Below are 57,671 nucleotides of genomic sequence, written 5' to 3'. Positions count from 1 at the left end.
CTCCCGGTCGGCCCTCTCTCGCGTCAAGTCGAGCTGTCGGCGCGCGGTGAACCTCAGGGCATCGATGCCGCCAGCTGCCCGGCGGTGACGCGCGGTCCGGTGAAGAACGGGATCTCCTCGCGCACGTGGCGGCGGGCCTCGGTCGCCCGCATCTCGCGCATCAGGTCGACGATCCGGTCGAGCTGCGGGGCCTCGAAGGCGAGGATCCACTCGTAGTCCCCCAGCGTGAAGGACGGCACGGTGTTGGCGCGGACGTCCGGGTACTCGCGGGCGGCGCGGCCGTGCTGGGCGAGGATCTGGCGCCGCTCCTCGTCGGGGAGCAGGTACCACTCGTAGGAGCGCACGAACGGGTACACCGAGACGTACGCCCCCGGCTCCTCCTCGGCGAGGAACGCCGGAATGTGGCTCTTGTTGAACTCCGCGGGGCGGTGCAGCGCGGTGTTGGACCAGTAGGCGGTGCTGGCCCGGCCCAGGAGGGTGGTGCGCCGGAACTCGTTGTAGAACCGCTGTAGGTCCTCGATGTGCTCGGAGTGGGTCCAGATCATGAAGTCGGCCTCGGCGCGCAGGCCCGAGATGTCGTAGAGACCCCGGACCACCACGTCGGTGCCGTCGTAGCGGGCGAGGAACTCCTCCAGGTCCGCGGCGACCGCGTCCCGGTCCTCCCCGAGCTGCCCCGGCGTCACCGTGAAGACGGAGAACATCAGGTAGCGCAGGGTCGAGTTGAGTTTCTTGTAGTCAAGGCGTGCCATGGCTCAATCCTGCCACCCCGAGGCGAGTCGCCGGGCCGCGGCCCGCGCCGAGCCGATACAGGCGGGTACCCCCACGCCCTCGGTCGCGCCGCCGACGAGCTCCACGCCGGGCAGCCGCTCGGCCAGTTCGGCGCGCACGCCCGAGATCCGCGTGTCGTGTCCGGGACCGATCTCGGCGAGGGCGTCGGACCAGCGGCGCACCCGCGAGTGCAGGACCGTCGGCGCGGAGCCGCACAGTCCCCCCAGCGCGGATTCGGCCATGCGGGTGAGGGTGGCGTCGTCGGCGGCGAGCACCTCGTCGTCGTCGATCCTCCCGAACGACACCCTGACCAGGTGCCCGGGCCGGGTGTCGAGGTGGGGCCACTTGCGACTGGTGAGGGTCATCGCCTTGAACGGCACCGGTTCGTCGGTCGCCACCAGGACCCCCGACCGCTCCGGGAGGTCCAGGGACCGGTCGACCTCCAGTGCGACGACGGCCGAGGAGGCCGTCCGGATCGCGGACAGGCCACTGGTCGCGGCGTCGAGACCCCCGGCGCCCTCGAGGAGCGGGGCGGCGTGGGGAACGGGGACGGCGACGACGACGAGGTCCGCCTCCTCGGACCACGACCCGCGGTCGCCGGCGACCGCCAACGAGTAGCCCGAACCGTCCCGGTGGAGGGCGGTGCAGGTGGCGTGTGTACGTATCACGGCACCGGAGGCCCGGACGAGGGCGTCCACGAGGAGCCGGTAACCCCCGTCGAGGGTGGCGAACACCGGGCCCGGCACGCGGTGCGCGACGAGCTCCCGCGCGGCGGCCGTGAGGCTGGGAGCGCCGCGGTCCAACGCCTGCGCCAGCCCCGGGATCACCTGCCGCAGCCCGAGCCCGGTACTGGGGGCTGCGTACACGCCCCCGAGCATGGGGTCGACGAGCCGGGCGACGACCGCGTGCCCGAACCGTTCGGAGACCAACGAGCCGAGCGAGACGTCACCGCCCGGCTCCCAGTCCAGCGGCAGGTCTACCTCCCGAGCGGCCGCAGCGCGCTCCCGCGGGCTCAGCACGTCCGCCAACGCCCCGACGTCGGACGGCAGACCCATCAACGTGCCGACGGGCATGGGCACCATCCGACCCCCGGTGAGGATCGCCGGTCCGAGCGGCCCGGGATGACGCAGCGACCCGGTCAGGCCGAGTTCGGCGACGAGGTCGCTCGCCTCGGGTCGGCGGCCGATGAAGGCCTCGGCGCCGAGCTCCATCGGACCGGACGGGAAGTCGACGGTGTGGAGTGCCCCGCCCGGCCGGTCCGAGGCCTCGAGGACGGTGATGTGGGCGTCCGGCAGCTCGCGCGAGAGCTGATAGGCGGCCGTCAGCCCGCTGAGCCCGCCGCCCACCACGGCCACGCGAGGGCCCACCGTCACTTCCCGGTCAGCTCGTGGATGAGCTCCACCACGTGGGTCACCGCACCCGGGTCGGTGGTGGGCAGGACACCGTGGCCGAGGTTGAACACGTGGCCGCGTGCGCCGAGGTCGCGGGCCCGCTGGCCCTCGTCGAGGATGCGGCGGACCTCGCCGTCCAGCGCCGACCGGTCCGCGAAGAGCATCGCGGGGTCGAGATTGCCCTGCAGGACCTTGCCCGGCGCCCGCCCGGCCGCGTCGTCCAGGGGGATGCGCCAGTCCACGCCGACGACCTCCGGGCCGGCCTCGCCCATCGCCCCGAGCAGCTCGCCGGTGCCCACGCCGAAGTGCGTGCGCGGAACCGTCGTGATGATCTCGTCGGCGAAGATGCGGGTCGAGTGCGGGAGTACCAGCGACCGGTAGTCCCGCAGGCTGAGCGCGCCCGCCCACGAATCGAAGAGCTGGACGGCGTCCACTCCGGCAGCGATCTGCGCGCGCAGGAACACCGTGGTCAGGTCCGCCAGCTTGGCCATGAGCGCGTTCCACACGTCGGGCCGCGAGTACATCAGTGACTTGGTGTGCTCGTGGTTGCGGCTCGGGCCGCCCTCGATGAGGTAGGACGCCAGGGTGAAGGGGGCCCCGGCGAAGCCGATGAGCGCCACCTGCGGGTCGAGTTCGGCCACGACCAGCCGCACGGCCTCCTCGATCTTCTCGAGGCGGTCCGGGGTGAGCTCGGGCAGGGCGGCGACACCGGCCTCGTCCCGGATCGGCTCCGCCACCACGGGCCCGGTCCCGGGCACGATGTCGATGTCCACCCCGGCCGCGGCCAACGGGATGACGATGTCGGAGAAGAAGATCGCGGCGTCCACCCCGTGGCGACGGACCGGCTGCAGGGTGATCTCACACGTCATCGCCGGGTCGAAACAGGCCTCCAGCATGGTGGACCCGGCGCGGACCTTCTTGTACTCCGGGAGCGAGCGGCCCGCCTGGCGCATGAACCACACCGGCGTGTGGGCGCCGCCGACTCCGGTCACCTCGTCGAGGTACGGGCCGGTCCCGGCGCGGCGGCCTGCGGCGGCACCGGTGGCGGGGTCGGTGGAACGGGAGGTCGAGGACGCATCAGAGTTCAACACGCCCCCCATCGTCCCATGACGCCGCCGCTGCGACCGGTCAGCCCACCCGGGTAGGCGACGGCGCGCCTCCTCGGGGCACGCCGGGGCGGTCGCTAGCGTGACGACCCGTGAGTACATCGGTCAATGACGGCGAGCCCGAGGTCTTCCGGGAGGCGGTCGAGTCGCTGTCGCGACTCGAGGTCCGCCCCGAGATCTCGGTCGGCCCGATCCGCCCGCCGCAGCGACTGGCGCCCTACAGTCACGCGCTCGGTGTCGAGATCATCCCGCCCTCCGGCGACGACGTGCCGGAATTCTCCGACGGCGACGCCTTCGGCCGTCTCATCCTCCTGCACGACCCCTCCGGGGACGACGCGTGGAACGGCACCCTCCGACTCGTGGCCTACATCCAGGCCGACATGGAGGCCTCGCTGGCAGGTGACCCGCTCCTGCCCCAGGTGGCGTGGAGCTGGCTCACCGAGGCCCTCGGCGATCAGGCCGGGCCGTACACCTCGCTCGGTGGCACCGTGACCAGCACCGCCTCCGTCCGCTACGGCGACATCGCCGGTCCTCCCCAGTCCCACCAGCTCGAGCTGCGCGCGTCCTGGACCGCCCTCGAGCCCGACCTGACCGGCCACGCGTCCGCCTTCTGCACGACGCTCGCCCTGGCCGCCGGCCTCCCCCCCGTCGGCGTGACCTCCCTGCACCGGCGGTCGTGAGCGGGCGCCGCCGCGGCGAGACCCCGCCCGGGGCACAGCCACCCCCGGCCGAGTACGAGTTCGTCGACGCCCTCCCCGCCATCGAGGCGGTCGCCGACGCCCTGCGGTCCTCGCCCGGCCCCGTCGCGGTCGACGTCGAACGCGCTTCGGGGATCCGGTATGCCGACCGGGCCTTCCTCCTGCAACTCCGCGCCCCCACCGGCCCCGCCCTGCTCGTGGACCCGGAGACCCCGGGTCGGACCATCGGCTCCCTCGCCGACGTCCTGTCGACCCGCCCCCTGCTGCTCCACGCCGCGAGTCAGGACCTCCCGTCGCTGCGTGAGCTGGGGGTCTCGCCGACCTCGCTCGTCGACACCGAGCTGGCCGGACGTTTCCTCGGCACCGAGCGGGTCAACCTCGGGGCGATGATCTCGGAGCACCTCGGGATCGGCCTGGCCAAGGCGCACTCCGCCGCCGACTGGTCTCGTCGCCCGTTGCCGGCGGCGTGGTTGGACTACGCAGCCTATGACGTGCTGTTCCTGCACGAACTGGCGGACGAGGTCCTGCCGCGGCTCGACGAGCTCGGCCGCCGTGAGTGGTTCGAGGCGGAGTGTCGGTACCTGGTGGAGTCGGGCCCGGCACCTGCCGCGCCGGACCCCTGGCGTCGACTGTCCCGGCTGTCGAGCCTGCGCGACGGCCGGCAACTGGCGCGCGCCAGGGAGTTGTGGATGGCCCGGGACCGGGTCGCGGCCGAGCGGGACATCGCCCCCAAGCGGCTCCTCGGTGACGCGGCGATCGTGGAGGCCGCCAGGGTGGGGCCGACGAACAGAACCGCACTGCTGGCGATCGAGGGGTTCGACGGACCTCACCGCCGACGGCTCGTCGGGGAATGGCTCGCCGCCCTCGAGTGGGCCGACGGGCTGGGGCGGGCCGACCTGCCCTCCCGGCAGGGGCCGCCCGCCGAGCATCCGCCGCACGCGTCGTGGAAGCGCAACGAGCCCGAGGCCGCGGAGTTGCTCGAGATCGCCCGCGAACGGATCGGCGCACTCGCCGACGACCTGGGTCTGGAGCCCGGGCTCCTGCTCAAACCCTCGACGCTGAGACTGTGGGTGTGGCGCGCGGCGACGACCCGGTCCGGGGACGACGCGGAACTGCTCCACGACGTCCTGCTCACCGAGAGCGCCCGTGCCTGGCAGATCGAACTGGCCACCGACCCCCTGCTCGAGGCGGTGCGGAGCTTCCGCGCGGATTCCTGAGTCCGGGCCACCGGCACCGGCCGGCGCCGCCCCTGTCACGCGTGGGTACGGGCCCGCGTGTGCACGCGTCCGGCGATCCGGCCCGGGTCAGCCCAGTCGGGTCCGGATGCTGTCCGAGATCCCCTCGGGGGTCAGTCCTGCGTCGGCCAGGATCTCCCCCCGGGAGCCGTGGTCGAGGAACTCCTGCGGGATGCCCAGCGCGACTCGATCGACCCGCACCGCGGCGTTGTCCAGGCATGCCGACACCGCTGACCCGACGCCACCGTGCAGACCGTTGTCCTCGACCGTGACCACGAGACGGCGTCCACGGGCGGCGTCCACGATCGACGCGGGCACCGGGTAGACCCATCTGGGGTCCACTACGTCGACCGAGATGCCCTCTGTCCCGAGGGCACGGGCGGCGGCGATGGCGGGCGCGACCATCGACCCCACCGCGACGATGAGGACCTCGGCGTCACCGGATCCGTGCACGCGGTCGACCCCGTCCTCGGACGTGGCGAGGGCGGGCAGAGCATCACCGACCGACCCCTTCGGAAACCGGACGACGGTCGGACCGTCCTCGATGCCCACCGCCTCGCGCAGTTCCTGCCGGAGGGTGGTCGCGTCCCGGGGAGCGGCCACGCGCACCCCGGGGATGATTCCGGTGAGCGACAGGTCCCACATCCCGTTGTGGCTCGCACCGTCCGGGCCGGTGACGCCGGACCGGTCCAGGACCATGGTGACCGGTTGTCGGAGTAGCGCGACGTCCATGAGCAGCTGGTCGAACGCCCGGTTGAGGAAGGTCGAATAGACCGCGACGACGGGGTGCAGCCCACCGAGCGCGAGCCCTGCCGCCGAGGCCACGGCGTGCTGCTCGGCGATACCCACGTCGTACATCCGTTCCGGGAACCGCTCCCCGAACGCGGCCAGACCGGTCGGCCCGGCCATCGCGGCCGTGATGGCCACGACGTCATCGCGTTCGGCACCGATCGCACACAGTTCCTCGGAGAAGACCGACGTCCAGTCCACGGCGGAGGAGGTCGACAGCGGCTTTCCGGTCTCGGGATCGATGACCCCGGTGGCGTGCATCTGGTCCGCCTCGTTGTTCTCGGCGTGGACGTAGCCCATCCCCTTACGGGTGACGACGTGGACCACCACCGGGCCGCCGAAATCCTTCGCGAGGCGCAGGGCCGCCTCCGTGGCGGCGAGATTGTGCCCGTCGACCGGCCCCATGTACTTGAGCCCCAGGTCCGCGAACAACTCCTGCGGCGACACGACGTCCTTGACTCCCGTCTTGATGCCGTGGAGCACCGAGTAGACGGCCTTCCCCACGACGTCCTTGCGGCCCGTGAGCGCGTTCTTCGTGCGATCCATCGCCTTCTCGTACGCCGGCTGGAGCCGCAGCGCGCCGAGGCGGTCGGCGAGCCCTCCGATGGTCGGCGAGTACGAGCGGCCGTTGTCGTTGACGACGATGACCATGGGGCGGTCCTTGGCGGCGGCGATGTTGTTGAGGGCCTCCCATGCCATGCCACCGGTCATCGCGCCGTCGCCGATCACGGTGACGACGGTCCGATCGGACTCCCCGCGCAACGAGAACGCCTTGGCCAACCCGTCCGCGTATGACAGGGAGGCCGTGGCGTGCGAGGACTCGACCACGTCGTGCTCGCTCTCCGCGCGACACGGGTAACCGGACAACCCCCCGCGGGTGCGGAGCCCGTCGAACTGATCGCGACGACCGGTGAGGATCTTGTGGACGTAGGACTGGTGTCCGGTGTCGAAGACGACGGGGTCGCGGGGTGAGTCGAAGACCCGGTGCAACGCCACGGTCAGTTCGACGACGCCGAGATTCGGGCCGAGGTGCCCGCCCGTCGCGGCGACCTTACGGATGAGGAATTCACGTATCTCCCCGCACAGCGCGGCCAACTCCCCGGGACCGAGCCGCCGCAGATCGGATGGGCCGTCAACCTGTTCGAGCACGCTCATTGCTGTCGACTGCCCCTTCCGTGACCGACACCCTGCTGGGTCGAATGGTCAGTCTACTGGCTGGCGCCGCGCGACCTCGCCCACGGGCGGACGTGTGGGCCCCTACCTGCGGTGCCGGATCAGGAGCGTCCCGGCGAGTCCAGTACGGCGATCCCCTCGACGTGATGGGTGCCCGGGAAGGCCGCCACCCCGTGGAGGTCCGTGAGCGTCCACCCGGCGGCCACGAGGACGCCGATGTCCCGCGCCAGACTCGCCGGATCGCAGCCCACGTGCACGATCCGGGACGCACCTGTCGCCGCGAGCCGCCGCATGACCGGGATCCCCGCTCCGCCGCGCGGGGGATCGAGGATGATGACCTCCGGATCGGGGTGGTCCGCCGGCCGGTCGTCGCGGTCCTCGAGCACCGTCTCGACCCGGGAACGCAGGGTCCTCACTCCCCCGCCGGCGGGGTCCCCGGGCGGGCCGCCGAGGGTGTCCGTGGCCGCGTGCAGCGACGCCGTGGCGGATTCGACGACTGTCACGCGGGCGCCCGGGATCGCGTCCCGAACCCCGGCGGCGAACAGCCCGGCGCCTCCGTAGAGGTCCCAGATCTCGGGGATGTCGGTCAGGTCGGGGGTGCGCGTCACCGCGGTGCGTACCTCGTGGCTGTAGTGGCTCGCGGCGGAGCGGTGCGCCTGCCAGAACGCGTCGGGAGGCAGCCGCCACTCGTGGCCGCCCACCCGTCTCACGACGGTCGGTCCCCCGGCAACGATCTCCCAACCGGCCGCCCGCGAATGACGTGCCCTGGCGCGGGTCGCCGAGGACCGGCGGGATCGGCCGCTCCGGCCCCGCGGCGTGTCACCGACGGCCGGGCGGTGGGCGATGTGCACCATTCCGTCGTCACCGAGCACTCCGAGCACCTCGCGGCCCGGGCCGAGCGTGGTGGCGGAGACCGCATCACGCAGCCGCGGGTCGGGCTGGATGCAGGGCTCGGTCACCAGTTCACGGGAGCGCGCCCTCCGGACCCCCGGCACACCATCGGGGCCGGTGACCCAGCGGGCGACGGTACGCCAGCCGGACGTCGCGGGATCCGCGGCGGGGACCTCGACCGGGACCGCGTCGTCCCGGTATGCGATCCGGCCGATCCGGTACACCTGCTCGGCCAGGATCCTGCCGGCGAAACCGCGGGCGGCATCGGACGCGATGTGGCTCCAGTCGCAACAGCCGGCGCCGGCGGCCGCCGCCGGGCACGTCGGGACCACCCGGTCCGGGGATTCCTCGACCACCGCCTGGACCGTCCCTCGACAGAACGCGCGCCCGGGGTCGTCGTCGATGAGGACGTCGACCAGTTCGCCGGTGATCCCGCCGCGGCAGAACACCACCCGGCCCTCGTGGCGCGCGACGAACTCGCCGCCGTGCGCCGGTCCCTCCATGCGCAGGCGCACCACACGGCCCGTCCAGCCGGTCGCTCGGTCCTGGGTCATCTTTCCTCCGGTCCACGCCAGCGTCCGACGATGGGTTCGTCGCGCGCCTGCTCCGCGCGGCCGTCCGAGGACGACAACTGCCACGGGACGCTGGTCACCATGACACCTCGCTCGTAGAGCAGGCGGGTCTTGAGGCGCAGCGCGCTCTGGTTGTGCAGTATCTGCTCCCACCAGTGGCCCACCACGTACTCGGGGATGTACACGGTCACCACGTCCCGCGGCGCCTGATCGCGAAGGCGCTTCACGTAGTCCACCACGGGACGGTTGATCTCACGGTACGGGGACTCGACCACCTTGAGCGGAACCGAGATGCCGCGTCGATCCCATTCCCTCACGAGGGCACGGGTCTCGGCGGTATCGATGTTCACCGTCAACGCCTCGATCGAGTCCGGGCGTGCCGCCCGCGCGTAGGCCAGGGCCCGCAGGGTGGGCAGGTGCAGTTTGGACACCAAGACCACACAGTGTGTCCGGCTCGGCAGGACGACCTCCCACGAGGAGTCGTCGAGTTCGCGGGCGACCGCGACGTAGTGCCGGTGGATGAGTCGCATGATCCCGAACGCTCCGAGCATCGCCAGGACCGCGATGTAGGCCCCGGAGAGGAACTTGGTCGCCATGACGATCACCAGGACGCCGGCGGTGACGAGGAACCCGACGGCGTTGATCGCCCGGGACCTGTGGATCCGCCGACGCACGGACGGGACCCGCTCGTGGTCCAGGCGCCGGGTCCAGTGTCGGACCATGCCGAGCTGGCCGAGGGTGAAGGCGACGAACACGCCCACGATGTAGAGCTGGATGAGGAGCGACACCTGGGCGTCGAACGCCACGACCAACACGACTGCCGCGATCGCGAGGACGACGATCCCGTTGGAGAACGCCAACCTGTCCCCGCGGGTGGCGAGCTGTCGGGGCAGATACTTGTCGCGAGCGAGGACCGAGGCCAGCACCGGGAACCCGTTGAACGCCGTGTTGGCGGCGAGTGCCAGGATCAGCGCGGTGATGATGATGACGGCGTAGAAGGCGAGCGGCAACCCCTCGAAGACCGGTCGCGCCAACTGGGCGATCATCGTCTTCTGCCGGTACCCCTCCGGAGCGCCGATCAACTGTGCCGCCGGTTGCTCGGCGATCCGGACCCCGAGCCGACCGGCCAGGGCGATGAGCCCCAGGAGGAACGAGACCGCGAGAACCCCGAGGACGGCCAGCGTCACGGCGGCGTTGCGGGCCCGCGGCTTCCGGAAGGCCGGGACACCGTTGTGGATGGCTTCGATACCGGTCAGGGCGGCACATCCGGATGCGAAGGACTTGGCGACGACGAAGGCGAGCGCGAGTCCGGCCAACTCCGCCCCGTCCACCGGCACCATTTCGAATCCCGCGGATTCGGCCCGGAGGTCGCGGCCCAGGATCTCCACCTGGAACAGCCCCCAGACGATGAGTGCGGTCATGGAGGCGAGGAACGCGTAGACGGGCACGGCGAACATCGCGCCGGTCTCACGGAGCCCACGCAGGTTGAGCGCCGCCAGGAGGATGATCGCCAGGACGGCGAACGGAATCTCCCTGGATTGGACGAAGGGGATCGCCGATCCGATGGTCGCGGCGGCGGCCGAAATCGACACGGCCACCGTGAGGACATAGTCGAACAGCAGGGCCGCACCGACCGCCAGGCCCGCACGGGGGCCCAGATTGACGGTGGCGACCTCGTAGTCGCCTCCTCCCGACGGGTAGGCACGGACGTTCTGCCGGTAACAGGCGATGACGACCACAAGGACCGCCGCCACCGCCAGTCCCACCCACGGGGTGAACGTGAGTGCCGAGACCCCGGCGATGGAGAGCACGAGGAAGATCTCCTGCGGGGCGTAGGCCACCGAGGACAGCGCGTCGGACGCGAACACCGGCAACGCGATCCGTTTGCGGAGGCTGGTGGCACCGATGGTGTCGCTGCGCGAGGGACGCCCCACGAGGAGACGCTTGGTTCCCACGGAGACCTTCGAGATCCTGGACACCGACATATCGTAGGGCCCGCGAGCCCCGCCGGGCAGCATCCGTGGGTGTGAGTAGCGTGTCCGTCACTGGCTCACGTGCGTGGGCCGTGAGGAGTGGACTCGTCATGAGGGTCGTCGTCATGGGCTGTGGTCGTGTCGGGGCCGCGCTGTCCGTCGAACTCGACGCAGCCGGCCACCAGGTCGTGGTGATCGACCGCGACTCGGCTGCGTTCGCCAGATTGTCGGCCGAGTTCTCGGGGCGCACGGTGACCGGCCAGGGCTTCGACAAGACGGTGCTCACCGAGGCCGGGCTCGAGGGGGCCGACGCATTCGCTGCAGTGTCCTCCGGGGACAACTCGAACATCATCGCCGCGCGTGTCGCCCGGGAGACCTTCGGTGTCGAGCGGGTGATAGCGCGCATCTACGACGCGGGGCGCGCAGAGGTCTACGAACGACTGGGGATCTCGACCATCGCCACGGTTCCGTGGGCCACCGGTCGTCTGGTCCGTTACATCACCGCCGGGTCGAGTCCCGTCGAGTGGCGGGACCAGACGGACTCCGTGTCGCTCGTCGCCCTCGACGCACCGGCGGCGTGGGTCGGGGTCCCGGTCGACCGGCTCGCGGCCGCGGTCGGAGGACGTGCTGCGGCCGTCACCCGCTTCGGCGAGAGCCGCCTCCCGGACGCTCACACGCTCGTCCAGGCCGACGATGTCCTCCATATCGTCGTGCCCTCGCAGACGGTGTCGGAACTGGACGACCTGGTGCAGGAAGGACCCTCGGATGTCTGAGAATTCCGTCCCCGACTACGCCGACGGCTCGGGATTGCTCGCCGGAGCCCCGGCCAGGACCGTGTACTCCGCGACCATGCGGGTGGTGGTGGCCGGAGCCGGTGTCGTCGGACGGTCGATCGCACGCGAACTCGTGACCGGCGGCCATGACGTCACGCTGATAGACAAGCGCTCCACCGTGTTCTCGGCCGACCCGGTCGACGGGGCGGATCAACAGGTCGGCGACGCCTGCGAGCTCAGTGTCCTCGAACGGTTGGACGTGCAGGCGGCGGACGTGGTGGTGGCCGCCACGGGTGATGACAAGGCCAACCTGGTGGTGAGCCTGTTGGCCAAGACCGAATTCGCGGTGTCCCGGGTCGTCGCCCGCGTCAACGATCCCCGCAACGAGTGGCTCTACGACGAGCGCTGGGGCGTCGACGTGGCGGTGTCGACGCCCCGGCTGATCGTCTCGGTCGTCGAGGAGGCGGTCTCCGTCGGGGACGTGGTCCGTCTGATGACCCTGCGCCGCGGAGGGGCGAACCTCGTGAGCGTGACGCTGCCGGACCAGACCCCGTTGGCGGGGCGATCGGTGTCCCGCGTTCGGTTTCCCCGGGACGCCGCCCTCGTCGCGATCCTGCGCGGCGGGCGGGTGATCGTCCCCGAACCCGACGTTCCGTTCGAGCCCGGCGACGAACTGCTCGTGGTGGCGCCGGAGGAGGTCGAGGCCGGTATCAGCGAGGTCGTCCTGGGCGGGTGACCGTCACCGCGATCTCCCGGCCGTAGTCCCATCCCGGGGCCAGGGGCAGGTCGTCACCGCTCCAGAAACGGCCCGGGTCGTACCAACTCGCCTCACCCGCAGGCAGGAGTACACCCATCGCCTCCAGGGTGACCCCCACGACCTCCGCGCAGTACGCCGCCTCCATACGCATCGCCGCACCGGCATCGGATCCCGAGCGGACGCTGCGACCCCTGGCGTCCCGCCGTGTCCCACGTGCCGCCCACCGTCCTCGCGCCCACCTCGCGGTGAGACGTCCCGCGGAGGGGAAGGACACGCCGTTCAACCGGGCGATCGACTCCAGTAGCTCGTCCTCGTGGTCCCCACCCACCTCCGGGGAGATCTGGCGGAACCACGCTCGTTGGCCGTACGGTCCGGCCCACTGCCGGACGGCGGACTCGAGGTCATGCAGCTGGACGCCGCGCTGGTGGCGACCCGTCCACACGTCCGGCAGCGCCCGTCCCATCTCGGCGTGCCACAGCAGCGGCGGCATGTCGTCGAGGACCACCGCGACGCCCACGTGGTTGACGGGCGCGTTCGTGAGGGTCTGGATCAACCGGTCCGCCGTGCTCCGGCCGCGGAAGAGCCAGAGGTCCCCGGTGCGGGTGCGGTGCGCCGCGGCGGCCAGGGGGACGGTGTCGACGCTCATACCGCGATCCTGCCAGGCCGCCCGTGCGTACCCGCCTAGTCTCGGCCCTATGGCTCCCAGGGGACGGCAGTGGCTCAAAGTGATCGGCGCGGCGGGTGCGGCGGGGGTGGCCGCCACGGGGATCCTGGCGGCCCGTTCCGAGCGGCGTCGGCGGTCCTACGAGCCCGATGAGGTGCGGGAGCGGCTGCACGAGCGCTACGCGAGGATCCAGAGTCGGCGGGACGGCGTCGTCGACTAGGGACCGCGCCGGTCGGAGCCCGGCGACGCGAGTCGATATCCTTGCGGCACCATGCCGTCGTCCTCCTCACCCACTCCCGACCTCCGCCGCGCCCGAAACGACCTCCTCGCCCGTCTCGACGGTGTCGGCACCCTCGACGCCCATCGTCTCCGGTCCAGGGTCCGTCGTGCCCGCGTCGACCAGCTGGATGACCTCGGACGGCGGATCGACGAGGCCGCCGAGCGCGTGCGGCGCCGAACCGAGTCGATCCCCACCCCCCGATACCCGGAACAGCTCCCGGTCAGCGCCCGCAAGGACGAGATCGCCGAGGCGATCCGGGACAACCAGGTGGTGGTGATCGCCGGCGAGACGGGGTCGGGCAAGACCACCCAGATCCCCAAGATCTGCCTGGAACTCGGGCGCGGGGTCAAGGGCATGATCGGCCACACCCAGCCGAGGAGGTTGGCCGCCCGCTCCGTCGCCGAGCGGATCGCTCACGAGCTCGGGGTGGAGATCGGTGGCCCGGTCGGGTCCGCCGTCCGCTTCGACGACCGCACCAGCCCCGAGACCGCGGTCAAGCTCATGACCGACGGTGTGCTGCTCGCCGAGATCCGGCGTGACCGGCTGCTGCGGGCCTACGACACGATCATCATCGACGAGGCCCACGAACGCAGTCTCAACATCGACTTCCTGCTGGGTTATCTCAAGCAGATCCTGCCCCGTCGCCCGGACCTCAAACTCGTCATCACCTCCGCCACGATCGACCCGGACCGTTTCGCCCGTCACTTCGCCGGCGCGGAGGGGCGCCCGGCCCCGGTCATCGAGGTCTCGGGGCGCACTTATCCCGTGGAGGTCCGGTACCGGCCCCTTCAGGTCGTACACGCCGATCGCGTGGTCGACCTGGATCCCCTCGACGCGCTCGCCGACGCCGTTGCGGAGCTCCTACGCGAGGACGACGGTGACGTACTCGTGTTCCTCTCCGGTGAGCGTGAGATCCGCGACGCCGAGGAGGTGCTGCGGGGCCGGAAGTTCCCGGGCACCGAGATCTTCCCGCTGTTCGCCCGCCTCACGGCAGCAGAACAGCAGCGCGCGTTCCGGGCCCATTCCACCCGGCGGGTGGTCCTGTCGACCAATATCGCTGAGACCTCGGTGACCGTGCCCGGCATCCGCTACGTCGTGGACACCGGCCTGGCGAGGATCTCCCGCTACTCCACCCGGACGAAGGTGCAGCGACTGCCCATCGAACCGGTGTCCCAGGCCTCCGCCGCGCAGCGCGCGGGACGCTGCGGCCGCGTCGCCGACGGGATCTGTATCCGCCTCTACTCCGAGGAGGACTTCGACTCGCGACCGGAGTTCACCGACCCGGAGATCCTGCGCACGAACCTCGCCTCGGTGATCCTGTCGATGGCGGATCTGGACCTGGGCCCCGTCGACGACTTCCCGTTCGTGGAACCCCCGGACCGCAAGGCCGTCCGGGACGGGCTCACTCTGCTCTCCGAACTCGGGGCGGTCAGGGTCGACGACGACGAGCGCCCTCACCTGACCGAGGTGGGCCGTGACATGGCGGCACTCCCCCTCGATCCCCGACTCGCCCGGATGGTGGTCGAGGGCCACCGCAACGGTTCGCTGTCGGACGTGCTGGTGGTGGTCGCCGCCCTGACGGTGCAGGACGTCCGCGAGCGTCCCGCGGAGGAGCGGGACAAGGCAGACCTGCTGCACCGCCGCTTCGCGGACAAGACCTCCGACTTCCTCGGATATCTCAATCTGTGGAGGTACATCACCGAGCAGCGCCGTGAGTTGTCCGGCAGCGCCTTCCGCAAGATGTGCAAGGCGGAGTATCTCCACTGGCTACGCATCCGAGAGTGGCAGGACCTCAACTCCCAGCTGCGGAGCATGTGCCGTGAACGAGGGTGGCATCCCGCGTCCGGACACGCCGCGGAGGACGACCTCCACAAGGCGATCCTGGCCGGTCTGCTCACCAATGTCGGAATGCGAGACGAGGAGACCCGCGAGTTCCGGGGCACTCGCGGTATCCGGTTCCAGGTGTTCCCCGGGTCGGATCTGTCCAGGAAGCCTCCCCGCTGGGTGATGGCATCCGAGCTCGTCGAGACGTCCCGGTTGTGGGCGCGTGATGTCGCCCGGATCGATCCGGGGTGGATCGAACAACTCGGGGGTCACCTCACCCGCACCCAGTACTCCGAACCGCACTGGTCGGACGCCCAGGGTGCGGCGATGGCGTATGAGAAGGTGCTGCTGCTGGGATTGACCGTGGTGGAGGCGCGGCGGATCCTGCTCTCCAGGGTCGACGCCCCGCTCGCCCGCGAGATGCTCGTCCGCCACGGGATCGTGGAAGGGCGCCTGGATACCCGGGTCCCGGTCATCCGCGAGAACGCCGAGGCCGTGGAGCAGGCCCGTGAACTGGAGACGCGGAGCCGCCGTCGGGATCTGGTGATCGACGACGAGGCACTGGTGGCCTTCTATCTCGACCGCCTGCCCGAGGACATCACCTCCGGCCGGCATCTGGAGTCCTGGTGGAAGAAGCGTGGTCATCGCGACCAAGAGTCCCTCCGTCTCACCCCCGAGGACATACGCACCTCCGAGGCGGTGCCCGATGCCGCCGATTTCCCGCCCTTCTGGCGTCAGGGAGAGCGGAGTTTCGAACTGCGGTACGCGTTCGATCCGGGCGTCACCACCGACGGGATCACGGTGCGCATCCCGCTGCCGCAACTGTCCTCGGTCACCACCGCCGGGTTCGAATGGCTGGTGCCGGGGCTGCGGGAGGAGCTCTATACGGAGATGCTCCGCACGCTGCCCAAGTATCTGCGTCGACTGTGTTCTCCGCCCGCCGAGTTCGCGTCGCTGTTGGCGGGAGACGTCTCGCCCCGGTCCGCCCCGCTGTCCGTCGCGCTCGCGCGGGCGCTGTCTGCTCGGATCGGTACCACGGTCGACCCGCGTGACTTCGATCAGAACCAGCTACCGGGCCATCTCCGGATGCGTTTCGAGGTGGTCGACGGGGACGAGGTCGTGGCCTCCGGAACGGATCTCGCGCAGTTGAGGACCCGGTTGGTGGACAGGGTACGGGCGACCCTCAACGCCCGTCTGGTACCCGACAAGGGGCCCTGCCGGGAGTGGACATCCGACACCATCGGCGACCTCCCGCAGTCGGTCACCGGCTCGGTGGACGGTGTCGAGGTGACCGTCTACCCCGCCCTGCGTGTCGGTGGGGACGGAATTCACCTCGTGGCGTGCGCCACGGAGGACGAGCGTCGATCCACTCAGGCGTCGGCTGTGCTCACGCTGGTCTCGGGCGGCCTGGTCTCCGCGGCATCGATTCTGCGCGGCCGTCCGGTCCAGCAGCGACTCGCGCTCACCCAGTACCCGCACGGCGGGATGGAATCCCTGGTGTCGGACGCATCGCTCGCTGCGAGTGGGCGGATCATCGCCCGGCGAAAGGGCGCACCGGTTCTCACGGTCGCGGAGTTCCACGAACTCCAGGCCACTGCGCGGGCGGAGGTCCCCGGTGCGGTGGCGTCCGCGATCTCGTCGGCGGTTCCCGCGCTGATGGCCGCCCAGTCCGTGTCGGGCCGTCTGGCGGCGGCGCCGGCAGATGTCGCCGACGAGGTCCGTGCTTCACTGGACTTCCTCGTCGGGCGCGGATTCCTCGCCCGCCATCCCTCGGATGTGCTTCCACATCTGGAGCGACATGTGCGGGCGGTCGGCCTCCGGTTGGACCTCGCGGAGAAGTCACCCGCGCGGCACGGCAAACTCACGGCGAAGCTGAACCGCTCCGAGTCGATCGTCGAGGAGGCGTGCGCCGCGCTGCGACGGCGGCCGGGTGGCGCACGGGTGTGCCGGGACCTGCGGTGGATGCTCGCCGAGTACCGGGTGGGGTTGTTCGCGCAGTCACTGGGTACCGCACGGCCGGTATCGGCAGAGCGGATCGACAAGGCGGTGGCGTCTGCGCTCGCCCCGCGGTCGTCCCGATGACGCCGAGTGGTCAGCGGCTCGTGCGGCGCTCCCGGAGGGCGATGATCTCGCGTTCGAAGTCGTCGGCCGAGCTGAACTGCTTGTACACGGACGCGAACCGCAGGTAGGCGACCTCGTCCAGATCCTGCAGAGGGCCCAGGATGGCGAGCCCGATCTCGTGGGCGGGAACCTCGGACGCACCGCCGGATCGCACAGCGTCCTCGACCTGTTGGGCGAGGCGACGCAGAGCGTCCTCGTCAACCGATCGTCCCTGGCACGCGCGGCGGACACCCCGGACGACCTTGTCCCGACTGAACGCCTCGGTCACCCCGTTACGCTTGAGAACCGTCAGCAGAGGTGTCTCGAGCGTCGTGAACCGGTGTCCGCACCGGGGGCACTCCCGTCGACGCCGGATCGCCTGACCCTCGTCGACGGATCGTGAGTCGATTACCCGGGAGTCCTCGTGGTGGCATGTCGGGCAGTACATTCCCGTGGGGCCCTTCGTCGACCGGAGTTCACGCGTCCGGGATCGTGCCTGACGGAACGCGGGGGCGGTAGACCACCGCCCACGGTCCATTCTAGGAGGCCCGCTGCCCGGTCACGCGTAGGCGGGTCCACCGAGGAAGGCCACTGCGAGAAGCATGATCACGCCGAATGCGATCCCGCACGCCAGTAGTGCCCAGGCCGGCACGTCGTCGACGACCCCGGTGGACAGCGGTGCCTCGACGTGGCACGCCCGCACGCGGTCCGTGGAGACCGGGCGCACGAGCACACGGCGACCCGGGGCGACCGACGTGACGGCGGCCGGACGGGCGGCCACCCGCGGCCGGACGAGATTCTCCGCACGCGAGGACGTGACGGCGGGCCGACTGCCCTCCGGTCGGGCCAGGGTGCGTCGCGGCGCACGGGTGGACCGCACTGACGCGTCACCGGGCCGGTCGAGGTGCGCGACCCGTCCACGATGGTCGTCGGGGCAGACCTCGGTCCACCGCGCGGCCGGACGTGTGTGGGACTGAAGCTCGACAACGGTCATGGTGGCTCCCTACTCGATACGGTGTGCGATGTGGATTCGCACACCTGTATGTGTTCCTCAGTACATCTGTTCGAATCCGAACTCCCCTAGAGTTGTATCACGCGACTCCGACACAGTCACGATCCACCGAGGAACTTCTTCGAACACCTGTGTGGCGCGCCGCAGTCCTTGGCACTAGGGTGTAGACAGATCACAACGTCGAACATCCATTCGCCGAAGGGACCACACGAGATGCCGAAGCCCGATTTCGAGTCACTTACGGACCGACAGAAGAGCGTTCTGCTCCACATCCACGACACCGTCAAGGAGCGTGGTTATCCGCCGAGCATCCGCGAGATCGGGGACGCGGTCGGCTTGCAGTCCACGTCGTCGGTGGCGCATCAACTCCGCACGCTGGAGAAGAAGGGCTTCCTGACGCGGGATCCGCACAAGCCGCGGGCGGTCGACGTCCACGGTGTCCCGGGGCAGAAGTCACGGGGTCGTCGGTCACCTGCTCCGGAGCCCCAGCGTCCGGGCGGCGCGGTCGAACCCGTTTACGTCCCCGTGCTCGGCCGGATCGCGGCGGGCGGGCCCATCCTCGCGGAGCAAGCCGTCGAGGATATCTTCCCCCTGCCGTCGGACCTCGTCGGATCAGGTGATCTGTTCATGCTCAAGGTCGTGGGCGAGTCGATGATCGACGCCGCCATCTGCGATGGCGACTACGTGGTGGTCAGGCGGCAGAACGTCGCGGACAACGGGGAGATCGTCGCCGCCATGATCGACGGGGAGGCGACGGTCAAGACTTTCCGGAACGACTCGAGCGGAGTCTGGTTGCTGCCCCACAATCCGTCGTTCAGCCCGATTCCGGGCGAGCACGCGACGATCCTCGGCAAGGTCGTGACAGTGTTCCGGAAACTCTGAGTCCCGGTTCGAACGACGCGCCGCCCGTCCCCGAAGGGGTCAGGCGGCGCCGTCATGTGGACCGCGGGCGGCGAACTCGTCGAGTTCGCCGGCCACGGACGCGGGCAGGCGGACCACCAGCCGGGTTCCGTCCTGGGTGTGTTCCTCCTCGACCACCGCGCCCTCGGCGTGGACCCGCGACACCACGTCCCCGCGGGAGTACGGGACGGACAGGGTCACCTCGGTGTCCCCGGAGGCGACGATCTGCGTGATTCGCTCGAGGAGTTCGTCGACACCCTGCCCGGTGACCGCCGAGACGAACACGGCGTCGGGCAGCGCGTGGTGCAACTCGGTGAGGACCACGGGATCCGCGGCGTCGATCTTGTTGATCACCAGGAGTTCCCGAGGCCGCTCCGCGTTCTGCTCCTCGACCACCTCGTTGATCACCTTGCGCACCGCCTCGATCTGGCGGAGCGGGAAGGCATCCGAACCATCCACGACGTGGAGGAGCAACTCGGAGTCGACGACCTCTTCCAGTGTGGACCTGAACGCCTCGACCAACTGGGTCGGCAGGTGTCGGACGAATCCCACGGTGTCCGTGAAGACGACTGCTCTGCCGTCAGGCAACTCGGCCTTGCGCGTCGTCGGGTCGAGTGTGGCGAACAGGGCGTTCTGAACCAGGACGCCGGCTCCGGTGATCCTGTTGAGCAGGCTCGACTTCCCGGCGTTCGTGTAGCCGGCGATGGCGATGGACGGCACCGGAGTGGAACGCCGTCGGTGCCGTTTGGTGTCCCGGGCCTGCTTCATCCCCTTGATGTCCCGGCGCAGACGGGCCATCCGCTCGCGGATCCGACGCCGGTCGGTCTCGATCTTGGTCTCACCGGGGCCACGAAGACCGACGCCGCCGTTGCTCCCGGCACGACCGCCCGCCTGGCGGGACAGCGACTCGCCCCACCCACGCAGACGGGGGAGCATGTACTCCATCTGGGCGAGGGTCACCTGGGCCTTGCCCTCACGGCTGGTGGCGTGCTGCGCGAAGATGTCGAGGATCAGCGCGGTACGGTCGATGACCTTCACGTTGACCGCCTTCTCCAGCGCGAGCAACTGTCCAGGGGTGAGTTCGCCGTCGCAGATGACGGTGTCCGCGCCGGTCGCGGCGATCACGTCCTTGAGGACGCTGACCTTGCCCGACCCGATGTAGGTGGCGGCATCGGGCTTGTCACGCCGCTGGATGAGCGCGTCGCACACCTCCGATCCCGCGGTCTCGGCGAGCTGGGCGAGCTCGGCCATCGCGGCGTCCGCCTGCGCGGCGGACCCTTCGGTCCAGACACCGACGAGCACGACCCGTTCGAGTCGGAGCTGGCGGTACTCGGCGTCGTTGACGTCCTGGAGTTCGGTGGAGAGCCCCGCCACCCGGCGCATCGAGGATCTCTCCTCGAGCTGGAAATCACCGATGGACGGATCGAGGTCGCGTGTCGGCCGGTCAGCGGCCGTGTGATCAGTAGTCATTCGGGTTCATCTTCTCACACCGGGCCCCCGGTGTCCCGTGCGAGACGGTGTGCTACCGACCACGGTGGTAATGACCGCGGGCGACGAGTGTGGACGGCCCAGTGAGCGAGGACCCGGCCTCGGTGAGTGAGACCTCCACCTCGCCGCCGGGGACCACCACGACGACGTCGCCCGTCGCCTCCCCCGAGTCGGCCAGCGCGGCGACCGCGGTCGCGACGATTCCGGTTCCGCAGGACATGGTCTCCCCTGATCCCCGCTCGTGGACCCGCATGGAGACCCGACCGTCAACCATCGGGGTGGCGATCTCGACGTTGACGCCGCCGGGGAAGAAGTCCCGGTCATACACCGGGGCCTCCTGCACCGGCAGCCCGGCGAGGCCCGCGGCGTCCAGATCGGGGACCACACAGGCGAGGTGCGGATTGCCCATGTCGACGGCGAGTCCCGCGAAGGTCCGGCCACCGACCTCCGCCGAGGACAGACCCAGCAGACGCGGCTCCCCCATGTCCACCCGCACCACCGCGTCAACACCCGAGTGTGAGAGGACCTCGGCGGGGCGGGCCCCTGACCGCGTGCCCACCGGGATCGAGCCGGCCTCCGCTCTCCCGGTCCCGACGAGGGCGTGGGCGAAGACCCGGACCCCGTTGCCGCACATCTCCGCGATGGAACCATCGGCGTTGCGGTAGTCCATGAACCAGTCCGCACCGTCCACGCCGGGCGGCAGGGTCGCGAGCACGCCGCGGTCAACGAGGGCTCCGGCGGTCGCGATCCGCAGGACTCCGTCGGCGCCGATTCCGCCACGCCGATCGCACAGTGCTCGTACGAGGTCCACGTCGAGGTCCAGGTCGGCCTGATCGTCCGGGAGGATCACGAAGTCGTTGAGGGTGCCGTGGCCCTTGAGGAAGGCGATACCGTCGGGCTGCGAGGCCTGGCGCGTCGAAGTCATGACGAAATCGTACTCGCCGGCGGGGACCGTTCCGCACTGTGGAAATGTCGGATGATGCCGGACGGTACGCCCACTAGAGTCGACTTGGAGAACGGTCCCCTACCTCCAGGAGAGCATCGATGTCCGAACGCATCACTGTCGGCGGAATCCAGGTCGACGAGGTCCTGTACGACTTCGTCAACTCCCAGGCGATCCCGGGCACCGGGGTCGATCCCGACGCGTTCTGGGCGGGCGCCTCCGAGATCTTCACCGAGCTGTCCCCCCGCAATCGCGAACTGCTCGACACCCGCGACCGGTTGCAGTCCCAGATCGACGCCTGGCACCACGAGAACCCGGCGCCGATCGACCCGGGCGTCTACAAGGCGTTCCTGCAGGAGATCGGGTACCTGGTTCCCGAGCCCGAGTCCGTCTCCGTCACGACCGAGAACGTCGACGCGGAGATCGCCACGGTCGCCGGCCCGCAGCTCGTCGTGCCGGTCATGAACGCCCGGTTCGCGATCAACGCGGGTAACGCCCGCTGGGGTTCGCTCTACGACGCCCTCTACGGCACCGATGCGATCCCGGAGTCCGACGGCGCCGAGCAGGGCTCGGGGTACAACAAGGTCCGCGGCGACAAGGTCATCGACTGGGCCCGTGAGTTCCTCGACGACGCCGCACCGCTGGCGTCGGGCAGCCACGTGGGCTCCACGGCCTACGCCGTGGTCGACGGAGGCCTGCAGGTGACCGTGTCCGACGGGTCGAGCACCCGGTTGGCGGCCCCGGAGAAGTTCGTGGGCTACCTCGGCGAGCCCTCGAGCCCGTCCTCGGTCCTGCTGTGCAACAACGGTCTGCACATCGAGATCCAGATCGACCCGGACTCCCCCATCGGCTCGACCGACGGCGCCGGCGTCAAGGACGTCGTCCTGGAGTCCGCCGTCTCCACCATCATGGATTTCGAGGACTCGGTCGCCGCCGTCGACGCCGAGGACAAGACCCAGGGCTACAGCAACTGGCTGGGTCTCATGAAGGGAGACCTGTCCGAGGAGATCACCAAGGGCGACAAGACCTTCACCCGTGTCCTCAACGACGACCGGGTCTTCACCGCGCCCGATGGTTCGGGTGAAGTCCGTCTCCACGGCCGCTCGATGCTGTTCGTGCGCAACGTCGGCCACCTGATGACCAACCCGGCCGTGCTCGACGCCGACGGCAACGAGATGCCCGAGGGCATCCTCGACGCACTGGTCACCTCGCTCGCCGGCATGCACGGGATCGCCGAGGGCAACGAGCGCCGGAACAGCCGCCACGGGTCGATCTACATCGTGAAGCCCAAGCAGCACGGGCCGGAGGAGGTCGCGTTCACCACCGAGCTGTTCGGTCGTGTCGAGAAGCTCCTCGGGCTGCCCGAGAACACCCTCAAGGTGGGCATCATGGACGAGGAGCGTCGTACCTCGGTCAACCTCGCCGCCTGCATCGCAGAGGCCACCGAACGGGTCGTGTTCATCAACACCGGCTTCCTCGACCGGACCGGCGACGAGATCCACACCTCCATGGAGGCCGGGCCGATGATCCGCAAGGGCGAGATGAAGGGCGCCCGGTGGATGAACGCCTACGAGGACTTCAACGTCGACACGGGTCTGGCGTGCGGACTGCGTGGCCGCGCCCAGATCGGCAAGGGCATGTGGGCCAAGACCGACCTCATGGCCGAGATGCTCTCCGAGAAGATCGGCCAGCCCCGGGCCGGCGCCAACACCGCGTGGGTGCCCTCCCCGACCGGCGCCACGCTGCACGCCACCCACTACCACCGGGTCAACGTCATGACCCGTCAGGAGGAGCTCCTCGCCGGGGGTGCCCGCGCGAGCGTCGACGACATCCTCACCGTCCCCCTGGCCCCCTCCACGGATTGGACGGACGAGGAGAAGAAGGAGGAGGTCGACAACTCCTGCCAGACCATCCTCGGTTACGTCGTGCGGTGGGTCGAGCAGGGAATCGGTGTCTCGAAGGTGCCGGATATCCACGACGTCAACCTCATGGAGGACCGCGCCACCCTGCGGATCTCCTCGCAGATGCTGGCCAACTGGATCCGTCACGACATCATCACCGCCGACGACGTCGAGGACTCGCTGCGCCGGATGGCCGAGATCGTCGACAAGCAGAACGCCGGCGACGACGCCTACCGGAACATGGCACCGGACTTCGACTCGTCCATCGCCTGGCAGGCGGCCCGGGAACTGATCCTCGAGGGCACCAAGCAGCCGTCGGGCTACACCGAGCCGATCCTGCATCGCCGTCGTCGCGAATTCAAGGCCGCCAACGCGGGCTAGACCGGCGCCGGCCGACCCGCCGACCCGCCGCGGAATCCGCCACCTCCGCCCGACCTCCGATCCCGCGCCAGTGGGGCCGGATCCGGGCGGTGGGTGGCGGATTCGCCGCTGTCACGGCCAGAAGCGTCCGGCTCCGGGCCCGATGGCGTCCGGCCCAGGGTCCCGTGGGCTCCGGCGGGGGGGGCACGCTCGAGGGCGGGAGGTCAGGGCACGAGCCCGGCCACGGCCGCACGAAGGATCGCGACGGCGGCGTCGCGGCGATCGCGCGTGAACCTGGCCTCGGGCCCGGATGCCGACACCGCGAAGGCGGCGTCCCCGGTACCCACCGCGATGGCGACGCAGCGGACGCCCTCCTCCTGCTCGGACTCATCGGTGGCGAACCCCGCCTGTCGCACCACACGCAGCTCCTCGATCAATCTGTCGGGGTCGACGATGGTCGAGTCGGTGAAGCGGCGCATGCCCGCCCTGTCGAGCATGCTGCGGACCTCGTCGTCGTCGTCGCCCGCGACCAGGGCCTTGCCCACCGCGGTGCAGTGCACGTCCACCCGTCGTCCCACCTCGGTGAACATCCGCATCGAGTGTGGGGACGGCACCTGGGCGAGGTAGACGACCCCGTCGCCCTCCCGGACGGCGAGGTTGGCGGTCTCCCCGGTGCCCTCGACCACGGCGGTGAGCACCGGCACGGCCCAGGACGCGGTGGCGCGTCCGGCGACGTCGCCGATCCGCTGGAGACGCGGTCCCAGCAGATAGTCGCGGCCCGCGTCGCGCCGGAGGTGACCGCTCTCCGCGAGCGTGCCACACAACCTGTGGACGGTGGCGGCCGCCAGGCCCGTGTCGGAGACCAGGTCCCCGAGGCTCGCCCGGCCCCCGCGGATGCTCAGCGCGTCGAGTAGGTCGAAGGCCCGGTCGACGGACTGGACCCGCGGGCGCCCGGGTCCGGGGCTGCTCACGGTCGGCCCTCCCCGAGGATCCCCAGCGCGGCCTCGAGCGGGCGGGGTGTGTGGGCGTCGCGTCCGTGGGTGTCGGTGTCGATCCACCGGATCCGGTGATCCCGGCCGAACCATGACCGCTGGCGCCGGACGTAGCGGCGGGTCCCGATCACCGTCCGTTCCTCGGCGCGGGCCGCCCCGGCGTCATCGATCCGCTGCTGTGCGTCCATCTCGTCGAGCACCTGGGCGTAACCGATCGCGCGTCGTGCGGTGACGCCCCGGAGCAGTCCGACTCCCACGAGCCGGCGGACCTCCGGGACGAGCCCGTCGGCGAACATCGACGCCGTACGCGCCGTCAGTCGCTCGTCCAGTTCGGGCAGACCGCAGCGCAGGCCCAGCATGCGGGTGCCCCAGCGCGGTTCCCCGATCGTCGGTCGTGAGGCGGAGAAGGGCTTGCCGGTGAGTTCCACGACCTCCAACGCGCGCACGGTGCGCCTGGGGTCGCTGGGGAGGATGGTCTGCGCGGCCTCGGGGTCCACCACGGCGAGTTCGGCGTGCAGGGCCCGCACCCCGATCTGTTCGAGGCGACGTTCGTAGTGGGCGCGCACGTCCGGGTCGGTGTCCGGGATCGACCACCCGTCGACGAGCGCCTGGATGTACATCATCGACCCTCCGCACAGGATCGGCACGTGGCCGCGATCGCGGATCTCGGAGATCTCACGTTCCGCCTCGGTGCGGAAGTCCGCGACGCTGGCGGTCTCGGTGACGTCCAGCACGTCGAGCCGGTGGTGCGGGATCCCCCGCCGCTGAGTCGGTGTCAGTTTGGCGGTGCCGATGTCCATCCCGCGGTACTGCTGCATGGCGTCGCAGTTGACGATCTCACCGCCGAGTCGCTCGGCGAGGCCGAGCGCCAGCTCGGACTTCCCCGTCCCGGTCGGCCCCATCACGGCGACGGGAACACGCCCGGTCATGACGGTGCCCCGGGTTCGCCGGGAGTGGCGGCCGGCGCGTCGACGACCACCGTGGCATTCGCGGCGGCCTCCGGTGGCCACCACGCGCTGTGATACCCCACCCCGAATGGCGCCCAGGACAGGGCCTCGACAGCCGTGCGGTCCGCGACGAGGTCCGCCAGGACGCGCCACGCGGGCCGGCTCCACCAGCCGATCTCGTCGGCCACCGGCTCGCCGGGGTCCGGGAGCTCGCCGGAGCTGCGCAGCCATCGGGTCAGCTCCTCGTCGAGGGCGATACCGCGGGGATCCTCGGGGACGGGAGCTCGCGGAGTGAGGGAGGCGGGGCCGTCGGCGACGACGACGACGAGGTCGTCCGACACCGGCGTGGGGGTGGGCTGCGCTCCCCCGGTCACGCCGATGAACCTCCTCGGGAGGTCGATACCCGCCAGGTCGAGCAGCCACCAGGCGATCAACGCCGGGTCGGGAACCGCCCCCTGCGGCGCCGGCGGGGAACCGGGCGGACCCACGGGCACGTCGACCCCCCACCTGGAGAGCGAGGAGCGCATGTCCCCGAGACCTCTGCCCGCGCGGTCGGTCCCCAGGACGACGACCCGTGCCGCGCCGCGCCCGGCTCGGCGGAGCATCTCGCATATCGCGGCCACCCCGCTCTCGGTCTCGGCGACCGCAGAGCCGGACAGCTCCGGCACGAGGACCGGCGCTCCGGGGACCAGGACGACAGAGGGGCTCACACCCGGAAACCCTACTGACCGCCCCCGACACCGCGGAACGGACCCGTCCGGGGATACCGCGGGGATACGCCGGACACCCGGGCGGAGGTTGGTACACACTAGGAGGATGCCGTCTCCTCGAAACGGGGCGGCGAGGCGATGACCGGTGCGATCCCGGTGATGGTGCCGTGACACGCGGCAGAAGGAAACGAGGACGACATGACCGAGCAGTCACCCACCGCCCAGGGCGGATCGAGTTCGGGCGGAGCGAGTTCGGGCGGAGCGACCCCGATCCCCGGTCCGAGGCCGGGTGCGCCATCCCCCGCCGCGCTGGCACGCAAGGTGGCACCGCGGCCGACCCCCGCGGGTACCCCAGGGGTCACGCGCGCCTCGGACCCGTCGCAGTGGGGTCGCGTCGACGAGTCGGGCGCGGTGTTCGTCCGGACCTCCGACGGTGAGCGTCAGGTCGGGTCGTGGCAGGCCGGTGCTCCCGAGGAGGGCCTCGCGCACTTCGGTCTGCGCTTCGATGACCTCGCCGCCGAGGTCGCTCTGCTCGAGACCCGTCTCGAGTCCCATCCGCAGGACGCCAGGAAGACCCGCGCCTCGGCGGAGACCCTGGCGGAACAGATCCCCACCGCCGCCGCCGTGGGCGATCTCGATTCTCTCGCCGCGCGTGTGGCTGCGGTGATCGAGCGTTCCGGCGAGGTCGAGGCCGTGTCGAAGCAGCGCAAGGACGAGCAGCGGGCGGCCGCGATCGCCCGGAAGGAGGCGTTGGCGGACGAGGCCGAGGAGATCGGGGCGTCGTCGACTCAGTGGAAGTCCGCCGGGGACCGTCTGCGCGAGATCCTCGAGGAGTGGAAGACGATCCGGGGTATCGACCGCAAGACGGACGACGCCCTGTGGAAGAGGTTCTCCAAGGCCCGGGAGGCGTTCAACCGTCGCCGGGGCTCGCACTTCGCCGAACTGGACCGCAACCGCGCCTCGGTCAAGAAGGTCAAGGAGGACCTGGTGGAGAGGGCGGAGGCCCTGTCCGGGTCCACCGACTGGAACGACACGGCCACGGCGTTCCGTCGTCTCATGGACGAGTGGAAGGCCGCCGGCCGGGCCCCGCGGGATGCCGATGAGGCCCTGTGGAAGCGGTTCAAGGCGGCCCAGGACACGTTCTTCGACGCCCGCCACGCCGCCGCTGCGGAACGGGACGCCGAGTTCGAGACCAACGCCCAGGCCAAGGAGGCCCTGCTCGCCGAGTACGAGGGCCGGATCGATCCTGCGGCCGACCTGGGCGCCGCCCGGTCCGCTCTTCGGCAGCTGCAGTCGCGGTGGGAGGAGATCGGCAAGGTCCCGCGCGAGCGGATGGGTCAGCTGGAGGGGCGTATTCGGGCCCTGGAGAAGCGTGTCGCCGATGCGGCGGACACGGAATGGCGTCGTACCGACCCGGAGGCCAAGGCCCGCGCCGGCCAGTTCTGGGACCGGGTCCATGACTTCGAGGAGCAGGCCGCGAAGGCGGACGCTGCGGGCAAGAACAAGGACGCCGAGAGCGCACGGGCCCAGGCCGCCCAGTGGAAGGAGTGGGCGGAGGCAGCCGAGAAGGCGGTCGACACCCGCTGACGCGCCCCACCGGCGGCCACCCGCTGACGCACCCCACCTGCGGCCACCCGCCGACGGGCGACGAGAACCCGCAGACGAGAAGAGCCCGGCCCGTCACGACGGGGCCGGGCTCTTCTCGCGCCGGTCATCAGACGGCGCGACGTCCGGGAGGTCGGTTCAGCGCCCGTCTCCGTGACGGGCGTTCTCCTCGAGCGTGATCTGCTCCGGGGTCCGCGCCCACAGCACACTCGCCAGCGTGATCACCAGAGCGAACACGATGATCTCACTGACGTAGAGGCCGATGCCGGGCCCGCCGAAGTCCTGCACATCGGGATTGGGGCCGCGACCGGACTGGCGGAGCCAGATCGCCAGCACGCCGTACACGGCGGACACGCACGTCGCGCTCCAGGCGATCCCGGCGGCCCACCACTTCTGCGTCATGATCATCGCTGCCCCGAACGCGATGGTGCCCACGGAGTACAGCAGGACGAACAGATGGGACGGCAGGGTCGTGTACTGCTCACGCGCCACGTCGGTGAAGAACAGGACGTCGAGTCCCCGCACCCCCTCGCTGTGCGGCAGGGCCAGGGCCACGGCCAACAGCACGATGAGGACGGCGGACGCCAGGTAGGCCCGCCCGATCACGAGGGTGCGCCCGAGGACGCGGTCACGGTCCCGCATCTCCGATTCCGCGTTCCGGGTGACTTCCATGATCCCCGCGATCGGGTCGGGGCGCTCGTCGGTGCTCACGTGGGGCATCCCTTCTCGGTGGTGACTGGGGCGCTGACGGTGTCGCGCCGGAGCGTAGGAAGCCCGAGCCCGACCCCGATGGGCGGGGTCTCGGGCTTGTGGCCCGCCTCGTGACGATCGCCGGCCCGGGTTGCTCGGTGGCTGAGCACCCCGTCATCGGCGAGCAGGTGGTGCGGGGCCGCGGCGGTGACGCGGGTGGTCACCACATCTCCCGGACGCACCCGGTCGGCGTGGTCGCCGATGGGGGCGAAGTGTACGAGCCGACCGTCGCGGGCCCGGCCCGTCATCCGGGCGGTGGCCGCGTCCTTGCGGCCCTCGTCGGCGGTCACGAGGAGCTCGACGACGCGCCCGACCTGCTTCTGGTTCTCCTCGAGCGTGATGCGCTCCTGGAGCTCGATCAGCCGCTCGTAGCGTTCCTGGACCACGGTCTTGGGGATCTGGTCCTCCATGGTGGCCGCGGGGGTCCCCGGGCGGGGCGAGTACTGGAAGGTGAACGCGCTGGAGAACCGCGCCTTCTCGACCACGTCGAGGGTGGCCTGGAAGTCCTCCTCGGTCTCACCGGGGAACCCGACGATGATGTCGGTGGTGATGGCCGCGTGCGGCATGGCCGCGCGGACGCGCTCGATGATCCCGAGGAAGCGCTCGGACCGGTAGGAGCGTCGCATGGCGCGCAGGACGCGGTCGGACCCGGACTGCAGCGGCATGTGCAGTTGCGGGCAGACGGTGGGTGTGGAGGCCATGGCCTCGATCACGTCGTCGGTGAACTCCGCCGGGTGCGGCGAGGTGAAGCGGATCCGTTCGATCCCCTCGACCCGGCCGGCCGCCCGCAATAGTGAGGCGAAGGCTCCCTTATCGGAGGGCTCGTCGGGGTCGTGGAAGGACCGCCCGTACGCGTTGACGTTCTGGCCGAGCAGCGTGACCTCGAGTACGCCCTCGTCGGCGAGCGCCTGCACCTCGGCCAGTACCTCGCCGGGCCGACGATCGACCTCCTTGCCGCGCAGGGACGGAACGATGCAGAACGTGCAGGTGTTGTTGCATCCCACGGACACCGAGACCCACCCGGCGTACGAGGACTCGCGGGTGGCGGGCAGGGTCGAGGGGAAGTGCTGCAGGGAGTCGGCGATCTCCACCTCGGCCCGCTCGTTGTGGCGGGAGCGGTCGAGGAGCGTCGGCAGGTGTCCGAGGTTGTGGGTGCCGAACACGACGTCGACCCACGGTGCGCGGGAGACGACGACGTCCTTGTCCTTCTGCGCGAGGCACCCCCCGACGGCGATCTGCAGGCGGGGGTTCGAGTCCTTCCACGGCCGCAGATGACCGAGGGTGCCGTAGAGCCGGTTATCGGCGTTCTCCCGGACCGCGCAGGTGTTGAACACGACCAGATCGGGAAGGTGACCTCCGGCCGGATCGGCGTCGCCCACGAAGGGGACGTACCCCGCGGCGTCGAGGACCCCGGACAGACGCTCGGAGTCATGGACGTTCATCTGACATCCGAAGGTGCGAACCTGGTAGGTCCGGCGGGCGTCGCCCTCGGCATGCGCGTCCTGCGCCGCCGCCTGCAGGTCGGTCACGAGAGTATCCACGCAGGCCAGGGTACTCAGGGCGATGCGTGGGCCGCCAATTCGGCGTCCACGACTTTCACGGCCAACCCCGTCGGATAACCCCGCCGGGCCAGGAACGCGATGAGCCTGCGCCGCTCGCCCTGCACGTCCGGCCCGGACAGAGCGGCGCGCGGCCGGCGATCCAGCCGACCGCGAACCAGTTCGGCGGCCTGCCGGCGGTCATCCGACTCGTCGATCTCGCCGACCGCCCGGGCGATGTGCGCCTCGGCCACGCCCTTGTCCCGCAGCTCACGCTCGAGGGCGCCGCGCGAACGGCCGCGGCGTCTCCTGCGGCCACGCACCCACTCCTCGGCGAAGTCGGCATCGTCGACCAGACCCCACGCCCTGACCCTGCCGAGCGCCTCGTCGACGGCCTCCGCGGCGTACTCCTTGTCGAGCAGCCGCTCGCGCAACTCGTGCTCACTGCGCGGCCGGTAGCGCAGGAGCCGGAGCGCGGCGTTCGCGGCCTCGTGCGCTTCAGGGGCCAGGGGCGGCAGGTCCGAGGACCCGGAGGGCCTGGCCTCCACTGCGGCGATCGCCGTACGGAGTTCCTCCGCCCCGTGCGCCCCGGCGCCATGGGGCCCGCGGGTGTCCCTGCCCGACATCAGAACTCGACGGGCACCACGTCGATCGGCGCGTCCTCGTCGGACTCCGCCTCGATCTCGGCGATCTCCGCCCCCGCGCCGATATTCAGCTTGTCGAGGATCTTGCGCTCGATCTCGTCCCGCACCGACGGGTTCTCCTTGAGATACCGCCGGGCGTTCTCCTTGCCCTGGCCCAACTGGTCCGGTCCGTAGGTGAACCACGACCCCGACTTCTTGATGAAGCCGTTGTCCACGCCCATGTCGATGAGCGACCCCTCGCGGCTGATCCCCTCGCCGTAGAGGATGTCGAACTCCGCGATCTTGAACGGCGGCGCGACCTTGTTCTTAACGACCTTGCACTTGGTGCGGTTACCGACCGCGTCGGCACCGTCCTTGAGCGTCTCGATACGGCGCACGTCCAACCGCACCGACGCGTAGAACTTCAGCGCCTTACCACCGGTGGTGGTCTCCGGCGAGCCGAACATGACGCCGATCTTCTCGCGCAGCTGGTTGATGAAGATGGCGGTGGTGCCGGTGTTGTGCAGCGCGCCCGTCATCTTCCGCAGGGCCTGGCTCATGAGTCGCGCCTGCAGGCCGACGTGGCTGTCGCCCATCTCCCCCTCGATCTCGGCACGCGGCACGAGGGCCGCCACGGAGTCGATGACCAGAATGTCGATCGACCCCGACCGGACGAGCATGTCCGCGATCTCCAGGGCCTGCTCACCCGTGTCCGGCTGGGAGACGATGAGGTTGTCCGTGTCCACGCCGAGCTTGCGGGCGTACTCCGGATCCAGGGCGTGCTCCGCGTCGATGAACGCCGCGATCCCGCCGGCCGCCTGCGCGTTGGCCACGGCGTGCAACGCGACCGTGGTCTTACCCGAGGACTCCGGGCCGTAGATCTCCACGACGCGTCCCCGGGGGAAGCCCCCCACGCCCAGTGCCACGTCGAGCGACAGCGCCCCGGTCGGGATGACCTGGACCGGCGGCCGGTTGTCGTCACCCAACCGCATGACCGAGCCCTTGCCGTAGGCCTTGTCGATCTGCGCGAGGGCCAGTTCCAGCGCCTGTTCGCGATTCTGGGCCACGCCCGTCTTGGTCCCCGACTTCGCGGTGGTCTTGGGTGCCATGGTGCTCTCCGTTCCTGCGCGACCCCCGGCGTCCGGCCGATCGGTCTGGGTGGTGATTCAGTTGCGGACGTTACGGGCCGGGTACGACACGAGCGTCTCGCGCGAACCCGGCGACCGCTTTCCTGTGGAGGAAGGGCGCCCTGTGGACGGGGCGAACCGTCATCACGTGACACCCAGTGTAGGCGAACGGGTGTTCGAGGTCGACCGACACGCCGCACCCGGAGCACTAGTGCAGCTGTTCGGGCACCTCGAACTCGGCACACAACGCCAACCACACGCGCTTGACGGGGAGGCCGGCGTCGATCGCCTCGAGGGCGGTCCTCCCGCCACACTCCGCGAGATGGTGCGATCTGGTCAGACTGTCGGCGCGGAGTTCACCGAAGGCCTCCACGGTGCGTGCGCGGAACTCGGTCAGGGTCACGTCTCGCCCTCCCCTACGGACGACGACGGGCCGCCGGCGTGGTCGCCGACGGCCCGTTGCCGTGAGATCACTGCTGTTCGGTCTGCGCCTGCTGCTGCTGCTGCTGCGGCGCCGGCTCGGACTGGCCCTGGCCGAGCTGGCCGGTGGCACCGGTACCGGACCCGAGTTGGCCGCCCTCCGCCATCGACGCGCGGATCTGCTCGAGGCGGCTGTGGCCGGCCATCTGGGTCGAGGCCTGCTCGACCTCGAGCATGCGACCCTGCACCGAGTTCTGTGCGAGTTCCGCCGAGCCCAGGGCGTTGGCGTACCGACGCTCGATCTTGTCGCGGACCTGGTCGAGGTTCGGGGTGTTGCCGCCCGAGGACAGCTCCGACATCGACTGCAGGGAGGCGCTGACCTGCTCCTGCATCTTGGCCTGCTCCAGCTGACTGAGCAGCTTGGTGCGCTCGGCCACGCGCTGCTGGAGGACCATCGCGTTCTGCTCGACGGCCTTCTTGGCCTGGGCGGCGGCCTGGAGCGACTGGTCGTGCAGGCCCTTGAGGTCTTCCACACTCTGCTCGGCCGTGACCAGTTGGGCCGCGAACGCCTCCGCGGCGTTCTCGTATTCGGTGGCCTTGGCCGCGTCACCTTTCTGGCGCGCCTGCTCCGACATCTGCAATGCCTGCCGGGTGGAGCCCTGGAGCTTCTCGATCTCCGCGAGCTGCCGGTTGAGCTTCATCTCCAGCTGGCGCTGGTTGCCGATGACCGCCGCAGCCTGCTGCGAGAGCTGCTGGTGCTGACGCTGCGCGTCAGCGATCGCCTGCTGGATCTGGACCTTGGGGTCGGCCTTCTCGTCGATCTTCGAATCGAACAACGCCATGAGGTAGCGCCATGCCTTGGTAAACGGATTGGCCATCGCTGCGTAGTGTCCTTCTGCCGATTCGGACGACGGGTCTGTTCAACGGTACCGAACAACGCACGGTTGCGACCACCGGGCGTGACGGGCGCGCGGTCAGGCCGCGAGCACCGGCTCGGTGAACGTGCCCGGAGGGGAGACCTCGAGGGCGGCGCGGATGAGGATCTCGCCCAGGGAGACGTCGAGCGCCCCGGAGATGGAGGCCAGCAGTTCGCTGGAGGCCTCCTTGCGGCCGCGCTCGATCTCCGAGAGGTACCCGGGGCTCACACGGGCGGCGTCGGCCACGTCCCGCAGGGTCCGACCGGATTCCCCGCGCAGGCCGCGCAGGACCGTCCCGAGCGTCTCGCGTAGCAGAGGGGCACCGCCGGGCTGGTCCGGTCTGGGCAGGGTGGTCATCTGGATGTTCGGCATCACGGGGTACAACGCATCACATCCCGGATTCGTTCCCGTCGTCGTCGTCGTCACCGGTCCCCTCCCCCGTCACCGCGGCGATGACCAGTTTCAACGCCGCAGCGCACGCCGCCGTACGGATACGGCTCCGGTCACCGGTCAACGCCAGCGGCACGGACCAGGGCTCCCTGCCGGGAACCGTCAGCCCGACGTGGACGGTCCCCACCGGCCTGTCCTCCTGGGGCTCGGGCCCCGCCACCCCCGTCAGGCCCACGCCGACGTCGGAGCCGCAGCGCCGCGCAGCCCCGCGCGCGAGTGCGCGGGCGGTCTCCGCGGACACGGCCCCGTGCCGCTCCAGGACCTCGGTCGGCACCCCGGCGAGTTCGTGCTTGAGATCCGTGGCGTAGACGATCAACCCGCCGCGGAGTACCGTACTGGCGCCCGGCACCTCGGCCACGGTGGCCGCGAGCAGCCCGGCCGTGAGGGACTCGGCCGTGGCCAGGGTCCATCCGCGGTCCCGCAGGGCGGTGACGGCCGCGGTCGCCGGCGGGGGCACGGCGCCGGAGGGATCCACGGGGGTCAGTCCGCGGTGCGTGCGGCCCGGCGGGCCTTGACCAGGTAATCGATGCCGGTGAAGACGGTGAGCACCACGGCCGCACCGACGACGATCCACTCCACCGGCCACACCCAGTGCGGCAGCGGCAGGATGAGCATCCCCATGCCCACCGTCTGTGTGACGGTCTTGAGCTTGCCTCCCCTGCTCGCGGCCACGACGTAGTCCACCCCGAACAGGCGCCACAGCGTGATGCCCACCTCGCGGACCAGGATCACCACGGTCACCCACCAGAACAGCTCGTCCACCAGTGAGAGCGAGATGAGCGCGGCGGCGATGAGCGCCTTGTCGGCGATCGGGTCGGCGATCTTGCCGAAGTCGGTGACCAACCCGAGCTTGCGGGCCAGGTGACCGTCGACGTAGTCGGTGAACATCGCCACGGCGAAGACGACGAACGCCCCCACCCGCCACCAGGGATCCTGGGCGTCGGCGACGAAGAACAGGACCACGAAGACGGGGACCAGGAGGATCCTCACCACCGTGAGCACGTTGGCGATGTTGAGGACGGGGACCTCGTCGGTTCGGCGCCTGTTCTCGCGCGTGGAAGCAGTCACCCCCTCACCTTAGCGAGGACGGCGGGAATACCCTTGGTCGCGACGCACCCCCGACCCCGATCCCAGGAGATCCACGATGCCGCTGTTCGCCGTCACCTACCGCTACTCCGACGCCCAGACCGAGGAGCGGGAGGCCAACAAGCCCGCCCACCGCGAGTGGCTGTCCGCCCGCGTCGACGACGGGTCCGTCCGGTCCGTGGGACCGTTCGTCGACGGATCCGGGGCGTTGCTGGTGGTGGAGGCCGACGACGACGAGGCCGCACGATCGCTCGTGGGCGACGACCCCCACTGCCTGCGCGGAATGGTCTCGGAGATCACGGTCCGGGAGTGGAAGCCGGTCTTCGGCGCCCTCGCCTGACGCATACCCCGCCCGGCCGCTACCCCACCGGGGTCTCGGCCGGGTCGCGGAGGTCGGCCGGCTCGTCGTCCGGATCCTCCTCCGGCGGGGCCCCGCCCTTGATCATCCAGAGCACCGAGGCGAGTTCCTCGGGCTTGACCAGCACGTCGCGTGCCTTGGACCCCTCGGAGGGTCCGACGATGTCGCGCGACTCCATCAGGTCCATGAGGCGGCCGGCCTTGGCGAAGCCGACCCGGAGCTTGCGCTGCAGCATCGAGGTGGAGCCGAACTGGCTGGACACCACGAGCTCCACGGCGGCGAGCAGGTCGTCGAGGTCGTCGCCGATGTCGGCGTCGATGTCCTTCTTGCCGTCCTCCTTGGCGGCGGTGATGGACTCGTCGTACTCGGGCTCGGCCTGGTTCTTGGCGTAGTCGACGACCTCGTGGATCTCCTCGTCGGTGATGAACGCACCCTGCATACGGATGGGACGCGAGGCACCCATCGGGATGAAGAGCCCGTCGCCCATACCGATGAGCTTCTCCGCCCCGGCCTGGTCGAGGATGACCCGGGAGTCGGTGAGCGAGGACGTGGCGAACGCCAGGCGGGACGGGACGTTGGTCTTGATGAGGCCGGTGACCACGTCGACGGACGGCCGCTGCGTGGCCAGGACGAGGTGGATGCCGGCCGCACGGGCCTTCTGGGTGATGCGGACGATCGCGTCCTCGATGTCGCGGGGCGCGGTCATCATGAGGTCGGCCAGCTCGTCGACCACCGCCACGATGTACGGGTAGGGCCGGTAGACGCGCTCGCTGCCGGGCGGCGTCGTGATGGCTCCCGACTTCACGCGCTCGTTGAAGTCGGTGATGTGGCGAACGCGGGTGGACTTCATGTCCTGGTAGCGCTGCTCCATCTCCTCGACGAGCCACGCGAGCGCCGCGGCCGCCTTCTTGGGCTGGGTGATGATCGGCGTGATGAGGTGCGGGATGCCCTCGTACGGCGTGAGCTCCACCATCTTGGGGTCGACGAGGATGAGGCGGACCTCGTCCGGGGTGGCCCGCGTGAGCAGGGACACGAGCATCGAGTTGACGAAGCTCGACTTACCCGAGCCGGTGGAGCCCGCCACCAGGAGGTGCGGCATCTTGGCCAGGTCGGCGGTGACGAAGTCGCCCTCGATGTCCTTGCCCAGTCCGATGAGCATCGGATTGTGCTTGCTGGCGGTCTTGGGGTCGGTCAGCACGTCCGCCAGCCGCACCAGTTCGCGGTCGAGGTTGGGCACCTCGATGCCGACCGCGGACTTGCCGGGGATCGGCGCCAGCAGCCGCACGTTGTCCGTGGCGACCGCGTAGGCGATGTTGCGGTGCAGGGCGGTGATCTTCTCGACCTTCACGCCGGGGCCCAGTTCGACCTCGTAGCGCGTGACAGTCGGGCCGCGGGTGAATCCGGTGACGGCCGCGTCGATCTTGAACTGCTCCAGAACGCCCTGGATGGCCTCGATCATCTGGTCGTTGGACTCGCTGCGCGCCTTGGGCGGGTCGCCGGCCGTGAGCAGGCCGACGGGCGGCAGTGCGTAGTCCACGCCGTTCAGCAGCTGGGTCTGGGAGTCGAGCCGCTCCGCGTCGCTCTCGGAGGCGGTGTGGGTGGACGGGACGTTGGTCTGCGGGACCGAGGAGGTGTCCACCGACGGTGTCGAGACGGCACGTCGGGGCGCGGTGGCCGGCGAGGACGGGGCGGCCGAGGCCGGCGGGCGGGCTGGGGCCTCGTCGACGTCGCCGCCCGCGGGCAGGACCTCGGTCCCGCGGGGGGTGCGCTTCGGGTGTGCCGGGGCCCGGGCCGGTTCCTCCGGGGGGAGGTCGGCGACCTCCGGTGCCGCCTCGGGCTCGGCGGATGACCGCCCGGCGCGGGGCATCTCGACCGTCTCGCCCGCCGTGGGGGTATCGGACCACGCGGCGATCCGGCGGCGCGAGCTGCGCCGCGTCGCCGAGCGCTCGGGCTCGGACGACCTCGTCGTCTCCGCGATCGGGTACGCCGTGGTCATCTCGTCGTCCCAGTCCTCGTCGGAATCGACGTAGTCGTGGTCGACGATGTCGCCGCTGCCGTCCCAGCCGAAGAACCCGCGGACGATGCCGGGGATCTCGCGCGCGGGCCGCCCCACCATCACCAGGATCCCGAACGCGACGAGCAGGACGAGGAGCGGCACCGCGACGAAGACGGACAGGCCGGCCTCGAGCGTTCCACCGACGATCCGGCCGAGCACCCCGGCGCCGGACCGCACCCCGTCCGGATCCGTCGGGGAGCCGGACCCCAGGTGCCACAGTCCGAGCACACCGAGAGCGGCGACGGTCGTTCCGACCAGCCAGCGCGAGTGCACGTCGGGGCGGGGTTCGCGGGCCATGACGAGCACGCCCCATCCGCCCAGCAGGAGCGGCAGGAGGGCACCGGGGGTACCGACCACCGTCCGGATCCCGGTGTCGATCCAGTGGCCGATCGGGCCGGCCGCGCCGAACCACACGGCGCCGACGAACACGATCGCCACGCCGATGAGGATCAGGCCGAGACCGTCACGGCGGTGCGGCGGGACCACCTTGTCGTCGTCGTCCCCACCCCCGAGGCCACGGACGCCGTGGCCGACACCCTTCGCCATCGCGGACCACCCTCCGCGCAGCCCACGCCCCACGGCACCGAACGCACCCGAGGTGCGTTCCGGCGCCGGGGCGGCGGTCCGAGGACCGCTGCGGGTCCCCTTCTTGGGGGTCGAGACGACCGCACCGCGACGGGAACCGCCACCCCGCGACGACGACGGGGTGGACTTGGTCGATCGCTGTGCTCCCGAGGTCGAAGCCGGACGTCGGCCGCCGGGGGCACGGGTGGAGCGCGTGCTCGAGCTGGATGCCATGGCCGTCACTCTATCGTCTGGAGCACCACTGGTAACAGCAGCCACACGGGGGTGGGGTGGTTCAGATGCCGCGTGGGACGGCTTCGAGCGCGTCGATCCCCCGCTGGGCGCCGGAGATGTCGATCTCGACCTCGTCGCGACCGAACGTCCACAGGAGGAACTCGACGGGATCCGCCGTGATGCTCACCAGCGGGGCGAGCGCCGCGCCCGTCGAGACCGACGCGATCTTGGTCGATCCCACGTGGACCGGGGTGCGCAGGTCGACGCGGGCCGCAACCTTGCGCAGGAAGGTCTTCGCCACGGTCGTGGCGAGGGACCAGACCCGTTCGAGGTCGTCCACCTCGAACTCGCGGGGTGCCCACCCGGGGCGCCCCCTGCGCACGTCCTCGTGGTGGACGAGGTACTCGGCCAGGTTCGCGACCCGGTCCGCGTAGCGCAGCGGTGAGTACCAGGGAGCTCCCCCGGCGATCGTGTCGAGCAGGTCCTCCCACGGGCGCTCGGCCTCCCTCAGTCGCAGGTGCTCCATCCGGTCCGCGAGGGCGGGGACGACTATCCCCGCCGCCGCGTCGGGTCGGTACTCCCGCACGACGAGGTGTGCGGCCAGGTCCCTGGTCGTCCAGCCCTCGCACAGCGTCGGGGCGTCGGGCCCGGTGGCACGCATGCTCTCCACGAGAGCGCTGCGCTCCCGCTGCGCGAGGGTCGGACGGCTGGGACTCACCGGACTCAGCCCTGCGCGACGGCGGAGGTGATGACGGTGGGCACGATCATGGGCTTGCGGCGCCACTTGTCCGACACCCACCGACCGACCACGCGCCGCACGGCCTGGGCGAGACGGTACGGATCGGTCTCGCCCTCGCCGGCCAGGTCCCACAGGGCGTTCTCCACGAGTTCGACGACCGGGTCGAGTGCGCCGGGCTCGTCGGTGAAGCCCTTGCCGATGATCTGGGGCTTGCTCACCGGCCGGCCGGTACGCGGGTCCACCACGACGGTCGCGACGATGAAGCCGTCCTCGCCGAGCGCGGTGCGGTCCGCGAGGACCGTGTCGCCGACGTCGCCGGTGGACAGGCCGTCGACGTACAGGTTGCCGACCGGGATCTGACCGACCACGGACGCCTTGCCGTCCACGAGGTCGACCACGACGCCGTTCTGCGCGAGGACGACGTTCTCCTCCGGCACCCCTGTGGCGATCGCCAGGGCCTTGTTGGCGCGCAGGTGCCGCCATTCACCGTGCACCGGCATGGCGTTCTTCGGTCGTACGGCGTTGTAGACGAAGAGCAGCTCGCCCGCGTCCCCGTGGCCGGAGACGTGGATGTTGGCCTCGCGGCTGGTCACCACGTTCACACCCATCTGGAACAGACTGTTCTGCACGCTGAAGACGGGCTCCTCGTTGCCCGGGACGATCGACGAGGAGAACAGCACGGTGTCGCCCTCGGAGAAGTTGATCTGCCGGTGCTCGCGGCGGGCCATCCGGGAGAGCCCCGCCATGGACTCGCCCTGGGTCCCGGTCGTCATGACGACGACCTTCTCCGACGGGAGCTTGGCGGCCGTGTCCATGTCCACGATCACCTTGTTCGGATCGGTGAGCAGGCCCATCTCGAGGGCGATCTCCATGTTCCGGATCATCGACCGACCGGTGAGAGCGACCTTGCGACCGCTCGCGGCGGCGGCCGCGATGACGGACTGGACGCGGTAGACGTTGGACGCGAAGCAGGCCACCACGACGAGCTGACGCGCGTCGGAGATGAGCCGCTGGAGCGCGGGACCGATCTCCGACTCCGAGCGACTGACCCCCGGAGTGGTGGCGTTGGTCGAATCCATCAGCAGCAGGTCGATGCCCTCGTTGCCGAATCGCCCCATCTTGGGCAGGTCGGTGGGGCGCTTGTCCGTGGGCAGCTGGTCGAGCTTGATGTCACCCGTCATCATCACCGACTGGCCACCGGCGCGGATGACCAGGCCGAGGCACTCGGGGATGGAGTGGTTGACGTCGAAGTAGCGCACCTCGAACTTTCCCAGGGTGCTCACGCTGGACTCGTCGACCTCGCGGAAGACCGGCTTGATGCGGTGCTCGCGGCACTTCGCGGCGACCAGCGCGAGCGTGAACCGCGATCCGATGACCGGGATGTCCGGGCGCAGCTTGAGCAGGAACGGGATCGCCCCGATATGGTCCTCGTGGGCGTGGGTCAGCACCAGCGCCTCGACCTGGTCCAGACGATCCTCGATGTGACCGAAGTCCGGGAGGATGAGGTCGACACCGGGCTCGGTCGAGCTCGGGAAGAGGACGCCGCAGTCGACGATGAGCAGCTTCGAGTCGTACTCGAAGGTCATCATGTTGCGGCCGATCTCCGTGACGCCGCCGAGCGCCACCATGCGCAGCGCACCCTTGCGGGGCTTGGGCGGGCTGGGCAGGCGGACGGTCATGTCGCCGCCCTGCATGGTCTTCACGCCACCGAACTCGGCGGTGTAGGTGTCGCCGCGACCCCGGCCGCGTCCGCTGCGACCACGGCCGCCCTTCTGACCGCCCGAGTTCTGGCCGCCGTTCTGGTCGCCGCCCGACGATCCGCCCTTGGCGCCCGAGGACGACCCCCTGCCCCGGCCACGCGATCCGCCCTTGGGCGAGTCCTTCTGGCCGCTGTCTTTCTGGCCGCTGTCTTTCTGGCCGCTGTCTTTCTGGCCGCTGTCCTTCGGGCCGTCGCCCTGCTGGTTCCTACCCTGCTGGGGCTGGTCCTGCTTACCCTTGGTCCGATCGGAGCGGCCCTGGCCCGCGTCGGCGGCGGGGGCGTCGGCTACCGGGGTGGGCTCGGTGAACTGCACGGCGGCCGTGGCCGCCGGCTCTCCCGAGGGCCGTCCTGCGGCACGTCGGGTGCGGCCGCGTCCGCGGCCGGTGGAGGTACTTTCCGTCATCTGGTGACTCCTGCTCTGTGCAGCAGCGCCGCGAGGGCGTCTCGCTGCTCGTCGGTTGGTGGTAACTGCGGGAGTCGCGGCACACCGGCCGGGACCCCGAGAAGTTCTAGTGCTGCTTTGGACATCGACACACCTCCGAGCGCCCGCTGGGCGTCGAAGAGAGGGAGGAGTCCGAGGTTGATACGTCGTGCCGTCTCGATGTCGCCACTCAGGTACGCACGGCGCAGGTCGACCAGCCGTGACGCGGCCACATGGCCGATCACGCTGACGAACCCGGTCGCTCCGACGGCCAGCCACGGGAGGTTGAGTTGGTCGTCCCCCGAGTAGTAGACCAGGTCGCAGTGGGACATGACGGTGACGGCGTCGTGGAAGTCGCCCTTCGCGTCCTTGACCGCCACGATGTTCGGGTGGTCGGACAGACCGATCAGGGTGTCCGCCTGGATGGGGACCACCGATCTCGGCGGGATATCGTAGAGCATCACGGGCCGGTCGGTCGCGTCGGCGATCGTCCGGAAGTGGACGTCCAGTCCTGCCTGGGTGGGCTTCGAGTAGTACGGCGTCACCACGAGCAGTCCGTGCGCCCCGGAGGCAGCGGCCTGCTTGGCCGCGTGCACCGAGTGCGCGGTGTCGTACGTACCGACACCCGCGACGATCGTCGCCCGGTCCCCCACTTCGGCGAGGACGGTCTCGAGGACCGCGATCTTCTCCGCGTCGGTGGTGGTGGGCGATTCCCCCGTGGTGCCGGAGACGACGAGACCGTCGCACCCCGAGTCCACGAGATGCCGCGCGACACGTGCGACGGCCTTCAGATCGACGTAACCGTCGGACCCGAACGGGGTCACCATCGCCGTGACGACCGTGCCGAACGGCGCGGGGCGCCCTGTATCGGCGGGGGCCCGGCCACGGTCGGTCGGCGCTTGCCGGCCGACAGGGCCCCCGGTGGTCACGTGTGTCATGGTCTCCCAGACTACCCGCAGTACCCGGCAGACCCCGATTCCCACCCTGGGGGCGCCGTCATCCCTCGAGAACGTAGGGGCTGACCGCGATCTCCGAGCCGTCCTCCAGCGTGGCGATCTCGAAGTCCGAGAACACCGCCGGCGCCGCCTCGCGGAGACGACGGAGTACGTCGATCGCCAGGCCCCGGATCTCGGTGTCGGCGTGCTCGGTGGCGCGCATCCCGATGAAGTGGCGCCACGAGCGGTAGTTCCCCGTCACGACGATCCGGGTCTCGGTGGCGTTCGGTAGCACGGAGCGGGCGGCCTGCCGGGCCTGCTTGTGCCGCAGCATGGGGTTGGGCACGTCCGCGAACCTGTCCTCGAGCTTCGCCAGCATCTCCGCGTAGGCGTCACGGGAGGCGTCGGTCGCGCGCCGGAAGATCTCGACGAGCTCGGGATCGTCCGCTATCGCCGGTGGGGGCACCACCTTCGAGTCGTGCTCGGGGACGAAACGCTGGGACAACTGACTGTAGGAGAAGTGGCGGTGCCGGATCAGTTCGTGGGTGCACGAGCGGGAGATCCCGGTGATGTAGAACGACACACTCGCGTGCTCGAACACCGACAGGTGCCCGACCTCGAGGATGTGCCGCAGATACCCGGCGTTGGTCGCGGTGCGCGGATTCGGCTTCTCCCAGCTCTGGTAGCAGGCCCGCCCCGCGAACTCGGCCAGCGCCGATCCGCCTTCGGCGTCCGTCTCCCACTCGACCTCGTCGGGCGGGATGAACTCGGTGTGCGCGACCAGGCGGACCTGCCGGCGGACGAGCTCGGACATCGCTTGACTCCTTCGGTGATGTGCCCGGCGGTTCAGCCGAGCAGATGTGCGGCGACGGTGGCCGCGACCTCGGCGGCGGTGTCGAGATCCTGGCGTCCGGGTTCGCCGGTCAACTGGACTGCGGGTGCGACGGCCTGCAGTCCCCAGCCGGTGGCGATCCGTTCGACCGAGGTGACCGCTCCCGCGGTGTCGTTGTCCCCGTGCACGCACAGGGCGTACGGGCGGCCTGCCACCGCTCCCTCGCAGGTGTAGTAGGTGCGGTCGAAGAAGTGCTTGAGCGCGCCGGACATGTACCCGAAATTGGCGGGGGTGAGCAGGACATAGCCGTCGGCACGCAGGACGTGGTCGTCGGTGGTGGCCAACGCGGGGACGGACTCGACCGCGATCCCTTCGAGTTCGGGATGGTCGAGACCGGTGACGAGTGCTTCGAGAATGCGTCGCAGGCGTGGTGACGGGGCGTGGTGCACGACCAGTACCGTGCTCATCCCAGCCCCTTCCCCGAGGTGAGTTCCGTCTCGCGCAGCCCGATGGCGGCCTTCATGACCTCCCGGGCGCGGACGCGGTCGCCGGCGTGGTCGTAGGCCCGCGCCAGCCGGTAGGTCGTCCGCCAGTCGTCGGGGGCGGCCTGGTACTCGGCGCTGACCCGGTCGAACAGCGCGTCCGCCGCGTCATGCTCGAGTCGGCCGGAGGGGCGTCGCTCCATGTCCGCGAGATCGAGTTCGATCCCCTCCGCCGCGGCGGCGGCCGAGATCCTCTGGAGTTCGAGGCCGTTGCGGATGATGGCCCAGGTCGCCCAGGCGCCGACGCCGGTGAGCAGGATGATCCCCGCCCCGAGCCCGCGCACGGCCAGATAGTCGGAGGCGCTGACCATCGACCAGCCGAGGTACAGCAGGTACCCGAAGGCCACGACCAGGCCCAGCGCCGTGAGGGCCATGACCAGGGGCTTGACGATGCGCTCCACGGCGGTGGTCCTAGAGGTCCATGAAGGAGTCGAGCCCGACGGTCAGGCCCGGGGCCCCGGCGATCGAGCGGACCCCCAGAAGCACTCCGGGCGCGAACGAGGTGCGGTCCAGCGAGTCGTGCCGGAGGGTGAGGGTCTCCCCCTGCGTCCCGAGCAGCACCTCCTGGTGGGCGACGAGGCCCGACAGTCGCACCGAGTGCACGCGGATCCCGTCGACGTCGGCGCCGCGGGCCCCGTCGAGTTCCGTGGACGTGGCATCGGGCGACGGCCCGAGCCCCGCCTCCCGGCGAGCCGCCGCCATCATGGCGGCGGTGCGGTGGGCCGTCCCCGACGGCGCGTCGGCCTTGTTGGGATGATGCAACTCGACGATCTCGGCGGACGGGAAGTACTTCGCGGCCTGGACCGCGAACCGCATCATCAGGATGGCACCGATGGCGAAATTGGGCGCGACCAGTACACCGGTCCCGGGACTGTCCTCCAGCCACCCCCTGAGGGTGGCGAGACGGTCCTCGGTGAACCCGGTGGTGCCGACCACCGCGTGTATGCCGTTGGCCACGCAGTACTCGAGGTTGTCCATCACCACGTCCGGGTGGGTGAAGTCCACCACCACCTCGGCACCGGAGTCGACGAGCGCGTCCAGCGGATCGCCCTGGTCGACCTCCGCGACGAGTTCGAGGTCCTCCGCGTCACGGACGGCCTCACAGATCGCCGTCCCCACCTTGCCGCGTGCGCCGAGCACTCCGACCTTCGTCACCGTCATCGTCTCCTCACGTGGTCCTCGTTGAGCCCGTCCAGCCTATCCGCCGACGCGCCCGAGCAGTCCAGCCGCGCCGTCGCCGGGCATCCCGGGGCCGACCGCCGCCAGACACCACGGGGCGGACTCGTCGGTCCAGTAGGCGGCGACCTCGTCGCGGGTGACCCGACGGAGCCTGGCCACCGATTCCTCGACGGGGACCACCGTGTCGCGGTCCAGGAGGTGTCGACCGATCCGCGTCATGCGGGAGAGCGGATCGTCCAACCCGAGCCTGATCGACCCCGTGAGGTGGCCGATCGCCCGACCCACCTCGTCGGCGGCGGGCGGCGCGGCCAGCATCCCGGACACGACCTCGCCCACCTCGTCGCACAGTGCGTCCACCCGGTCGACCGGGGCGCCGGCCACCACCGTGAGCAGACCGGTCGGCTGGAACTGGTCCATGCCCGCATAGACCGTGTACGCCAGACCGAGTTCCTCGCGGATGCGTTGGAACAACCGGGAGCTCAGTCCCCCGCCGAGAACCGCGGTGCCGACCTGCGCCGCGGCCCGGTCCCGGTGATCCCGGGCCGGGGTTCTGCGGGCGAGGGCGATCAACGCCTGTTCGGAGTCGTCGTCCTCACCGGTGAGTACGGACGTCGCCGCCCACCCGGGGGCCCCCGCGCCCGGTCCGGTGTCGCCACCGCCGGTCCGGGCCCCGAGATCGGCGCCGTCCCGCGACGTCCCGTGGCGGGAGACCGCCGCCGCCAGTGGCCCGGCGGCGATCCGGCGCACGAGGGCGTCGTGGTCGAGACGCCCGGCCGCCGCGACCACGACGTCGCCGGCACCGAGCATGCGTCGGTGGAATGCCCGTAGGGTCTCGGCGTCCAGTGCCTCCACCGACTCCTCGGTCCCGATGATCGGGCGGGCGAGCGGGTCGCTACCGAGGGCAGCGGTGGCGACCAGTTCGCAGGCGAGGTCCTCCGGGTCGTCCGCACGGCCGGCGAGTTCGTCGAGCACGACGTCACGCTCGATCTCGACGTCGGCGGGGTCACAGGACCCGTTGGCGACGACGTCCACCAGGACGTCCACAGCGGTATCCAGCCCCTCGGCGGGGACGTGGACGTGATAGCAGGTGTGCTCGCGTCCCGTGAAGGCGTTGAGGTCACCACCCAGCAGGTCGATACGCTGGGACAACTCCAGACCGGACGCCGAGCTGGTGCGCTTGAACAGGACGTGCTCCAGGAAGTGCGCGGCGCCGTGTTCCCCGGGGCCCTCGTCCGCGGATCCGGACCCTATCCAGACACCGACCGCCGCGGTGTGGCACCACGGTAGGTCCTCGGTCACCACACGCACGCCCGGGATCGACCGGTCCACGCGGATCGTCGGGTTCACGGTCCTTCCCTTCTGTCGACGAACGAGGCACGCACCCCGCGCGCGGGGTGCGTGCCTCGTGGGGTGCCGGGCGCCGTGGGGGAGGGCGGACCGGCGGGGTCTCAGTCGTCGGTGCCGGAGTCCGCGTCGGCTCCGCCGTCCGAGTCGTCACCGACCGGGACGAGACTGATCTTGCCGCGGTTGTCGATGTCGGCGATCTCGACCTGCATCTTGTCGCCGACGTTGACCACGTCCTCGACCTTGCCGACGCGCTTGCCCTGGCCCAGCTTGGAGATGTGGACCAGACCGTCGCGGCCCGGCAGCAGCGAGAGGAAGGCGCCGAACGGGGCGGTCTTCACGACCGTACCGAGGAAGCGCTCCCCGACCTTGGGCAGCTGCGGGTTGGCGATGGCGTTGATCTTGTCGATCGCGGCCTGGGCCGACTCGCCGTCCGTGGCCCCGATGTACACGGTGCCGTCGTCCTCGATCGAGACGGACGCCCCGGTCTCCTCGGTGATCGAGTTGATCATCTTGCCCTTGGGCCCGATGACCTCGCCGATCTTGTCGACCGGGACCTTGATCGCGATGATGCGGGGCGCGAACGGGCTGAGCTCGTCGGGCTCGTCGATCGCCTCGGCCATCACGTCGAGGATGGTGAGCCGGGCCTCGCGGGCCTGGGTCAGCGCGCCGGCCAGCACCTCGGACGGGATGCCGTCGAGCTTGGTGTCGAGCTGGAGCGCGGTGACGAACATGCCCGTGCCGGCGACCTTGAAGTCCATGTCGCCGAAGGCGTCCTCGGCCCCGAGGATGTCCGTCAGCGCGACAAAACGTCGTTCCGACTCACCGGCCTCGTTCGTGATCTCGTCGGAGACCAGGCCCATCGCGATACCCGCCACGGGGGCCTTGAGGGGCACACCGGCGTTGAGCAGCGACAGGGTGGAGGCACAGACGGAGCCCATGGAGGTGGAGCCGTTGGAGCTGAGCGCCTCGGAGACCTGGCGGATCGCGTAGGGGAACTCCTCGACGCTCGGCAGAACCGGCATGAGCGCACGCTCGGCGAGCGCGCCGTGGCCGATCTCGCGACGCTTGGGCGAACCCACGCGACCGGTCTCACCGGTGGAGTACGGCGGGAAGTTGTAGTGGTGCATGTAGCGCTTGCTGGTCTCGGGCCCGAGCGAGTCGATCTGCTGGGCCATCTTGACCATGTCGAGCGTGGTCACGCCGAGGATCTGGGTCTCACCGCGCTCGAACAGTGCCGAGCCGTGGGCGCGCGGGATGACCTCGACCTCGGCGGACAGCGCGCGGATGTCCCGCGTGCCACGACCGTCGATCCGGAAGTGGTCGGTGAGGATGCGCTGGCGCACGACCTTCTTGGTCAGCGACTTGAACGCGGCTCCCACCTGGCCGAGGCGGTCGGAGAACCGTTCGGTGAGCTGCTCGAGGACGGTCGCCTTGAGCTCGTCGGTCGCGACGTCGCGATCCTGCTTGTCGGCGATCTGCATGATCTCGGCGAGCTTGGTCTCGGCGATCTCGGCGACGGCGGCGTAGACGTCATCGGCGTACGGCGGGAACAGCGGGAACTCCCGCGGCGTGCCGGGCGCGGCGTCGGCCAGCGCCTGCTGTGCGGCGCACAGCTCGGCGATGAACGGCTTGGCGGCCTCGAGGCCCCGGGCCACGACGTCCTCGGTGGGGGCCTGCGCGCCCCCGGCGACCTTCTCGATCACGTCGTCGGTGGCCTCGGCCTCGACCATCATGATCGCGACGTCGGCGGTGTCACCGGAGCCGACGACGCGGCCGGCGACGACCATGTCGAAGACGGCGTCGGCGAGCTGCTCGGCGGTGGGGAACGCCACCCACTGGCCGGCCGGGTCGGCGGCCGTCGGGATGAGCGCGACGCGCACGCCGCCGACCGGGCCCGAGAACGGCAGGCCGGACAGCTGGGTGGAGGCGGAGGCGGCGTTGATGGCCACCACGTCGTACAGGTCCTTGGGGTCGAGGCTCATGACGGTCACGACGACCTGGACCTCGTTGCGGACCCCGTCCGCGAAGGTGGGGCGGAGCGGCCGGTCGATGAGCCGGCAGGTGAGGATGGCGTCCGTGCTGGGACGCCCCTCGCGGCGGAAGAACGAACCGGGGATCCGTCCCGCGGCGTACATCCGCTCCTCGACGTCCACCGTCAGGGGGAAGAAGTCGAAGTGCTCCTTGGGGTGCTTGCCCGCCGTGGTGGCGGACAGCAGCATGGTGTCGTCGTCGAGGTAGGCGACGACCGCACCGGCGGCCTGCTTGGCCAGCCGGCCGGTCTCGAAGCGGAGCTCGCGGCGACCGAAATCGCCGTTGTCGATGGTCGCGACGGTCTCGAAGACCCCGTCTTCGACCTCGACGGCCGTGATCTGTGGCATGTGTTTCCTGTCGTGTCGGGTGCATGGGCCGCACGGCGGAATCGTCCCGCCGGGGCCACCGGGCGACACGTCAGGGGGTCCCGGTTCGACCTCGGTCTTCGATCGAAGCGGCCGGAACGTGTGCCACGGATGCTGATGCTCCCGGGCGTCGGGCTCCGGCGGCCACTACCGAGGACCGTCAATCGGACCTGTCGACCACCCCGGCACGTGTGCACCGGCTCCACCGAGGCTATCAGGGAAAACCGTCCGGGTCACCGGGCGCGCGCGGGTGACGCCCCCGACACCCGGCGGCCCGGTTCGCGGAAATGCGCCGACCCCGCCCGGATGGACCGGGCGGGGTCGGTGACGCGGTCGTCGTCGTGCGTCAGCGACGCAGGCCGAGACGCTCGATCAGCGAGCGGTAGCGCGCGATGTCGGTCTTGGCGATGTACTTGAGCAGACGACGCCGACGGCCGACCATGAGGAGCAGGCCGCGCCGCGAGTGGTGGTCGTGCTGGTGGGTCTTGAGGTGCTCGGTGAGCTGGGAGATCCGCTTGGTGAGCATGGCGATCTGGGCCTCGGGCGAGCCGGTGTCGGTCTCGTGGAGGCCGTACTCGGCCAGGACGGCCTTCTTGTCTTCGGTGCTCAGCGCCATGGTGACTCCTGGTTGTTCCAGTCCGCGTGAATGTTGGGCCCCGCCGCCGCGGACCACAGGAGGGCCGACGGGAGACGTTACCAGTCCACGGACGTGTCGGCCCAATCCGAGGTCACGGCCGGTCGACGTCCGCCCCGAGCACGGTCCGGGTCGTGGTGACGTCGCGGTCCATGGCCACGAGCAGCTCGTCGACGGAGGCGAACTTCACCATGTCGCGGACGTGGTCGACGAAGTCGACCGCCGCCAGTCGTCCGTACAGGTCGGCCGACTCGTCCAGGACGAACGCCTCGACGCTGCGGGCGGAGTCCCCGAACGTCGGGTTGGTGCCGACGGAGATCGCGGACGGGTAGCGCCGTCCCGGGACGATCGTGCCGTCGACGGGGCTGTCGTCGAGCACGGTGAACCACCCGGCGTACACGCCGTCGACGGGCACGGCGGTGTACTCGGGAAGGTCGAGGTTGGCGGTCGGGTAACCCAGGTCCCGCCCCCCGCGCCCGGCACCGTGGACCACGACGCCCGAGACCCGGTGCGGTCGGCCGAGGACCTCGGCGGCGCCGGCCACGTCGGCCTCGGACAGCAACCGGCGGATACGGCTGGAGGAGACGGTCTCTCCCCCGGCCTCGAGCAGGTCGACGATCTCGCAGACGATGCCGCGTTCGGCGCACAGCTCGCGCAGGGTCTCCGGGGTACCGGCCGCGCGTCGACCGAACGTGAAGTTCCGCCCCACGGTGACCGCGCGGGCCCGCAGGCCGCGGACGAGGACCCGGTCCACGAACTCGTCGGGCTCCCACGACGCCATCTCGCGGTCGAACGGCAACGCGAACACGGCGTCGATCCCGAACCCGCCCGCGAGCTCGGCACGCCGCTCGAGGGGGGTGAGGACCGACGGGTGGGTCCCCGGCCTGACGACCTCGACGGGGTGGGGGTCGAACGTCACGAGGACGGGACTCGCGCCCAGGTCCCGGCCGTGGCCGACGGCGCGGTCCACCAGGCTCCGATGACCCCGGTGGAGCCCGTCGAACACGCCGAGGGCGACGGAGGTCCCGCCGTCGGGGATCACGATCTCGTCGAACGTCCGCCACAATTGCACGGCGACCACCTTACGCGCGGCGTTCACAGGCCCGCCGGGCGCATGACCACGACCGGAGCTGCACGCCGCCCCGATTCCGAGACCAGCGCCGCGACCCGGCCGTCCGGGCCGACGGCGGCGACGACCCCGGCGTCACCGCGGGCCTCGAGCCATCGGCCGTGGCGCAGTCCCTCCGCCTCGTCGGCGTCGATGTCGCGTCGGGGGAACGCGGTCAGCGCGGCGGAGTCGAGGTCCAGTGACAGTGTCGGATCGGTCTCCAGCTGGTCGAGGGTCCGTGCCACGTCGAGACCGAACGGCCCGACGTGGGTGCGGCGCAGCGCCGTGAGGTGACCGCCGACCCCGAGGGCGGAGCCGAGGTCCCGGGCGAGCGCGCGGATGTAGGTTCCGGTGGAGCAGTCGACGACGACGACGAGGTCGACCACCGCGCCGGAGCGGGTCCGCTCGAGCACGTCGAACCGGGAGACGGTGACCCGCCGTGACCGGAGCTCGACCTCCTCCCCCGCCCGCACGCGGTCGTAGGCCCGCCTCCCGTCCACCTTGATCGCGCTCACCGCGGACGGGACCTGGTCGATCTCCCCGGTCAGCGCCGCGACGGCCGCGTCGATCGCCTCGTCGGTCACGGCGGAGGCGTCGGTGGTCGAGGTGGTCTCCCCCTCGGCGTCGTCGGTGGTCGTGGTCTGGCCGAGACGGATGGTGGCCTCGTAGGACTTGGTCTCCAGTGCCAGCAGTCCGAGCATCTTGGTGGCGCGTTCGATGCCCACGACGAGCACCCCGGTGGCCATCGGGTCGAGCGTTCCGGCGTGCCCGACCTTGCGGGTACCGAAGTAGCGCCGGAGCCGTCCGACGACGTCGTGGCTGCTCATCCCCCCCGGCTTGTCGACGACCACCAGGCCGGGGTCGGGAGCGGGGCGGGGGTCGGGTCTGCGCGGCGTCACGGGCCCACGCTAGCGACCCCGGCGGGTCGCAGCACGATCGCCGAGGCCACGTACCCGTCCCGGACGGCCCAGCGGCCCCGGAACTCGACCAGATCGGGCCCCCCGTCCACGGCATGGCCGTCGATGAGGATCCGCGATCGCAGCGTACCGGTGACCACCTCGTCGTCGTCGCCGTCCGGGACCAGGGTGATGTGTGCGTCACCGAACCCCAACCACCGGTGGGTGAGCGGGAACCACGCCTTGTAGGTGGCCTCCTTCGCCGTGAACAGCAGCGCATCCCAGGCGACGTCCGCGACCTCGGCGCGTGCCGCACGCACCCACGCCGCCTCCCCCGGCAGGGAGACGGCCTCGAGCACGCCCGCGGCCAGCGGTGCGTGGCGTTCCACGTCCAGCCCGAGCGACCGGACGCGGGCGGTCGGCGCCAGCGCGGCGGCCCGCAGCCCCTCGGTGTGCGTGAGCGTGCCCACCAGGCCCTGTGGCCACACCGGCATGCCCCGACCCCCGCGCAGAACGGGGCCGGCGGGGACGCCGAGCCTCGACATGGCCTCCCGGGCACACGCACGCGCGCCCGCGAAGTCGATCCGGCGCCGCTCGACGGCGGCCCCGATCTGCTCGACCTCCACCGGGTACAGCGACGCCAACAGCGCCGCGTCGTCCAGGCCCAGCTCGGCGTCGGTCACCCCCACCACGTCGGGCGGGAACAGGTCGTCGATCACCGTTCGTCCTCCAGGTAGGGACCGGTGTCGGCGGGCCGGGCGATCCTCGGCATCCCACCGTCGCCGCGGACCCACCGCACCTGCGGACCGTCCGGCGCCGGGAGGATCTGACGGGTGAGCGGGTCGGGCCGCCCACGCCCGTTCCACTCCCTCGGGTATCCCAGTGAGACCTCCTCGAAGCGCACGCCGTCGTGGACCGTGGTCCGCGGGATGTGCAGGTGACCGTAGACGCACGCGATGGCGCGGTACCGGCGGTGCCAGTCGGCGGTCTGATCGGTCCCGCACCACAGCGCGAAGTCCGGGTGCCGCAGGACCCGGGTGGGGTCCCGCAGCAGCGGCCAGTGGTTGACGAGCACCGTCGGGTGCGCGGGATCGAGGCGGGCCAGCCGCGTCGTGGTGCCCACGAGACGGTCCCGGCACCAGGCGACCGCGTCACCGTAGGGGGCGGGGTCGATGAGGAACTCGTCCGAGGCCACGACGCGACGCTCCCGTGCACCGGCCAGGGCGTCCGCCCGCGGCTGCCCCGCCACCAGCGTCCAGCTGTAGTCGTAGAACAGGAACATCGGTACCACCCACGCGGGCCCGCCCGGTCCGGTCCACAGGGGATACTGGTCCTCCGGGGTGTCGACCCCGATGGCCCGGCACGCCTCCACCAGCCGGTCGTACTTGGTGGTGGACGTGATCCCCTCGTCGTCGCGGCCGATCCACAACTCGTGGTTGCCGGGCGCCCAGATCACCCGTTCGAAACGCGCCGCCAGTCGCTCGAGCGCGTCCACGACGTGGTCGACCTTCTCCGCCACGTCACCGGCCACGATGAGCCAGTCCCCCGGGTGCGCGGGGTGGATCTCGTCCACGACGTCCGCGTTGCCCCGGTGTCCCACGTGCAGGTCGGACACCGCGCGCAGGGTCGGTTGCACGCCCGTCGCCCCGGCGGTCATCCGTCCACCTCCTGCAGGGCCCGTGCGCCCGGCGTCTGCGCTCCCAGCACCATCCACCGGTCGCCGCGCACCCGGGCCACCACGGCGATCAGTCGGAGACCGACGAACACCCCCATCCCGACCCAGATCCCCGGCAGCCCCCACCCGAGGTACCGGGTGACGAGCAGCACGGGCAGGAAACCCAGCAGCGCCGCGACCACGGTGCTGGTGCGCAGGTACGCCGCGTCACCGGCGCCCAGCAGCACGCCGTCGAGTCCGAACACCACCGCGGCCGGGATCACCACCACCGCCATCCCGATCAGGGCGACGACCAGGCGATCGGCCACCCCGGGATCCCCGGACAGCAGCGATGCCAGGGGTGCTCTGAAGACGATCGTCAGCAGGGCGAGGGCAGCACCCAGACCCAGTGACCACACGACCACGGCACGTGCCAGCGCCCGGCAGTGGGCGGCGAGTCCGGCGCCGAGCGCGGCGCCGACCAGCGACTGGGCCGCGATCGCGACCGAGTCCAACACGAGCGAGTACAGCGCCCACAATTGCTGTGCGAGGTGGTGCGCCGCGAGCGAGTCGACCCCGGCGGCTGCTGCCGCGGTGGTGGCGACGGCGAAGGTGATCTGGAACGACGCGGTGCGGATGATCAGGTCCACGCCCATGCGGAGCTGGCTGACGATCACGGCACGCCGTGGCCGCAGCGACCCCGGGCGCTCGAGGACGAGCGCGACGAGGAAACCGGCGGCCATGAGCAGTTGTCCCGCGAGATTCGCCCACGCACTCCCGACCAACCCCAGCGCCGGGGCCGGCCCGAGACCAGGGACCAACACCACGCACCCGGCGGTCGACACGCCGATGCCCACGCCGACGAGCACGAGCGGGGTGCGCAGGCGCTGGACGCCCCTCATCCACCCGTGGCCGGCTGACGCCACGAGGATGCACGGGATGCCCCACACGGCCACCCCGAGCCATTCGGCCGCGCCGGCGGCCACGTCCGGGTCCGCGGCGAGTACCCGGGTGATCGGCCCCCGCAACGCCAGTACGACGGCCACCACCAGCGCGCCGACGGCGACGGCGATCCACGTCGCCTGCACCCCCTCGGCCACGGCGTCGCCGCGGCGGCCCGCCCCGTGCAACCGCGCCGATCGGGCGGTGGTCCCGTAGGACAGGAAGTTCATCTGGGTACCCAGCACCAGGAGGACGAGGGCTCCCACGCCGAGCGCGGCCAGGTCCTCCGGTCCCTGGCGACCGACGATGATCCCGTCGACCAGGAGATAGACGGGCTCGGCGGACAGCACCGGCAGGACCGGCAGGGCGATCGACCAGAGTCGGCGTCCGATCGCTCCCAGCCCGACGGCCGGATCGGGCCCGGTGTGCGTCACGTCAGCCGAGGAGTTCACGGAGCCTCGTGCTGATGGTCTCCACATCACCGCGCATCGTGCAGCCGGCGGCCGACGGATGACCGCCGCCCCCGAGCGCGGCCGCGATGGCCGAGACGTCCACGACGTCCGCGGCGTCCACGACGCCTGCACCCGGGCCACCGGGTCGCGAGCGGAGGGAGACGGCCCACTCGCCGGGCAGGTACTCCTTGAGGAGAACCGCCACGCGGGCCTCCCGGACGCCGCGGAGGTGCGAGACGAGGGATTCCACGTCGTCCTCGTCCGCTACCGAGATCACCTCGTGCGGGACGGCCAGCCACACCGATCCGCGCCCGCCCACCGCGTCGGCTTCCAGACGCACCGTCCTCAACAGCCCGCCCAGCACCCGAAGCCAGGCGAACGAGTGCGCGTCGAGCAGGGCGTGGGTGAGTTCGGTGGTCTCCGCGCCCGCGGCCAGCAGTCGTCGGGCGGTCTCGTGCGAGTCCGCGCCGCCCCAACGGAAGGATCCGGTGTCGGTGACGAGCCCTGCGTAGAGGCTCGTGGCCGTCACGGCGTCCACGGGGAACCCGCCCGCGTCGAGGACGTCCAGGACGAGCGACGCCGTCGACGCGGCGTCCGGGTCGAGCAGCATGTGGGAACCGAATCCGGGATTGGACCGGTGATGGTCGACGACGAGGACCTCCGATGCCGCGTCGGCGAGCCTGCCCCACCGGCCCACCCGGTCCGGGCTCGCGCAGTCCAACGTCACGACGAGACCCCGATGGGCGGGGACCTGCGCGAGGGGGACCACCCGGTCGGTGCCCGGGATGGCCCCCATCGCCCCCGGGACGACGCCGGGATCGAACGAGTGGTGGACGGTCACGCCCCGCGCACGCAACGCCCGCGCGAGACCGGAGGAGCTACCGAGCGCATCCGCGTCCGGGCGGACGTGGCACAGCACGGTCACCTCGTGGTGACGGGCCAACACGTCCGCCGCGCCGGCGGCGTCCACCGGTTCGGTCACCGATCGTCGTCCTCCGGCCGGTCCGCCTCCTCCGGCTTGCGGTACGGGTCCTCGTCGCCCGCCGGACGGGCCCCCTCGGCCACGCGCCGGACCTGTTCGTCCTGCGCCCGGGCCTTGGCGAGCAGTTCTTCCATCTGGCGCGCCGCGTCCGGCACGGAGTCCAGCACGAAGGTCAACTCCGGGGTGAACTTCACCCCGGTCTGTTTGCCGACCATCGTGCGCAGGCGGCCCCGCGCGGCGGTCAACGCAGCCTCCGCGGCCTCGTGGTCCGGCTCCTCGTCGAGGGTCACGCCACGAACCGTGTAGTACAGCGTCGCCACCCGCAGATCCGCGGTGATCCGCGAATCGGTGATCGTGATGAACTCCAGCCGGGGGTCCTTGATCTCGTGCTCGATGGCCGTCGCGACGATCTCGCCGATCCGCTTTCCGAGCCGTCCCGCGCGTCCCTTACCGGTCATGGGGATCCTCCTTGGCGTGATGCGGTCGCACGGCGACCACGGGTTGACGAGCATGCCGCGGGGGCAGGTCCGTTTCCAACGGATCCCGCCCCCACGACAGTGCCCTGCGACGTCAGTCGCGCGGCTTCTCGACGAGCTCGTAGGTCTCGATGATGTCACCGATCTTGATGTCGGAGTACGTCACCGTCAGACCACACTCGAAGCCCTCGCGGACCTCGGTCGCGTCGTCCTTCTCGCGACGCAGCGAGGAGATGGTCATCTCCTCCGCCACGACCTTGCCGTCCCGGATGAGCCGGGCCTTGGCGTTGCGCCGCATGATGCCGTCGAGCACCATGCAACCCGCGATGTTGCCCACCTTGGAGGAGCGGAACATATTGCGGATCTCCGCCTGGCCGAGCTTCTTCTCCTCGTAGATCGGCTTGAGCATGCCCTTGAGCGCGCTCTCGATCTCGTCGATCGCCTGGTAGATGATCGAGTAGTACCGGATGTCCACGCCCTCGCGGTTGGCCAGCTCGGTGGCCTTGCCCTCCGCCCGGACGTTGAACCCGATGATCACCGCGTCGGAGGCGGCCGCCAGGTTGACGTTGGTCTCGGTGACGGCACCGACACCGCGGTCGATGACGCGCAGCTGCACCTCGTCGTCGATCTCGATCCCCAGGAGGGCCTCCTCGAGGGCTTCGACCGTACCGGAGTTGTCGCCCTTGATGATGAGGTTGAGCTGGCTCGTCTCCTTGAGATGCGAATCCAGGTCCTCGAGGCTGATCCGACGACGGCTACGGGCGGCCATCGCGTTGCGCTTGCGCGCGTTACGACGGTCGGCGATCTGCCGTGCGGTCCGATCCTCCTCGACCACCATCAGGGTGTCACCGGCGCCACACACGCTGGTCAGGCCGATGACCTGGACCGGACGCGACGGGGTCGCCTCGGTGACGTCCTCGCCGTGCTCGTCGACCATGCGTCGGACGCGGCCGTAGGCGTCGCCGGCGACGATCGAGTCGCCGACCCGCAGCGTGCCGCGCTGGATGAGCACCGTGGCGACGGGACCGCGACCGCGGTCCAGGTGCGCCTCGATGGCGACACCCTGCGCGTCCATGTCCGGGTTCGCCCGCAGGTCGAGAGACGCGTCGGCGGTCAGGACGACCGCCTCGAGCAGCGACTCGATGTTGAGACCCTGCTTGGCGGAGATGTCGACGAACATCGTGTCGCCGCCGTACTCCTCCGGCACCAGGCCGTACTCGGTCATCTGGCCGCGGATCTTGTCGGGCTGAGCGCCCTCCTTGTCGATCTTGTTGACCGCGACCACGACCGGCACCTCTGCCGCCTGCGCGTGGTTGATCGCCTCGACCGTCTGCGGCATCACGCCGTCGTCCGCCGCGACCACGATGATCGCGATGTCCGTCGACTTCGCGCCGCGGGCACGCATGGCGGTGAACGCCTCGTGACCCGGCGTATCGATGAAGGTGATCGTGCGATCCACGTCGTCGACCGGCACGGTCACCTGGTAGGCGCCGATGTGCTGGGTGATGCCACCGGCCTCACCCTCGCCGACCTTCGCCGACCGGATGCTGTCGAGCAGTCGGGTCTTGCCGTGGTCGACGTGACCCATGACAGTGACGACCGCGGGACGGATCTCGAGATCGCTCTCGTCACCCTCGTCCTCACCGAAGGAGAGGTCGAACGAATCGAGCAGCTCGCGATCCTCGTCCTCGGGGCTGACGATCTGGACCTTGAAGCCCATCTCCTCACCGAGCAGCTGCAGCGTCTCCGGGGTGACCGACTGCGTGGCCGTGACCATCTCACCCAGGTTGAACAGGGCCTGGACCAGCTGCGCGGGGTTGACGTCGATCTTGTCCGCGAAATCGCTCAGCGAAGCACCCTGTGCCAGTCGCAGGACCTGCCCGCGACCGTCGGGAAGCCGGACGCCGCCGACCTCCGGGGCCCGCATCGAGTCGTATTCCTGACGCTTCTGTCGCTTCGACTTGCGACCACGACGCGGGGCGCCACCGGGACGACCGAACGCACCCGCGGCACCACCGCGGCCACGGTTGCCGCCACCGGGACGACCCCGGAAACCGCCGCCACCGGCTGCGGGGGCACCGCCGCCGCCACCGGGACGGAAACCGCCGCCACCCGGACGGCCACCGGGGCCACCCGGACGGCCGCGACCCGCGGCGGGACGTGCGACCTGTCCCGGCATCTGACCGGGGCTGGGACGCGCCGGCATGTTGCCGGGGTTGGGACGGGGACCGCCCTGGCCCGGTGCGCCCGACCGCTGCGGGGGACGGGGCCCACCCTGACCGGGTGCGCCCGGACGGGCGCCTCCGGGACGGGGACCACCCTGGCCGGGTGCCGGGCGGGGGCCGCCCTGCGGACGCGGCGCGGGCGTGGTGCCGCTGGAGTACGGGTTGTTCCCGACGCGA

The 57,671-nt window shown here is 70.7% G+C and carries 52 protein-coding genes; 10 read left to right on the top strand and 42 right to left on the bottom strand.

The genetic code is table 11. The features are described 5' to 3' along the window. Positions 1-53: 53 nt before the first annotated feature. The 3 genes from hemQ to hemE are packed head-to-tail and all read right to left on the bottom strand — an operon-like array spanning position 54 to position 3,259. A complete protein-coding gene (gene hemQ / locus Q2K20_RS07765) occupies positions 54-749 on the bottom strand; it encodes a hydrogen peroxide-dependent heme synthase (RefSeq protein ID WP_069389059.1) in 696 nt (231 codons plus the stop codon). Positions 750-752: 3 nt separating this feature from the next. Next, positions 753-2,135 (bottom strand): protoporphyrinogen oxidase, encoded by a 1,383-nt coding sequence (hemG, locus tag Q2K20_RS07760; RefSeq protein ID WP_269501418.1) that lies wholly within the window; start codon positions 2,133-2,135, stop codon positions 753-755. A 2-nt stretch (positions 2,136-2,137) separates the two neighbouring features. Further along, a complete protein-coding gene (gene hemE / locus Q2K20_RS07755; protein ID WP_390890239.1) occupies positions 2,138-3,259 on the bottom strand; it encodes a uroporphyrinogen decarboxylase in 1,122 nt (373 codons plus the stop codon). A gap of 98 nt (positions 3,260-3,357) precedes the next feature. Between hemE and Q2K20_RS07750 the strand changes: the two genes are divergently transcribed. Next, a complete protein-coding gene (locus Q2K20_RS07750) occupies positions 3,358-3,945 on the top strand; it encodes a DUF3000 domain-containing protein (RefSeq protein WP_159147774.1) in 588 nt (195 codons plus the stop codon). Then, entirely contained in the window at positions 3,942-5,180 is a 1,239-nt protein-coding gene (locus Q2K20_RS07745) for an HRDC domain-containing protein (protein ID WP_159147776.1), read from the top strand. Before Q2K20_RS07750 ends, Q2K20_RS07745 begins: the two co-directional genes overlap by 4 nt. Positions 5,181-5,267: 87 nt before the next feature. On the opposite strand, the gene dxs is transcribed toward Q2K20_RS07745, so the two are convergent. The 3 genes from dxs to Q2K20_RS07730 form a co-directional block, all read right to left on the bottom strand. Then, positions 5,268-7,142 (bottom strand): 1-deoxy-D-xylulose-5-phosphate synthase, encoded by a 1,875-nt coding sequence (gene dxs, locus Q2K20_RS07740; protein ID WP_269501409.1) that lies wholly within the window; start codon positions 7,140-7,142, stop codon positions 5,268-5,270. Positions 7,143-7,261: 119 nt separating this feature from the next. Then, positions 7,262-8,605: a class I SAM-dependent RNA methyltransferase gene (locus Q2K20_RS07735; RefSeq protein WP_269501407.1), complete on the bottom strand. Its 1,344-nt coding sequence runs from the start codon at positions 8,603-8,605 to the stop codon at positions 7,262-7,264. Beyond that, positions 8,602-10,608, bottom strand: coding sequence for an APC family permease (locus Q2K20_RS07730; RefSeq protein WP_269501406.1), 2,007 nt, complete (start codon positions 10,606-10,608; stop codon positions 8,602-8,604). Before Q2K20_RS07730 ends, Q2K20_RS07735 begins: the two co-directional genes overlap by 4 nt. A 98-nt stretch (positions 10,609-10,706) precedes the next feature. On the opposite strand from Q2K20_RS07730, the gene Q2K20_RS07725 reads away from it, so the two are divergent. Both Q2K20_RS07725 and Q2K20_RS07720 read left to right on the top strand, forming a co-directional pair. Further along, positions 10,707-11,369: a potassium channel family protein gene (locus Q2K20_RS07725; protein WP_269501403.1), complete on the top strand. Its 663-nt coding sequence runs from the start codon at positions 10,707-10,709 to the stop codon at positions 11,367-11,369. A 76-nt stretch (positions 11,370-11,445) separates the two neighbouring features. After that, positions 11,446-12,105 carry a potassium channel family protein gene (locus Q2K20_RS07720; RefSeq protein WP_269501563.1) on the top strand — a complete coding sequence of 220 codons (660 nt, stop codon included), beginning with the start codon at positions 11,446-11,448 and terminating at the stop codon, positions 12,103-12,105. Here Q2K20_RS07720 and Q2K20_RS07715 read toward each other — a convergent pair. Beyond that, a complete protein-coding gene (locus Q2K20_RS07715) occupies positions 12,080-12,772 on the bottom strand; it encodes a hypothetical protein (protein ID WP_163375843.1) in 693 nt (230 codons plus the stop codon). The two genes, Q2K20_RS07720 and Q2K20_RS07715, sit on opposite strands and share 26 nt — an antisense overlap. Before the next feature lie 49 nt (positions 12,773-12,821). Here Q2K20_RS07715 and Q2K20_RS07710 point away from each other — a divergent pair, with 49 nt between their 5' ends. Together Q2K20_RS07710 and hrpA are read left to right on the top strand one after the other, a co-directional pair. After that, on the top strand, positions 12,822-13,010 hold the full coding sequence (locus tag Q2K20_RS07710; RefSeq protein ID WP_067717794.1) for a hypothetical protein: 189 nt from the start codon (positions 12,822-12,824) through the stop codon (positions 13,008-13,010). Positions 13,011-13,061: 51 nt separating this feature from the next. After that, complete coding sequence (gene hrpA, locus Q2K20_RS07705; protein WP_269501397.1) at positions 13,062-16,976, top strand: ATP-dependent RNA helicase HrpA; 3,915 nt, start codon at positions 13,062-13,064, stop codon at positions 16,974-16,976. Positions 16,977-16,986: 10 nt separating this feature from the next. On the opposite strand, the gene nrdR is transcribed toward hrpA, so the two are convergent. Both nrdR and Q2K20_RS07695 read right to left on the bottom strand, forming a co-directional pair. Continuing rightward, complete coding sequence (gene nrdR / locus Q2K20_RS07700; RefSeq protein WP_119192964.1) at positions 16,987-17,442, bottom strand: transcriptional regulator NrdR; 456 nt, start codon at positions 17,440-17,442, stop codon at positions 16,987-16,989. Positions 17,443-17,553: 111 nt separating this feature from the next. After that, positions 17,554-17,988, bottom strand: coding sequence for a hypothetical protein (locus Q2K20_RS07695; RefSeq protein WP_120283415.1), 435 nt, complete (start codon positions 17,986-17,988; stop codon positions 17,554-17,556). A 189-nt stretch (positions 17,989-18,177) separates the two neighbouring features. Here Q2K20_RS07695 and lexA point away from each other — a divergent pair, with 189 nt between their 5' ends. Then, a complete protein-coding gene (lexA, locus tag Q2K20_RS07690) occupies positions 18,178-18,888 on the top strand; it encodes a transcriptional repressor LexA (protein ID WP_390890243.1) in 711 nt (236 codons plus the stop codon). Between the two features lie 39 nt (positions 18,889-18,927). Here lexA and hflX read toward each other — a convergent pair whose 3' ends face one another. After that, positions 18,928-20,376, bottom strand: coding sequence for a GTPase HflX (gene hflX, locus Q2K20_RS07685; RefSeq protein ID WP_069389084.1), 1,449 nt, complete (start codon positions 20,374-20,376; stop codon positions 18,928-18,930). Positions 20,377-20,428: 52 nt separating this feature from the next. After that, positions 20,429-21,319: a diaminopimelate epimerase gene (dapF, locus tag Q2K20_RS07680; protein ID WP_269501385.1), complete on the bottom strand. Its 891-nt coding sequence runs from the start codon at positions 21,317-21,319 to the stop codon at positions 20,429-20,431. A gap of 119 nt (positions 21,320-21,438) precedes the next feature. Here dapF and Q2K20_RS07675 point away from each other — a divergent pair, with 119 nt between their 5' ends. After that, entirely contained in the window at positions 21,439-23,619 is a 2,181-nt protein-coding gene (locus tag Q2K20_RS07675; RefSeq protein WP_269501383.1) for a malate synthase G, read from the top strand. Between the two features lie 203 nt (positions 23,620-23,822). Here Q2K20_RS07675 and Q2K20_RS07670 read toward each other — a convergent pair whose 3' ends face one another. From Q2K20_RS07670 to Q2K20_RS07660, 3 genes are read right to left on the bottom strand one after another with little or no spacing between them, the layout of a single operon-like run. Continuing rightward, on the bottom strand, positions 23,823-24,569 hold the full coding sequence (locus Q2K20_RS07670) for an IclR family transcriptional regulator (RefSeq protein ID WP_268099685.1): 747 nt from the start codon (positions 24,567-24,569) through the stop codon (positions 23,823-23,825). Further along, a complete protein-coding gene (gene miaA, locus Q2K20_RS07665) occupies positions 24,566-25,519 on the bottom strand; it encodes a tRNA (adenosine(37)-N6)-dimethylallyltransferase MiaA (protein ID WP_269501379.1) in 954 nt (317 codons plus the stop codon). The genes Q2K20_RS07670 and miaA overlap by 4 nt, the downstream gene beginning before the upstream one ends. Then, the gene (locus tag Q2K20_RS07660; RefSeq protein WP_182640318.1) at positions 25,516-26,247 is read right to left on the bottom strand and encodes a hypothetical protein; all 732 of its coding nucleotides are present in this window, start codon (positions 26,245-26,247) and stop codon (positions 25,516-25,518) included. Before Q2K20_RS07660 ends, miaA begins: the two co-directional genes overlap by 4 nt. 198 nt (positions 26,248-26,445) lie before the next feature. Here Q2K20_RS07660 and Q2K20_RS07655 point away from each other — a divergent pair, with 198 nt between their 5' ends. Beyond that, positions 26,446-27,834, top strand: a complete 1,389-nt coding sequence (locus Q2K20_RS07655; protein ID WP_159148210.1) for a DUF349 domain-containing protein — start codon at positions 26,446-26,448, stop codon at positions 27,832-27,834. 156 nt (positions 27,835-27,990) lie between these two features. On the opposite strand, the gene Q2K20_RS07650 is transcribed toward Q2K20_RS07655, so the two are convergent. From Q2K20_RS07650 to pgsA, 9 genes are all read right to left on the bottom strand, one after another. Next, positions 27,991-28,572 (bottom strand): hypothetical protein, encoded by a 582-nt coding sequence (locus tag Q2K20_RS07650; protein WP_096905355.1) that lies wholly within the window; start codon positions 28,570-28,572, stop codon positions 27,991-27,993. Beyond that, positions 28,560-30,131: a tRNA (N6-isopentenyl adenosine(37)-C2)-methylthiotransferase MiaB gene (gene miaB, locus Q2K20_RS07645; RefSeq protein WP_159148216.1), complete on the bottom strand. Its 1,572-nt coding sequence runs from the start codon at positions 30,129-30,131 to the stop codon at positions 28,560-28,562. The genes Q2K20_RS07650 and miaB overlap by 13 nt, the downstream gene beginning before the upstream one ends. 26 nt (positions 30,132-30,157) lie before the next feature. Beyond that, complete coding sequence (locus Q2K20_RS07640) at positions 30,158-30,766, bottom strand: regulatory protein RecX (protein WP_269501373.1); 609 nt, start codon at positions 30,764-30,766, stop codon at positions 30,158-30,160. After that, complete coding sequence (gene recA, locus Q2K20_RS07635) at positions 30,766-31,872, bottom strand: recombinase RecA (protein WP_067717750.1); 1,107 nt, start codon at positions 31,870-31,872, stop codon at positions 30,766-30,768. Before recA ends, Q2K20_RS07640 begins: the two co-directional genes overlap by 1 nt. Positions 31,873-32,098: 226 nt before the next feature. Continuing rightward, positions 32,099-32,293, bottom strand: a complete 195-nt coding sequence (locus tag Q2K20_RS07630) for a DUF3046 domain-containing protein (protein WP_067717747.1) — start codon at positions 32,291-32,293, stop codon at positions 32,099-32,101. A 67-nt stretch (positions 32,294-32,360) separates the two neighbouring features. Next, the gene (pspA, locus tag Q2K20_RS07625) at positions 32,361-33,188 is read right to left on the bottom strand and encodes a phage shock protein PspA (RefSeq protein WP_119192150.1); all 828 of its coding nucleotides are present in this window, start codon (positions 33,186-33,188) and stop codon (positions 32,361-32,363) included. A 96-nt stretch (positions 33,189-33,284) separates the two neighbouring features. Continuing rightward, complete coding sequence (locus tag Q2K20_RS07620) at positions 33,285-33,599, bottom strand: helix-turn-helix domain-containing protein (protein ID WP_067717740.1); 315 nt, start codon at positions 33,597-33,599, stop codon at positions 33,285-33,287. 16 nt (positions 33,600-33,615) lie between these two features. Continuing rightward, on the bottom strand, positions 33,616-34,152 hold the full coding sequence (locus tag Q2K20_RS07615; RefSeq protein ID WP_317176763.1) for a nicotinamide-nucleotide amidohydrolase family protein: 537 nt from the start codon (positions 34,150-34,152) through the stop codon (positions 33,616-33,618). Positions 34,153-34,157: 5 nt separating this feature from the next. Continuing rightward, positions 34,158-34,745: a CDP-diacylglycerol--glycerol-3-phosphate 3-phosphatidyltransferase gene (gene pgsA / locus Q2K20_RS07610; RefSeq protein WP_269501360.1), complete on the bottom strand. Its 588-nt coding sequence runs from the start codon at positions 34,743-34,745 to the stop codon at positions 34,158-34,160. A 76-nt stretch (positions 34,746-34,821) separates the two neighbouring features. Here pgsA and Q2K20_RS07605 point away from each other — a divergent pair, with 76 nt between their 5' ends. Beyond that, entirely contained in the window at positions 34,822-35,103 is a 282-nt protein-coding gene (locus Q2K20_RS07605; RefSeq protein ID WP_269501358.1) for a YciI family protein, read from the top strand. 19 nt (positions 35,104-35,122) lie between these two features. Here the strand turns inward: Q2K20_RS07605 and Q2K20_RS07600 are convergent, their stop codons facing one another. The 19 genes from Q2K20_RS07600 to infB all read right to left on the bottom strand — a co-directional run. Then, positions 35,123-37,984: a DNA translocase FtsK gene (locus Q2K20_RS07600; protein WP_390890238.1), complete on the bottom strand. Its 2,862-nt coding sequence runs from the start codon at positions 37,982-37,984 to the stop codon at positions 35,123-35,125. Positions 37,985-38,036: 52 nt separating this feature from the next. Beyond that, entirely contained in the window at positions 38,037-38,693 is a 657-nt protein-coding gene (locus Q2K20_RS07595) for a TIGR03085 family metal-binding protein (protein WP_269501356.1), read from the bottom strand. Positions 38,694-38,698: 5 nt separating this feature from the next. Beyond that, positions 38,699-40,876: a ribonuclease J gene (locus Q2K20_RS07590; protein ID WP_317176762.1), complete on the bottom strand. Its 2,178-nt coding sequence runs from the start codon at positions 40,874-40,876 to the stop codon at positions 38,699-38,701. Then, positions 40,873-41,832 carry a 4-hydroxy-tetrahydrodipicolinate synthase gene (gene dapA, locus Q2K20_RS07585; RefSeq protein ID WP_096907226.1) on the bottom strand — a complete coding sequence of 320 codons (960 nt, stop codon included), beginning with the start codon at positions 41,830-41,832 and terminating at the stop codon, positions 40,873-40,875. The genes Q2K20_RS07590 and dapA overlap by 4 nt, the downstream gene beginning before the upstream one ends. A 58-nt stretch (positions 41,833-41,890) precedes the next feature. Beyond that, on the bottom strand, positions 41,891-42,643 hold the full coding sequence (gene thyX / locus Q2K20_RS07580; protein WP_067717719.1) for an FAD-dependent thymidylate synthase: 753 nt from the start codon (positions 42,641-42,643) through the stop codon (positions 41,891-41,893). Between the two features lie 32 nt (positions 42,644-42,675). Next, positions 42,676-43,128, bottom strand: a complete 453-nt coding sequence (locus Q2K20_RS07575; protein WP_067717716.1) for a flavodoxin family protein — start codon at positions 43,126-43,128, stop codon at positions 42,676-42,678. Beyond that, positions 43,125-43,604 (bottom strand): hypothetical protein, encoded by a 480-nt coding sequence (locus tag Q2K20_RS07570; RefSeq protein ID WP_269501346.1) that lies wholly within the window; start codon positions 43,602-43,604, stop codon positions 43,125-43,127. Before Q2K20_RS07570 ends, Q2K20_RS07575 begins: the two co-directional genes overlap by 4 nt. A 10-nt stretch (positions 43,605-43,614) precedes the next feature. Next, the gene (gene dapB / locus Q2K20_RS07565) at positions 43,615-44,364 is read right to left on the bottom strand and encodes a 4-hydroxy-tetrahydrodipicolinate reductase (RefSeq protein WP_119192158.1); all 750 of its coding nucleotides are present in this window, start codon (positions 44,362-44,364) and stop codon (positions 43,615-43,617) included. Positions 44,365-44,400: 36 nt separating this feature from the next. Beyond that, entirely contained in the window at positions 44,401-45,729 is a 1,329-nt protein-coding gene (locus Q2K20_RS07560; RefSeq protein ID WP_269501345.1) for a M16 family metallopeptidase, read from the bottom strand. A 101-nt stretch (positions 45,730-45,830) separates the two neighbouring features. Continuing rightward, the gene (locus tag Q2K20_RS07555) at positions 45,831-48,098 is read right to left on the bottom strand and encodes a polyribonucleotide nucleotidyltransferase (protein ID WP_069389066.1); all 2,268 of its coding nucleotides are present in this window, start codon (positions 48,096-48,098) and stop codon (positions 45,831-45,833) included. A gap of 373 nt (positions 48,099-48,471) precedes the next feature. Further along, positions 48,472-48,741 (bottom strand): 30S ribosomal protein S15, encoded by a 270-nt coding sequence (gene rpsO, locus Q2K20_RS07550; protein ID WP_067717704.1) that lies wholly within the window; start codon positions 48,739-48,741, stop codon positions 48,472-48,474. Between the two features lie 112 nt (positions 48,742-48,853). Then, the gene (locus tag Q2K20_RS07545) at positions 48,854-49,858 is read right to left on the bottom strand and encodes a bifunctional riboflavin kinase/FAD synthetase (RefSeq protein ID WP_283464033.1); all 1,005 of its coding nucleotides are present in this window, start codon (positions 49,856-49,858) and stop codon (positions 48,854-48,856) included. Then, the gene (truB, locus tag Q2K20_RS07540; RefSeq protein ID WP_096905346.1) at positions 49,855-50,766 is read right to left on the bottom strand and encodes a tRNA pseudouridine(55) synthase TruB; all 912 of its coding nucleotides are present in this window, start codon (positions 50,764-50,766) and stop codon (positions 49,855-49,857) included. Before truB ends, Q2K20_RS07545 begins: the two co-directional genes overlap by 4 nt. Next, positions 50,763-51,482: a 4'-phosphopantetheinyl transferase gene (locus Q2K20_RS07535; protein WP_269501341.1), complete on the bottom strand. Its 720-nt coding sequence runs from the start codon at positions 51,480-51,482 to the stop codon at positions 50,763-50,765. Before Q2K20_RS07535 ends, truB begins: the two co-directional genes overlap by 4 nt. Beyond that, entirely contained in the window at positions 51,479-52,420 is a 942-nt protein-coding gene (locus Q2K20_RS07530; RefSeq protein ID WP_269501339.1) for a metallophosphoesterase family protein, read from the bottom strand. Before Q2K20_RS07530 ends, Q2K20_RS07535 begins: the two co-directional genes overlap by 4 nt. Beyond that, on the bottom strand, positions 52,417-53,838 hold the full coding sequence (locus tag Q2K20_RS07525) for an MATE family efflux transporter (RefSeq protein WP_372509903.1): 1,422 nt from the start codon (positions 53,836-53,838) through the stop codon (positions 52,417-52,419). The genes Q2K20_RS07530 and Q2K20_RS07525 overlap by 4 nt, the downstream gene beginning before the upstream one ends. Next, the gene (locus tag Q2K20_RS07520) at positions 53,795-54,793 is read right to left on the bottom strand and encodes a DHH family phosphoesterase (protein ID WP_096905342.1); all 999 of its coding nucleotides are present in this window, start codon (positions 54,791-54,793) and stop codon (positions 53,795-53,797) included. Before Q2K20_RS07520 ends, Q2K20_RS07525 begins: the two co-directional genes overlap by 44 nt. Next, on the bottom strand, positions 54,790-55,251 hold the full coding sequence (gene rbfA / locus Q2K20_RS07515) for a 30S ribosome-binding factor RbfA (protein ID WP_067717687.1): 462 nt from the start codon (positions 55,249-55,251) through the stop codon (positions 54,790-54,792). The genes Q2K20_RS07520 and rbfA overlap by 4 nt, the downstream gene beginning before the upstream one ends. 112 nt (positions 55,252-55,363) lie before the next feature. Further along, the coding region (gene infB, locus Q2K20_RS07510; protein WP_317176761.1) for a translation initiation factor IF-2 at positions 55,364-57,671 on the bottom strand (2,308 nt) is incomplete at its 5' end.

This window comes from Dietzia sp. IN118 (genome assembly GCF_032905965.1).
Lineage (GTDB): Bacteria > Actinomycetota > Actinomycetes > Mycobacteriales > Mycobacteriaceae > Dietzia > Dietzia kunjamensis.
This window is presented reverse-complemented; position numbering and strand designations above follow the sequence as displayed.

Coding starts and splice junctions, on each gene's coding strand:
- hrpA (WP_269501397.1), top strand. CDS start 13,062: ATGCCGTCGTCCTCCTCACCCACTCCCGACCTCCGCCGCGCCCGAAAC.
- Q2K20_RS07720 (WP_269501563.1), top strand. CDS start 11,446: ATGCGGGTGGTGGTGGCCGGAGCCGGTGTCGTCGGACGGTCGATCGCA.
- Q2K20_RS07715 (WP_163375843.1), bottom strand. CDS start 12,772: ATGAGCGTCGACACCGTCCCCCTGGCCGCCGCGGCGCACCGCACCCGC.
- Q2K20_RS07525 (WP_372509903.1), bottom strand. CDS start 53,838: ATGTGGAGACCATCAGCACGAGGCTCCGTGAACTCCTCGGCTGACGTG.
- Q2K20_RS07710 (WP_067717794.1), top strand. CDS start 12,822: ATGGCTCCCAGGGGACGGCAGTGGCTCAAAGTGATCGGCGCGGCGGGT.
- Q2K20_RS07675 (WP_269501383.1), top strand. CDS start 21,439: ATGTCCGAACGCATCACTGTCGGCGGAATCCAGGTCGACGAGGTCCTG.
- miaA (WP_269501379.1), bottom strand. CDS start 25,519: ATGACCGGGCGTGTTCCCGTCGCCGTGATGGGGCCGACCGGGACGGGG.
- Q2K20_RS07730 (WP_269501406.1), bottom strand. CDS start 10,608: ATGTCGGTGTCCAGGATCTCGAAGGTCTCCGTGGGAACCAAGCGTCTC.
- Q2K20_RS07530 (WP_269501339.1), bottom strand. CDS start 52,420: ATGACCGCCGGGGCGACGGGCGTGCAACCGACCCTGCGCGCGGTGTCC.
- hflX (WP_069389084.1), bottom strand. CDS start 20,376: ATGACTACTGATCACACGGCCGCTGACCGGCCGACACGCGACCTCGAT.
- thyX (WP_067717719.1), bottom strand. CDS start 42,643: ATGTCCGAGCTCGTCCGCCGGCAGGTCCGCCTGGTCGCGCACACCGAG.
- Q2K20_RS07650 (WP_096905355.1), bottom strand. CDS start 28,572: ATGCCCCACGTGAGCACCGACGAGCGCCCCGACCCGATCGCGGGGATC.
- hemE (WP_390890239.1), bottom strand. CDS start 3,259: ATGGGGGGCGTGTTGAACTCTGATGCGTCCTCGACCTCCCGTTCCACC.
- Q2K20_RS07735 (WP_269501407.1), bottom strand. CDS start 8,605: ATGACCCAGGACCGAGCGACCGGCTGGACGGGCCGTGTGGTGCGCCTG.
- rpsO (WP_067717704.1), bottom strand. CDS start 48,741: ATGGCGCTGAGCACCGAAGACAAGAAGGCCGTCCTGGCCGAGTACGGC.
- pspA (WP_119192150.1), bottom strand. CDS start 33,188: ATGGCCAATCCGTTTACCAAGGCATGGCGCTACCTCATGGCGTTGTTC.
- hemQ (WP_069389059.1), bottom strand. CDS start 749: ATGGCACGCCTTGACTACAAGAAACTCAACTCGACCCTGCGCTACCTG.
- Q2K20_RS07640 (WP_269501373.1), bottom strand. CDS start 30,766: ATGTCGGGCAGGGACACCCGCGGGCCCCATGGCGCCGGGGCGCACGGG.
- dapF (WP_269501385.1), bottom strand. CDS start 21,319: ATGACTTCGACGCGCCAGGCCTCGCAGCCCGACGGTATCGCCTTCCTC.
- Q2K20_RS07655 (WP_159148210.1), top strand. CDS start 26,446: ATGACCGAGCAGTCACCCACCGCCCAGGGCGGATCGAGTTCGGGCGGA.
- Q2K20_RS07605 (WP_269501358.1), top strand. CDS start 34,822: ATGCCGCTGTTCGCCGTCACCTACCGCTACTCCGACGCCCAGACCGAG.
- nrdR (WP_119192964.1), bottom strand. CDS start 17,442: ATGTACTGCCCGACATGCCACCACGAGGACTCCCGGGTAATCGACTCA.
- Q2K20_RS07695 (WP_120283415.1), bottom strand. CDS start 17,988: ATGACCGTTGTCGAGCTTCAGTCCCACACACGTCCGGCCGCGCGGTGG.
- Q2K20_RS07620 (WP_067717740.1), bottom strand. CDS start 33,599: ATGCCGAACATCCAGATGACCACCCTGCCCAGACCGGACCAGCCCGGC.
- rbfA (WP_067717687.1), bottom strand. CDS start 55,251: ATGACCGGTAAGGGACGCGCGGGACGGCTCGGAAAGCGGATCGGCGAG.
- dxs (WP_269501409.1), bottom strand. CDS start 7,142: ATGAGCGTGCTCGAACAGGTTGACGGCCCATCCGATCTGCGGCGGCTC.
- dapB (WP_119192158.1), bottom strand. CDS start 44,364: ATGACGGTGACGAAGGTCGGAGTGCTCGGCGCACGCGGCAAGGTGGGG.
- Q2K20_RS07725 (WP_269501403.1), top strand. CDS start 10,707: ATGAGGGTCGTCGTCATGGGCTGTGGTCGTGTCGGGGCCGCGCTGTCC.
- recA (WP_067717750.1), bottom strand. CDS start 31,872: ATGGCACCCAAGACCACCGCGAAGTCGGGGACCAAGACGGGCGTGGCC.
- Q2K20_RS07590 (WP_317176762.1), bottom strand. CDS start 40,876: ATGACGGAAAGTACCTCCACCGGCCGCGGACGCGGCCGCACCCGACGT.
- dapA (WP_096907226.1), bottom strand. CDS start 41,832: ATGACACACGTGACCACCGGGGGCCCTGTCGGCCGGCAAGCGCCGACC.
- Q2K20_RS07575 (WP_067717716.1), bottom strand. CDS start 43,128: ATGAGCACGGTACTGGTCGTGCACCACGCCCCGTCACCACGCCTGCGA.